The organism is Halanaerobium sp. ST460_2HS_T2, assembly GCF_003337665.1.
Lineage (GTDB): Bacteria > Bacillota > Halanaerobiia > Halanaerobiales > Halanaerobiaceae > Halanaerobium > Halanaerobium kushneri.
Genome location: NZ_QPJF01000014.1, coordinates 1 through 57,671, shown reverse-complemented (window position 1 = coordinate 57,671; position 57,671 = coordinate 1). Strand labels below are relative to the sequence as shown.

Annotated in this window: 43 protein-coding genes; 2 read left to right on the top strand and 41 right to left on the bottom strand. The window is 35.9% G+C overall.

The features are described 5' to 3' along the window. Positions 1–123: 123 nt before the first annotated feature. The 4 genes from DFR80_RS08115 to DFR80_RS08100 form a co-directional block, all read right to left on the bottom strand. Positions 124–858, bottom strand: a complete 735-nt coding sequence (locus DFR80_RS08115) for a basic amino acid ABC transporter substrate-binding protein (RefSeq protein WP_076544690.1) — start codon at positions 856–858, stop codon at positions 124–126. Between the two features lie 207 nt (positions 859–1,065). Further along, a complete protein-coding gene (locus DFR80_RS08110) occupies positions 1,066–1,731 on the bottom strand; it encodes an HAD family phosphatase (RefSeq protein ID WP_076544689.1) in 666 nt (221 codons plus the stop codon). 46 nt (positions 1,732–1,777) lie between these two features. After that, positions 1,778–3,208, bottom strand: a complete 1,431-nt coding sequence (locus DFR80_RS08105) for a Na+/H+ antiporter NhaC family protein (RefSeq protein ID WP_076544688.1) — start codon at positions 3,206–3,208, stop codon at positions 1,778–1,780. Between the two features lie 173 nt (positions 3,209–3,381). Beyond that, the gene (locus tag DFR80_RS08100) at positions 3,382–4,767 is read right to left on the bottom strand and encodes an SLC13 family permease (RefSeq protein WP_114489680.1); all 1,386 of its coding nucleotides are present in this window, start codon (positions 4,765–4,767) and stop codon (positions 3,382–3,384) included. Positions 4,768–5,018: 251 nt separating this feature from the next. Between DFR80_RS08100 and DFR80_RS08095 the strand changes: the two genes are divergently transcribed. After that, positions 5,019–6,407, top strand: coding sequence for a glycosyltransferase (locus DFR80_RS08095; protein ID WP_158537699.1), 1,389 nt, complete (start codon positions 5,019–5,021; stop codon positions 6,405–6,407). Between the two features lie 126 nt (positions 6,408–6,533). Next, positions 6,534–7,526, top strand: coding sequence for an L-glyceraldehyde 3-phosphate reductase (mgrA, locus tag DFR80_RS08090; RefSeq protein WP_076544685.1), 993 nt, complete (start codon positions 6,534–6,536; stop codon positions 7,524–7,526). A 141-nt stretch (positions 7,527–7,667) separates the two neighbouring features. Here the strand turns inward: mgrA and DFR80_RS08085 are convergent, their stop codons facing one another. From DFR80_RS08085 to DFR80_RS07910, 37 genes are all read right to left on the bottom strand, one after another. After that, on the bottom strand, positions 7,668–10,922 hold the full coding sequence (locus DFR80_RS08085; protein ID WP_114489678.1) for a hypothetical protein: 3,255 nt from the start codon (positions 10,920–10,922) through the stop codon (positions 7,668–7,670). A 36-nt stretch (positions 10,923–10,958) separates the two neighbouring features. After that, on the bottom strand, positions 10,959–11,381 hold the full coding sequence (locus DFR80_RS08080; protein ID WP_114489677.1) for a WxcM-like domain-containing protein: 423 nt from the start codon (positions 11,379–11,381) through the stop codon (positions 10,959–10,961). Between the two features lie 27 nt (positions 11,382–11,408). Next, positions 11,409–14,087 carry a GH36-type glycosyl hydrolase domain-containing protein gene (locus DFR80_RS08075; RefSeq protein ID WP_114489676.1) on the bottom strand — a complete coding sequence of 893 codons (2,679 nt, stop codon included), beginning with the start codon at positions 14,085–14,087 and terminating at the stop codon, positions 11,409–11,411. 169 nt (positions 14,088–14,256) lie between these two features. Beyond that, entirely contained in the window at positions 14,257–15,285 is a 1,029-nt protein-coding gene (locus tag DFR80_RS08070) for a LacI family DNA-binding transcriptional regulator (protein ID WP_114489675.1), read from the bottom strand. Positions 15,286–15,449: 164 nt separating this feature from the next. Further along, a complete protein-coding gene (locus DFR80_RS08065; RefSeq protein WP_114489674.1) occupies positions 15,450–16,529 on the bottom strand; it encodes a GGDEF domain-containing protein in 1,080 nt (359 codons plus the stop codon). Positions 16,530–16,658: 129 nt separating this feature from the next. Further along, the gene (gene yicI, locus DFR80_RS08060) at positions 16,659–19,016 is read right to left on the bottom strand and encodes an alpha-xylosidase (protein ID WP_114489673.1); all 2,358 of its coding nucleotides are present in this window, start codon (positions 19,014–19,016) and stop codon (positions 16,659–16,661) included. 118 nt (positions 19,017–19,134) lie between these two features. Beyond that, a complete protein-coding gene (locus DFR80_RS08055; RefSeq protein WP_114489672.1) occupies positions 19,135–19,959 on the bottom strand; it encodes a carbohydrate ABC transporter permease in 825 nt (274 codons plus the stop codon). Positions 19,960–19,961: 2 nt separating this feature from the next. Continuing rightward, positions 19,962–20,855, bottom strand: coding sequence for a carbohydrate ABC transporter permease (locus tag DFR80_RS08050; RefSeq protein ID WP_084566122.1), 894 nt, complete (start codon positions 20,853–20,855; stop codon positions 19,962–19,964). A 67-nt stretch (positions 20,856–20,922) separates the two neighbouring features. After that, positions 20,923–22,143, bottom strand: coding sequence for a sugar ABC transporter substrate-binding protein (locus DFR80_RS08045; RefSeq protein ID WP_076544678.1), 1,221 nt, complete (start codon positions 22,141–22,143; stop codon positions 20,923–20,925). 107 nt (positions 22,144–22,250) lie between these two features. Then, positions 22,251–24,299, bottom strand: a complete 2,049-nt coding sequence (locus DFR80_RS08040; RefSeq protein ID WP_076544677.1) for a TIM-barrel domain-containing protein — start codon at positions 24,297–24,299, stop codon at positions 22,251–22,253. A gap of 124 nt (positions 24,300–24,423) precedes the next feature. Further along, positions 24,424–26,373, bottom strand: coding sequence for a glycoside hydrolase family 127 protein (locus DFR80_RS08035; RefSeq protein WP_084566121.1), 1,950 nt, complete (start codon positions 26,371–26,373; stop codon positions 24,424–24,426). A 39-nt stretch (positions 26,374–26,412) separates the two neighbouring features. Continuing rightward, positions 26,413–26,667, bottom strand: a complete 255-nt coding sequence (locus DFR80_RS15475) for a substrate-binding domain-containing protein (protein ID WP_076544676.1) — start codon at positions 26,665–26,667, stop codon at positions 26,413–26,415. Next, complete coding sequence (locus tag DFR80_RS08025; protein WP_158537697.1) at positions 26,648–27,703, bottom strand: LacI family DNA-binding transcriptional regulator; 1,056 nt, start codon at positions 27,701–27,703, stop codon at positions 26,648–26,650. The genes DFR80_RS15475 and DFR80_RS08025 overlap by 20 nt, the downstream gene beginning before the upstream one ends. A gap of 109 nt (positions 27,704–27,812) precedes the next feature. After that, a complete protein-coding gene (locus DFR80_RS15405; RefSeq protein ID WP_233493780.1) occupies positions 27,813–28,583 on the bottom strand; it encodes an MATE family efflux transporter in 771 nt (256 codons plus the stop codon). Further along, positions 28,565–29,188, bottom strand: coding sequence for an MATE family efflux transporter (locus DFR80_RS15400; RefSeq protein WP_233493779.1), 624 nt, complete (start codon positions 29,186–29,188; stop codon positions 28,565–28,567). The genes DFR80_RS15405 and DFR80_RS15400 overlap by 19 nt, the downstream gene beginning before the upstream one ends. Positions 29,189–29,233: 45 nt before the next feature. Further along, positions 29,234–30,517, bottom strand: coding sequence for an MFS transporter (locus DFR80_RS08015; RefSeq protein WP_076544673.1), 1,284 nt, complete (start codon positions 30,515–30,517; stop codon positions 29,234–29,236). Positions 30,518–30,764: 247 nt separating this feature from the next. Beyond that, the gene (locus DFR80_RS08010; RefSeq protein WP_076544672.1) at positions 30,765–31,892 is read right to left on the bottom strand and encodes a glycerate kinase; all 1,128 of its coding nucleotides are present in this window, start codon (positions 31,890–31,892) and stop codon (positions 30,765–30,767) included. 62 nt (positions 31,893–31,954) lie between these two features. Then, positions 31,955–32,929: a D-2-hydroxyacid dehydrogenase gene (locus DFR80_RS08005; protein ID WP_076544671.1), complete on the bottom strand. Its 975-nt coding sequence runs from the start codon at positions 32,927–32,929 to the stop codon at positions 31,955–31,957. A gap of 181 nt (positions 32,930–33,110) precedes the next feature. After that, positions 33,111–34,856, bottom strand: coding sequence for an alpha-amylase family glycosyl hydrolase (locus DFR80_RS08000; RefSeq protein WP_076544670.1), 1,746 nt, complete (start codon positions 34,854–34,856; stop codon positions 33,111–33,113). A gap of 23 nt (positions 34,857–34,879) precedes the next feature. Further along, on the bottom strand, positions 34,880–36,226 hold the full coding sequence (locus DFR80_RS07995; RefSeq protein ID WP_076544669.1) for a glycosyltransferase family 4 protein: 1,347 nt from the start codon (positions 36,224–36,226) through the stop codon (positions 34,880–34,882). Positions 36,227–36,239: 13 nt separating this feature from the next. Continuing rightward, on the bottom strand, positions 36,240–38,057 hold the full coding sequence (locus DFR80_RS07990; RefSeq protein ID WP_076544668.1) for a hypothetical protein: 1,818 nt from the start codon (positions 38,055–38,057) through the stop codon (positions 36,240–36,242). Positions 38,058–38,090: 33 nt separating this feature from the next. Continuing rightward, the gene (locus tag DFR80_RS07985) at positions 38,091–38,933 is read right to left on the bottom strand and encodes a carbohydrate ABC transporter permease (RefSeq protein ID WP_076544667.1); all 843 of its coding nucleotides are present in this window, start codon (positions 38,931–38,933) and stop codon (positions 38,091–38,093) included. Continuing rightward, positions 38,927–39,793 carry a carbohydrate ABC transporter permease gene (locus tag DFR80_RS07980; protein ID WP_076544666.1) on the bottom strand — a complete coding sequence of 289 codons (867 nt, stop codon included), beginning with the start codon at positions 39,791–39,793 and terminating at the stop codon, positions 38,927–38,929. Before DFR80_RS07980 ends, DFR80_RS07985 begins: the two co-directional genes overlap by 7 nt. Positions 39,794–39,883: 90 nt before the next feature. Continuing rightward, positions 39,884–41,203 (bottom strand): ABC transporter substrate-binding protein, encoded by a 1,320-nt coding sequence (locus DFR80_RS07975; protein WP_084566120.1) that lies wholly within the window; start codon positions 41,201–41,203, stop codon positions 39,884–39,886. Between the two features lie 205 nt (positions 41,204–41,408). Beyond that, the gene (locus tag DFR80_RS07970) at positions 41,409–42,410 is read right to left on the bottom strand and encodes a LacI family DNA-binding transcriptional regulator (RefSeq protein ID WP_076544665.1); all 1,002 of its coding nucleotides are present in this window, start codon (positions 42,408–42,410) and stop codon (positions 41,409–41,411) included. 225 nt (positions 42,411–42,635) lie between these two features. Next, complete coding sequence (locus tag DFR80_RS07965; protein WP_076544664.1) at positions 42,636–43,781, bottom strand: Wadjet anti-phage system protein JetD domain-containing protein; 1,146 nt, start codon at positions 43,779–43,781, stop codon at positions 42,636–42,638. Then, on the bottom strand, positions 43,753–48,237 hold the full coding sequence (locus tag DFR80_RS07960) for a hypothetical protein (protein ID WP_076544663.1): 4,485 nt from the start codon (positions 48,235–48,237) through the stop codon (positions 43,753–43,755). The genes DFR80_RS07965 and DFR80_RS07960 overlap by 29 nt, the downstream gene beginning before the upstream one ends. Beyond that, on the bottom strand, positions 48,215–49,000 hold the full coding sequence (locus tag DFR80_RS07955; RefSeq protein WP_076544662.1) for a DUF6063 family protein: 786 nt from the start codon (positions 48,998–49,000) through the stop codon (positions 48,215–48,217). Before DFR80_RS07955 ends, DFR80_RS07960 begins: the two co-directional genes overlap by 23 nt. Before the next feature lies 1 nt (position 49,001). Further along, positions 49,002–50,492, bottom strand: coding sequence for a hypothetical protein (locus tag DFR80_RS07950; RefSeq protein ID WP_076544661.1), 1,491 nt, complete (start codon positions 50,490–50,492; stop codon positions 49,002–49,004). Positions 50,493–50,893: 401 nt separating this feature from the next. Continuing rightward, positions 50,894–51,880 (bottom strand): 3-dehydro-L-gulonate 2-dehydrogenase, encoded by a 987-nt coding sequence (gene yiaK / locus DFR80_RS07945; protein ID WP_076544660.1) that lies wholly within the window; start codon positions 51,878–51,880, stop codon positions 50,894–50,896. Positions 51,881–51,906: 26 nt separating this feature from the next. Next, entirely contained in the window at positions 51,907–52,800 is an 894-nt protein-coding gene (locus tag DFR80_RS07940) for a dihydrodipicolinate synthase family protein (protein ID WP_114489671.1), read from the bottom strand. 228 nt (positions 52,801–53,028) lie between these two features. Further along, entirely contained in the window at positions 53,029–54,048 is a 1,020-nt protein-coding gene (locus tag DFR80_RS07935; protein WP_076544658.1) for a LacI family DNA-binding transcriptional regulator, read from the bottom strand. Between the two features lie 231 nt (positions 54,049–54,279). Then, positions 54,280–54,879, bottom strand: a complete 600-nt coding sequence (locus tag DFR80_RS07930; RefSeq protein ID WP_076544657.1) for a nitroreductase family protein — start codon at positions 54,877–54,879, stop codon at positions 54,280–54,282. Positions 54,880–55,022: 143 nt separating this feature from the next. Next, entirely contained in the window at positions 55,023–55,649 is a 627-nt protein-coding gene (gene wrbA / locus DFR80_RS07925) for an NAD(P)H:quinone oxidoreductase (protein WP_076544656.1), read from the bottom strand. A gap of 131 nt (positions 55,650–55,780) precedes the next feature. Continuing rightward, on the bottom strand, positions 55,781–55,972 hold the full coding sequence (locus DFR80_RS07920) for a DUF2892 domain-containing protein (RefSeq protein ID WP_076544655.1): 192 nt from the start codon (positions 55,970–55,972) through the stop codon (positions 55,781–55,783). Between the two features lie 158 nt (positions 55,973–56,130). After that, positions 56,131–56,883, bottom strand: coding sequence for an ABC transporter permease (locus tag DFR80_RS07915; protein ID WP_076544654.1), 753 nt, complete (start codon positions 56,881–56,883; stop codon positions 56,131–56,133). Further along, the coding region (locus DFR80_RS07910) for an ABC transporter ATP-binding protein (RefSeq protein WP_369862670.1) at positions 56,864–57,671 on the bottom strand (808 nt) is incomplete at its 5' end. The genes DFR80_RS07915 and DFR80_RS07910, both read right to left, overlap by 20 nt.

Genomic DNA, 57,671 nt, shown 5'->3' with positions numbered 1-57,671 from the left:
AGAACAAAATTGGCTCTAAACAAGTAATAAAATTATAAATTAAAAATATAAAAGGCCTTACTCCGCTGCAGGGTTCAGAAAACTTTCCAGACCCTGACAGCAGAGAAAAAGCCTGATCAGATTTTACTCAAAATACTTTTCAATCAACTTATCCATAGTTCCATTTTCAATAACTTTTGCCAGACCTGCATTGATTTCTTTAAGCAGTGCCTGATTATTTTTACCAACAGCAATACCATATTCTTCACCGGTAATTACTTCTGCTACAACATTAACCGGATTATTTTTGCTATAAGTTTCAGCAACAGGTTTATCTAAAACAGCTGCATCAATGTTTTGGTTTGCTAAGTCTCTGATAACAAAAACATAAGAATCATAATTTCTGAGCTCACCTGTTAAAATATCAGGTTTAACCAGTTTATCTCTGACCCAGGTATCACCTGTAGTTCCTGTCTGAACACCAATATCATTGGAACCAAACAAAACTGTTAAATCTTCTTCCGATCCTTCATGAACTAAAACTGACTGATTAGCAGAATAGTAAGGATCTGAAAATGATACCACTTCTTTCCTGGCATCAGTAATCGTCATTCCAGCCGCTACTATATCTAAACTACCTGAAGCAAGACCAGGAATTAAAGAGTCAAAACTTATATCTCTAAATTCAACTTCAAAGTCCTGCAGTTTTGCTATTTCTTTAACCAGATCAATATCAAAACCAACAATCTCACCCTTCTCTACATACTCAAAAGGTGGGAAACTTGCATTTGTTCCTACAACATAGCGCTGAGCCATAACCCCTGAGCTAAAAGCCAATACTGCCAGAATCACTAAAATTGTTACTAAAGTTTTTTTCATTTAACTATTTCCTCCTTTAAATTGATATTCTACCTTCTCGCTACTTTTAACCGGCGAAAAATGATAAAAATTAATCTTAAAATTCATTATACCACAATACTTTAATCAGCAAAAGTAATATTTTAATTTAATACAAGCTTTAATTTTCTGAAAAATTAATAGTTAAAACTAAAACGAAGATCTTTTTAAAGATCTCCGCTTGAATTATTATTTTAAGACTTTATTTAAATTATCCTGATTAAATTCTTCAATAATTAGATCAGCACTGGAAAGATCCTGACTTTCATCTTTAGCCCGGTTGAAACCAATTACCTTTGCTCCTGCTCGGTGAGCACCCTTAACTCCATTCTCCGAATCTTCAATTACAATGCATTCTTCCGGCTCAACTCCCAGTCTTTCTGCGGCCTCAAGAAAAATATCAGGAGCAGGTTTACCATTTTCAATAGCATTCCCATCTACATAACCTTCCATATACTTTTCAAGACCAAAACGTTGAAAAATATGCTCAATTACTGGCTCATAGGAAGAAGAAGCAATAATCATTTTATAACCGTGATCTTTAAAAAATTGAAACCACCCTTCAACTCCCGGCATCAATTCTAAATCTTCAGCTTCAGCCAGCCCCACGTAAGAACTATGAATATGATCTTCCATAAAATCTTCAATCTTATAATGAGAATACTCCTCTTTAACCTGATAACGATCTAAAATATCTGTCCAGATATCTTTTAGGTTGGCACCCATATGTCGATCATAGTCTTCCTGACTCAAATTGAAACCATACTTCTCATATATTTCTTCATTTATTTTTTCATAAATTGGTTCTGAATCAATAATTGTTCCATCCATATCAAAAATCACTGCTTTAATCATTAATTTATCACCCAATTATTTATAATTTTATATTTCTTTTTTAATATTATATCATAAATCCTGCCGCCAGATAAAGAACTAAAGCTATTGCCCCATTGGCCAGTGCATAAGGCAGCTGAGTATTTACATGATCAATATGATCTGAAGCAGAAGCCATTGAAGAAATAATAGTGGTGTCTGAGATTGGAGAACAATGATCTCCCATAATACCACCAGAAACTACAGCGCCAATTGTTGGATATAAAGGCGCACCCATTGCTACAGCCATTTGAATTCCAATTGGCATCATAATACCAAAAGTCCCCCAGCTGGTTCCGGTTGCAAAAGCCATCAAAGAAGCCATGATGAAAACTATTGCCGGTCCAAATGCTCCACTAACTCTACCTTCAACCAGAGAAGCCATATATTCTCCTGTCTCTAAATAACCAATTACATTTCCAATTGCAAAAGCTGTGATTAAAAGAATAGCCACCGGAACTATCGCTCCAATTCCCTGATATATATAATCAATATATTCTTTTAAACTCATAAGACCCTGAATAACATATAAAAATCCAGCAAAAGTAACTGCTGTAATAACAGCCCAAAAAACCGAGGTTGAACCTGAGCCCTGAAGTATATTTCCAGCTCCAGTTATGTAAAGACTAAGAGGCATCATAAAAATCAAAACTAAAATAGGCAAGATCATATTCCACATATTGGGAATAATGCCTTCTTTAGGAGGAGTAGCAGTTGCTTCCTCAGAAACCATTGGAGTAGCACCCTCTCTTAACAAAAGGCCTTTTTCAGCTGCTCTTTTCTCTGCTTTAGCCATTGGTCCCCAGTCATTGCCAGTCAGGATATAATAGCCAACTGCCAGAACTGCAATAATTGAATAAAATTGGAAAGGAAGCGATTTAGCCAGCAGCTCAGCAGAAGTTCCATCCACAACTCCGTTTGCTATCTGAACTCCAATTACCCCCATCAGCATAGCTCCCCACCCGTTAAGGGGAATCAAACCACAAACTGGTGCAGAGGTTGAATCACAAACATAAGCAAGTTTTTCGCGAGATACCTTATACTTATCTGTTAGAGGCCTGGCAACTGTACCGGAAACAAGACTGGTAATTGAGGACTCTATAAAAATGATCAGACCTGTAATATAGGCCAGAAGCAGAGCACCCCTTTTATCTTTAACAATATCTCTTTTTTGAGTAAGGTAATTTATAAATCCCTGCACTCCACCCGAAGCAGAAATTACAGTTATCAAACCTCCAACCATAAATGAAAAAATTATGGTTTTTGTAATCCAGGCTTCCGAGAAAATAGCCACAATTTCTTCTAAAGTCATATTAACAGCCGCAAAAAAAGACCAGTCAGTTAATATCATAGCACCCGAAAAAATACCTAAAATTAGTGAAATAAAAACCTGTTTTGTGGTTAAAGCAAGTAAAATCGCAATTAACGGTGGTAAAATACTCCATATACCATAGTCCATACTTTCCCTCCTCATAATTTATATTCCTGATATTAGCCTGCTGCTTCTGATTATCTAAATAAGCTCAAATCTTAAAAACAGCTTAAAATACCATTTACTATTATAACATAAATTTTCTGAAAAGTTTAGTTTATGGCTTAAAATTATATTGCACCTGCCCCTGTAAAAACTAATTAAATTAAACCTGTTAACTGCCACCAAAAGTATTCAAAAATAACAGTAATTAGAGATACTGCTGTTAGAGGAATGCCCAGCTTAATGACACTCTTTTCACTGTAATTACCATTTTCTTTTCCCATTCCAACCAGAATATTTAAATGATGAAAAGGGAGGATATAATGAGTACCAATTGCAGTATAGACAAAAAGAGCAGGTACCAAAGGATTAATACCACAGCTTTTGGCAAAAATAATAAAGGCTGGAATAGCTATTCCCATCACCGCAATTACACTTCCCAAAAACATGTGTAGAAAGATCGAAATTCCAGCTGTCATCAGGGCAAAAATCAACATATTATTTGGAGTTTGAGCCGGCAGTACTACTTCAGCCAGCCACTGATTCATCCCGGTTAGAGAACCTACCTTACCAATTGCTACTGCTGCCGTTAAAAAAATTAAGACTTTGATTGGAACCTGGTTCCAGTCTTCTTTTTTTAGTATATCTCCACTCACCGGCAGGCTCATCATTACTGCAATCGTCAGGGTAAGCCACCCCAGTTCAACACCATGAAATGAGTCCGTCATCCATAAAACCACAGCTACGATTAACCAGAAGACTGTCCGCTGCTCTTCTGCTGACATCATCCCTAAGTCTAATAATCTCTGCCCGATTTGTTTTTTATTGATCTCCACTTCTTCATCAGGCTGAAATAATTTTAAAATTACTAACATAGTTAATAAAGCTGCCAGTGCTGCTGGAGCTCCCATATATAAAAACCATCTTCCCCAGCTTAAATCAACTCCTGCAAACTCCAGTGTCATAAAATTAAGAGTACTTTCCCCCGTTAAAAAAATCATTGATATTGGAATGGAAGCTGCAAAAACAGTCAGCCCAATCTTGGAGGCATCCTTTTTGTTAATTCCAGCATTTTCAATTACTACTGACATAACGGACATAATGATAAATGCTCGCGGCCAGGGATGTGGAATAATCAGACTTAAAAGAAAGGTTAGAGCAAAAATAGAAACTATAATTGACCTGTAGGAATCCACAAAGTGAATAATAAATTTATAAGCAATCCTTTCCCCCAAACCTGATTGCTCTACTGCAGCTGCTATTAAATATGCCCCAATCACCAGATAGACCGTCTGGGAAGTCCAGAGAGAAAGGACTTCTTCTGCAGGAGCAATCTCAAAAATTAACATCAACATCAAAAATAGTGCTGCTACATAAGCTGAATCAGCCACTTTAGCAGCCCAGAAAATCACTGTCATCAGAGTTATGGAAAACATTTTCCGTCCGGCTAAAGAAAGACCGGGTAGATCGAGATTCCAGATAAGTAGAGCTACTGCTATTCCAATAAATAAAAAAACTGTGCGTTTGTCCTTAATTTTAACCACCACCAGTTGAATTTTAGACTATATAATTATTTTACAAGAAAAGTTAAAATAAAGCAAATTACTCAAGATTGTTTTCAAAAAAGTTGCCATTTTCCCGATTAATACTTTAATTAAATCTATGTATAAACTCAGCTGCTAATAATTTATTAATGGAATTTTTTAATAATATTTTAATATTTATGGTATAAAGTGATATAATAAATTAAGAGGTTAATAATAAATCATAAATGATATATTATGGAGATGGTTTTATGCAAACTATTAATTTGAAATCAAATTCTAAAACGTTATTTTTCTTAATTCACGGCTACACAGGTAGCCCAAACGATTTTAATGGTTTACCGGAATATTTGTCTAAAAACCTTGCAGTCGATGTTAAGGTAATGCTGCTTAAGGGCCATGGAACTCAAGTTCAGGATCTTGATAATATCAAATTAAAAGATTTTACTAATCAAATTGAGCCAGAGCTAAAAGCTGATTTAGAAAAATATGAACAAATTATTCTCGGGGGGGTTTCTTTTGGAGCTCAAATGGCAATGTATTTTGCCAGTAAATTTCCTGTTGATGGGGTCTTTAATGTCTGTCTCCCTTATAAATTAAAATTTCCTTTTAATTTACCGGGATTATCAATACTCAGCTTTTTCAAAAAATACTGGGAAAAACCGATCTCAAATCAGGAAAAAGAAATACGAAAACAAACATTTTATTATAAACAGATGCATGCAAATGGTCTAAAAATTGTTAAAAAAGCAAATAAATTATTAAAAACAGAGCTGCCTAAAATTAACTGTCCTGTTTTAACCATCTATTCTAAAAATGATCCGATCGGTAATTATAAAGCAATTGGTTATATCAGCCGTAAGATTGAGGCACCTCACTATATAAAAATTGTGGATAATAAAAATCATAATCTATTTTTTTCAAATAAAAGTTCTGAAATTTACGAAAATATTAGGGATTTTTATAAATCGATTAGCAGAGAAACGAAAAAAGAAGAAAATAAAATAGCTGCTATTATACCAGCCTATAATGAGGGGCAAAATATTAGTCGGGTTTTAGATATTTTAACTGAGACTGATATTTTAAATGAAGTTATAGTAATTGATGATGGCTCAACTGACAATACTTCCGAAGTCGTAAGCAGATTTAAAGAAGTAAAATTATTAAAAAATAATAGTAATCAGGGCAAAGCTCAATCAATGCAGCAGGGAGTTGAAAATACTGATGCAGAAATTTTATTTTTCTGTGATGCTGACTTAAAAGGTCTGACACCAGAAATTGTTGAGCAAATTGTTCAACCTGTTGTTAAAAGAAAATATGATATGTTCATTGGAGTAAGAAATAACGTTATGCAAAAAGCAGTAACTCTATTTGCTTTAAATTCCGGTGAAAGAGCCTTAAGGCGTGAACTTTGGAATAAATTGCCTGAACATTTTAAATACCGCTATCGTATCGAAGCCGGACTGAATTTTATAGCAAAAAGACAGGGAAACGGTTATAGCTGGCAAAAATTCGAATATTATCAAACTCTAAAAGAAAAGAAATATGGTTTTTTAAAGGGAACTTTACTGCGCTGGTGGATGAATATTGATGTAGCCTATGCCTATTTGTTAACTGTTTTTCAAAGATTGAAAGAATAATAATCTGTAATTGATCTCTACAGTTTAATTGTAGTCAATTTACATTTAATTACTGTCTCCTATTTGATATAATATAATTAGAATTGAATAAAAATTAAAATAAAAATTCCAAAAGGAGGTTTTTTGATGCCTTATTTAGCTGATGAAAATCGTTATGAAAAAATGGAGTACAATTACACCGGAAACAGCGGACTAAAACTTCCGGCAATTTCTTTAGGACTCTGGCATAATTTTGGTGGGGTTGATACTCTGGAAAATGCCCGCAAAATGCTGCGCAAAGCTTTTGATCTGGGAATTACTCACTTTGACCTTGCCAATAATTACGGACCACCGGCCGGTTCTGCGGAAGAAACAATGGGAATTTTAATGGAAAAAGATTTTAAACCCTATCGTGATGAATTAATTATTTCTTCAAAGGCTGGTTATTATATGTGGCCCGGACCTTATGGTGAATGGGGTTCTCGCAAATATTTGATTTCAAGTATTGATCAGAGTTTAAAAAGAATGGGACTTGATTACGTAGATATTTTCTATCATCACCGCCCGGATCCAGATACTCCACTTGAAGAAACAATCGGTGCTTTAAAACAGATTCAGGACCAGGGAAAGGCTCTCTATGTAGGGATCTCTAATTATAACTCCGAGCAAACTAAAGCAGCTGTAGAAGTTGCAGATAAAATGGGAGTTAATCTGCTTTTAAATCAATATAATTATTCAATTTTTGATCGCTGGTCAGAAGAAGAAGATCTTTTAGGCACACTGGAAGAGGTTGGAATGGGTTCAATTATCTTTTCGCCGCTGGCTCAGGGGCTTTTAACTGATAAGTACCTCGGTGGTATTCCGGAAGACTCCAGGGCTGCCAAAGAAAGCGGCTTCCTCAAAGAAGAAAGTATTACTGAAGAAAAATTAGACAAGGTAAGACAGCTTAATGATATTGCTGCTGACAGAGGCCAGAGTTTATCTCAAATGGCTTTAGCCTGGATCTTAGAACAGGGAGTTACTTCTGTTCTCGTAGGTGCCAGCAAGGTTGAACAGATTATCGAAAATGCTGGAACTTTAAATAACACAGGCTTTACCAACGAAGAACTGGCTGCAATTGAAGCAATAGTAGCCGACTAATTGGTGGCGAATACTAAAAAATTAATGAAGATAGTTAAAGGCTAAAACCCTGCTCAGGGCTTTAGCCTTTTTTAAAACTTTTAATTATTTTGTAGAATCTTTTATCTTAGTTTCTTTTTCTAACCGGCACTAGAAAGCATTCTAGGAACCTGATACTAAAAAGATATCTATTCTTTCAAATTCTCTATTTCTTATCTGGTAAGCAAGTTCTCCAATTATCTCCCCAGCTTCAACTTCAAACTCTTTACCATTAATGGCAGTTAATTTAAATTTAGAAATTTCGGCCTTATCCTCGCCAAATGTATCTTTTCGGCCTGGATTATGATAGATTACCAGAGTCTGACCTAAAAATCTGTGAGCAAATGCTGCTTCCGGAATCACTACTTCAGCTGCCTCAGTTTCACTTAACTGCAGTTTTACTTTTCTTTCATCTTCAGTAAATAAGTCTGCGCTTAATTTTGGTTCTGGCTGATAAATCAATTCATCATCCTCATACTTAAATGGCTGCTCACCAAAGGCCATCAAAGACCACATATTAATATATTCGGCAGTTGAACCGCTGAGTCTTGCTATATAACCGCGGCCGTGATTTTTAGTATCTCCGTTTAAACTGCTCAAAATAAAGGAAGAATTCTCTAAAATACTGCGCCCATATCTGTTTGGATCCTGAAATGGAACCAGTGCATCATTGATTGCCTGATAATATTCTTCATATAAGCCGCTCTTTAGAAGTTCCAGTAAATATTTATATTCCATGTGCAGCCAGATTGATCCATTTTCCAGCCAGCCAGGACTGAAGGCTCTTGCTCTTCCAATTTCATAGCTTTCTGCACTTAAATCACCATTAACTCTGTACATCTTAAGCTTCTCGTCAAATAGTTCACTATTTTGAACTGCTTTGGCAAGTTTTTGAGCTTTCTGATCATCTTTTAAAATTTTCATTCCTCTTACCTGAGCTTCCAGGAATGGCGGCAGTCTGTGCTGCTTAAATTTCTTAACAGCTACCTTTTCCAGTCCATTTTCTGATCTCTGACCGAGCTTTTCGTATTCTTCAGCCTGATAGCTGTAGTACATTGTAAAGAGTCCATTATCTTCTTCAGCCAGCCTTACAGCCCGCTCAAGTTTGGATTCAACTTTATTTAAAAAACCCATCATTTTTCTTATAGATACTGCAACTTCTCTGCCAGTTAGATCGGCAAATACCTGTTCTCGATATTCTTCTTTGATTTTACCGGCCTGCTGCCAGTAAAGGAAGTCCTGATCAGATTTAAGTTCAGTTAGCAGGTGATCAAGATTAGCAAAGAAATCATGGGTTTCTGCTGCCAGGGCAATTTCTGTTTCCAAATTGAGTTCAGATAGAGCCTCTGACATGAATCTAACCAGCCTCAGTAATTCCATTGTCTCAGCAATTGATGAGCCAAAAATACCGGGCAGTCCATTTAAAGCATCATACCAGCCGGGCTTATTAGCCTCCATTTCGACTCCCATTCCAGCAGGGTCAAGACTGGCAGTTTTATTGAGCACTAAAGTAAGGAGCTTGTTGAAAAGACTGGTATTATAAATTTCTCCTTTTTTAGTTCGCAGATAATATGGGAATTTACTGCGGGAAGCAATCTCTTCCTGTTTTTTCTTGTCTGCAGCAACCGCATTATACTGACGAACTCCATTTTCAGTTAAGAAATATTTATCACGGCGGGGTTTAACCCGAACATGGGAATCATAAAATGTATAATCCTGATCTTCAAAAAGAAGTCTTTCCTTTTTTTCCGGATATAAAGCCAGATAATTTTCGATTAAATCAAGGTTGTAGGTCCAGTGATCAACCCAGTAGCCTTCACCGAACTTAGCCTCTGTCCAACTTTCTGCTTCTTCAACTACAAGGTCTATAAAGTCAGTAAGAGAAGTTTTAGTTTCTAGATTATGGCTGTCAATGAAAACAGCAACTTCTCCTGGTGTAAAAGCTTTTTCCAGACGCTTTCTAAATTTATCCTTTGCCTCACCAGTAAGTTCTCCCATAACTTTTTCCAGAGCATTACTGTCAGTTAAGATGAATTTGCTTCCCTCAATTACCAGGGGATTATAGCCATCTGTCTGAATTAAATCGGCAAAAACTTTTAGATTATCTCTCTTAATTTCCGGGTTGAAATAGAGATCACAGCGTCTGTTCTGATTAACATCTCTAAAATTACCATTTCCCTGAGAGTAATATGTGGGCTCTAAAAGAAATTCATTATAATCTCTTTCTAAGTCACCGTGTTTGCGGGAGAAAATATGATAGGTCTTTTTATTTTCTTTCCCCAGTGTGAGTGGAAAACCACCCCGCAGCAGGTTATCCATAAAAGTCTGACGGCTGTAAGCATCAAGCTCTTTATTGCCGCTGACAGTAAAGATATGGTCTGCATAATAATTGTGGATCTTTTTTGATTCTTTACGCTTCTGCTCTAGATAATAGGATTCTAAAACTCTATCTTTAACTTCACTTAATCTCTCTTCATCAGCCAGATTACCAAAGACTGAAGCAATTTCTAATTTTTCACCAGCTTTTAATTTCTTTTCTGCGGCTGCCATAGCTGAGGGGAAGCGATTTTCTAAAATCTGTTCACCCTGATATTCAGCCAGTTTTTTTCTTGCAAACCCCGGTGCTGTCTCCAGACTGGTCTTTTCAGCAAAAATTACATCCCTGTCGACAAGTGGTGTTAAAAGTTGATTTCTGCTTCCCTTTTCAAAAGAAATATAAAAATTACCGGCTGTCATTTCTTTAACTTCAGCCTCATCTTCAGCCGAAGCTCTCAGCTTATAAAAGGGAGTTTTGGTCTCAAAAGAGTCAACTTTAGCCCAGGCAGAAATAGTCTGACTGACCTCTTTTAAAGCTCCATTTTCAATTCCGAAAGGAATTAAAACCGGCATTCCATCTAAAACTTCAAGCTTCCTTTCTTGATCAGAAGTGTTTTCTACCTTGACTTCTCTAACCAGGGCTCCAAAATCCTCATTGGGCAGAATATAATAGCTGACAGTAGTTTTTAAACCAAGCTCATTATTTTCTTCCTCAATTTTTAGAGAATCCGCTTCAATAATCATCTTACTTTCTATATTTTCATTTAAATTTCTAAATGCTTCATAAACTAAATTTTCCTCTTTTAATTTGATAAAGGTCCGAAAACCTTTAGTTGCCACATTCTGATAGGATTTATTAGCCGGATAAAACTCCATTATTGCATTATCCTTATCCCGAGAGCCAAAACTTGCAATTCCCTGGCCTCGATTTACATAAAAAGCCCAGATTGGGATTCCAAATTTACCTGCAATACCCGGCAGAAAACTGGCAAATGTTTTCTGATCCTGATAATTTTTTATAATAAATTGCCCTTCATCATTTAATGAATAAACATCTTTCATCATTTAACCTCCTGCACGATTTGCCTTTGTTAAAAGCTAAGAGAGATTCTGACTGAGTTCTACTAAACGCTGCTGTTGATTCTGGTTTAAATCAATTTCGGGCGAATTGCTGAGATCCGTATCCTGATTTTCTACTATTAAAACCATCGCCTCTTTACTCAGTGTATGGGTATGCCAGACAGATTTTTTTATATTATAGAGCTTAAAGGGCTCCATTTTTTGAGCATAAATATTCTCAATCTCTTCTTTTCCTTCAGCCAGAAAAAGAGTACATTCCCCTTTAAGCAGAATAAAAACTTCGTCAGTCTGATTGTGTTTCTGCATCTTATCTATATTTTCTACCAGCAGCTCCTCACAGTAGTTTAAAACAGCTACCCGCCAGCTATTAAAATCAATAACCGGCTGATATCCTTCTTCTGTATAGCTTTTAATTTCAATTAATTCTTCTCTTTTTCTCATATTATCACTTTCCTGTTGAATTAATTTTTAACTCAAAACTACTTCTATTTTTAGTTCTTCTTCTCCGCTGTCAGCAATTAAACTGCGCTCAATAACTGCAGCTCTGCTTTTGTTTTCAAAACCTACAGCCTGACCATTAATTTTAACTTCCTGAACCTGATATTCAGCTGCTTCAAGCTGATTTGTATTTAAATAAGTAATATTTAAAAGTTTGTCAGCAAAAATAGTTTTCACTGCAGCTTCACCCTGATCATCAAAGTGAGATTTAAGTAATTTAGGATCAAGAATTAAATTACCCAGTTCACCCCTGACACCAAAAATCTGTGTTACTACTGTTAAAAGTAACCAGCTGGCACTACCTGTTAGATAGGGATACATTCCCCTTCCCCGCTGATTAATATACTCAGGAATACCGGGGTAAGTTCTGCTTGTATCAAAATCTCTGCAGTGCTGATAGATATAATCAATTACTTTGTGACCTGCCTCAGCAAAGCCCTGTTTATAGAGAGCGTTACTGTACATTACTGCCATATGGCTGAACATTGCTCCATTTTCTTTGTGGCCATAGGCAAAACCAAATAAGCGGCCCAGATTCGTCTTAAGTTCTTTAAAATCAGTATTTAGTCGATAACCGCCAACACTTAAATCTTTAAGATATTTATCGGCTGAATCCACAACCTGCTGAATTTGATCCTCATCTGCTGCACCTGCCATTACCGGAAATACCTGTCCGGTCAGAGTCATTCTAACTCCTTTAGGATGATCTCCTTCCAGGCGCTGACCGTCATCATCATAATAACCGTTATAAAATTTATCTCCGGCTTCTGTTTCAATCCATTCATTTTTATTTAAATGATCAAAAATAGACTGCCCTTTGCTTTCTAAGTCACTGATCAGATCAGTTAAAGTAATTTCTATTTTGCGGCCGCTAATTCCCTGCTTACAGGTGCGGCGATAATCACTTAAAACTTCCCTTTTATAGTCAACTGACTGATAATTAAAATCTCTTTCTATTGTATCGAGCAGAATACTCAGTTCTTCAGCTAGCTCAATCTTTTCAATTGATTTTTCTGCTGATAGGGCTTTTAAAAGTTCAGCCAGCTCAAGCAGGTTGCTGCCGTAAAGGGCCGTAAAGGCTACACTTTCGCCTCTGTTTTCCGCCATATCGAGGCCATCATTCCAGTCCCCATTCTTAAGCAGGAAGTTATTATGTTCTCCTACATCAAAAAAGTGAGTTAGGTGCTGAACCAGAAAATGCTCAATTACACTTCCCTGATAAATCTCATCATTTTTATCTTTAAGTTCACTGCCCGCTTCAAAATAACTCTGTTCTTTTAACAAAAATTCTAAATCTCCGCTCTGATCAATATATAATTTCGTTGTCAAAAGAGGCCAGGCACCGTGATCCATCCAGACTCTTTTGATATCATTTCGATCAGCCTTAAATTCTCCCGGCTCTGATCCGATTATAGTTGCATTACTGCCGTCAATTCGAACTCCAGAAAAGTTATTGTATAATAAATCGCTTACCGGCTCCGGCTCCATTAAAAGCAGTGCCAGACAGTCCTGCCATAAATCTCTCCAGCCGCGTCCACCGCGTCCATAGTCATGACTGGGTAAAAAAGAACAGCCGTAAATTCTTCGTAAAATAGGCTGCAGGGTTACCCACTTCATCCACTGGTCAAATTCCTGATCGGCAGAGTCAAAGTCAACTACAGCAAGTTTTTGCTGCCAGTAATCCCTGTTTTCTGTCAGGTATTTCTCAAATTTATCTCCGCTGCAGTATTTAGCTGCCAGCTGATCAAAATCAATATCTTCTTCTGCAATAGCTACTGCTAAAACATAGGAAATCTCTTCCCCCGCTTTAAGAGTAACTTCATCAAACCTTAAAGCACCAACTGTTTCATAGCCATCTATTTCTTCTCCGGCTGCCAGATAATTATCCAGACTCTTTACAACAGCTTCCGGCCACTCTAAATTACCACCATCACCAATATAATCTTCCAGCACTGGAAAAAATCCTGCTGGAGCTTTTCCATTTTCATCTCCACCTAAAACAGCATAAGAAACTTCGTTCTGCTTATGTCCCCGCTCATCAAAAGAAAGAGTCGGTTTAACAACAACTCCACTTTCTATAGTCTTAGTTCTGTGTAAAAGTGAAGTTACATGGCGGTGATCTCTTAAGTTATCAGCTGAACGTCCGTAAATTGGTACTGCCGCTGTTGGCTCAATTTTTAATTCCTCGGCACCAGTATTTTTAATCTTAACCCGCATCAATTCTACTGTATCCGAATTAGTAGGAACAAAATTTGTGATCTCTGACTGCACATTTAATTTCGAGTTTGATCTGGTAATTTTATGCCAGAGCAGACCCGCTTCCAGCTCAACATCCTCTTCAGCTTCATCACTAAATTGGTTTGAGAATTGAGCGGCAGAATTACCTGCAGCTGACCAGACATGCTGGTCATTAATTTTTAACCAGAAGTTTCTGGCAGATTTGGTATTGTGCAGGTCCTCTAAAGATACCGGTCTCATTGCAAAGGTGTTCTGCCCCGTCTTGATGTCTCCGTGCAGACGTGGTGTGATTGCCGACATCATTTCTGCTTCATTTGCCAGGGGAAAATATAAGTAAGTGCTCTGGTCAATATTTTCAACTTTAAATTCTCCATTGTCACCGATAAATTTCCATTTATCCAGTTTTCTCATTTTTAAACCCTACCTTTATAAAAATATTATCTTAACTTAAGACTCTTTTTATCCTATCATCCAAACTTCTATGATTTGTGTTATTAACTAAATTCTTTTCGGGAATGCTCCCAAATTTATTAAAAATATAATTTTACTTTTTTGCAGTAAAATTATATATTATTCCATATTAATTTAATTTTTTAGTAGAAGCTCTTTCTATTAATTCCATCTGAAAGATTAAATCTTCAGAATGAGAGTTATTAATCTCATTTTCTAATTTATTAATTAACTTCTCCATACCCTGATATCCCATCTCAAAAGCTGGTTGAGATAGAGTAGTTATTGGTGGATCCATTAGGGCGGCCATTTCTATGCCATCTATTCCAATAATAGAAATATCTTCTGGAACTCTCAATCCCATATTCTTTAAAGCTTTAAGCCCCCCAATCGCCATCATATCTGAGGAATAAAAAATAGCAGTTATCTCTGAATGTTCAGTTATTAATTTTTTCGTTACCTGATATGCTTTTTTACGAGCAAAAAAACCAGGATAAATAATTTTTTCTTTAATTCCAGCTTCGGAAAGCGCTTTCTCATAACCTGCCACTCTGTCCCTGGATGCATGGGAAGAAGCAATATCCTCTCCCTTAATATGGGCAATTTTGGTGTGACCCAGATCTATTAAGTGCTTTGTTGCCCGATATCCAGCATCGAAATTATCAGAATTCAGTTTTGGAATATTTTCATTTTTTATCTTTCTATCAACTACTACAATATCCAAATTATTACTTGCCAGATTATCTAAATAATTATCCAGCTTTTCTTCACTTCCACCACTGATCATTAAAATGCCATCAACCCTACCTTCTTCAAACATCTGAATACATTTTAACTCTTCCTCAACTACCCAGTGACTGTTGGCTAGCATCATATTATAATTAGCTTCCATAGCCTTTTTTTCTGCCCCTTTTACAAACATTGCAAAAAAGGGATCTGTAATATCGGAAATTACAAGGCCAATCGTATGTGTTTTTTTACTGGCAAGACCTTTGGCAGAACTATTTGGTTTATAATTTAAATCTTTAATCACCTGCGCGACTTTTTCGCGTGTTGAGGCTTTAACCCCAGCTTTATCGTTGATTACTCTGGAAACAGTACTTTTTGAAACTCCAGCTAATTCTGCAATTTTATAAATATCAATATTTTTATTTTTCATTTGTAACCTCACTTCTCAACTAAAAGGATTTAGTTAATAGCCGGGAGCGATCCCAAAAACTAATATTAGTATAGTATATGGTATTTATTTTGTCAAACGAATTTTCTAACAATTGAGAAAAAAACATTTTTTAAAAATATTTTTGTTCCCTGATTTCTCTTAATTTAAGCCAATTTATATTGTGCTTTACCTTCTTTTTTAGATTGATATAAAATATCATCAACCCTTTTAAAAAGTGTCTTGACCTGATCTCCCTTTTGCAATCTACTTAAACCAGCACTAACAGTTATTTTAATTCCCCGTTCATCACCCAGATCTTCAATTTCTTTATAATATTTGTCAAGTAAGCTCTGAGCTTCTATTTCACTTTTATAGCAGATTACGGCAAATTCATCTCCACCCCAGCGAGAAATCATGCTCTGGGCAGGCATTATTTTTTCCAATTTATCAGCAAGTGTAACCAGCACTTCATCTCCAATATCATGACCAAAATTATCATTGATATCTTTAAAATTATCTATATCAAATAAAATTAATGTAATACTTTTTTTCAAATGCAGCTGCTCTTTGAAAATATTTCTAATTTCCCGATCAAATGCTCGCCTATTATATTTTTGAGTTAGTGAGTCACGATTAGCCAGATTTTTCAACTTTTTGTTAGCCAGTCTTAACTTTTTAGTTGAAAGTCCCAGCTTACTTTTCTCCTGATTATAAGCATTAGCAAACTGCAGCAGCAAAAGATAGGAAGCTGATAATACAATTGGAGTCTGAATCAATTTATCAAAAAATTGAGCCTCTTCACTATGAGTGATTAAAAGTTCGGGAAAATAATGTGAAAGTGTAAACATTAGCATAAATACTGAAATCAGACTAAAAACTAGATTGTTTCTAAGTTCTTGTTTCTTAAACAAAAAGGTAATTGAAATTAAAATAAGGAATATATAAGAAAGACTGTTATTCTTACTTCCTCCTGACTGAAACCAGGAAAATGGTAGAAAAAGAAAAATTAAAAAGAGATAATAGCTTAGTTTTAATTTAAAAATATTAAATGATTCTTTTTTAATAAAGCTCAGAATTAAAAATGAGAGTCCAGCCATAATCATCCATTTGAAATTTATTATCAGACTGAAACCAATTAAAGAATTAATAACTATGTTCAGCAGAGAAATAATTAAGCCAAACAATAAGATGATCTTAAATATCTTATTTTCAAGACTTTCTCTTGTTAAAGGTGCTTTCTCCATAACTATTACTCCCTCTGTCAACTATTTATTATAAGTTAATTAAGATTAGTTACTAATTTTTTTAATTATATCATAATACATAAAAAAATGACAGCTTCAGAAGAAACTGCCATTCAAAAAATAAAGTTCTTATAATCTAATTTCAACTTCTTTTTCTAACGCTGATAGCTTTAAAATATTAGCTTCTATTTCTGCTTCTGCTCCATTTACAGCTTTAAATTCATTAAAGTCGTAAATTTTTATTTTTAGATTTTCAGCTAATTTAGAGATTCTAATTATTATTCTATCTTTTTCTTTACTGGCTTCAACTTTTAGAGCTATTTTACCGTGAATATCTGGAATTTCGACTTCGGCCTTTCTATTATTTTGCAGCTGATAAAGCCTCAAAGTTAAGTCATTTTGATAGTTATATTCTGCCTTATCATTTCTGCTTCCCACCGGAAGGATAGTATTTTCTCTGACATAAAGAGGTAGTGAATTATAATCATATTTTTCCTGATACCAGCGGCCACCTTCTTTAACCTCTCCCGTAAGGTAATGAGTCCAGCTTCCCGCTGGCAAATAATATTCGGCGCTGCCAGCTTTGTTAAAAATAGGGGCCACCAGTAATGAATCCCCCAGCATATACTGCATATCAAGATATTTGACAGCTGGATCTCTTTCGAATTCCAGCACCATAGGTCTCATTACCGGAATCCCAGTTTCTTTAGCCTTTACTGACATTGAATAAAGATAAGGCATCAGAGTCATTTTTAATTTAGTAAATTTCTTTAAAATTTCAACTGATTCCTCGTCAAAATTCCAGGGAACTCTATAAGACTCAGAACCATGCAGGCGGCTGTGGGTAGAAAGTAGACCAAATTGCACCCAGCGCTTATATAAATCCGGACTGGTTGTCCTTTCAAAACCACCAATATCATGGGACCAGAACGAAAATCCTGACATGGCAAAAGATAATCCTCCTCTTAAAGTCTCTGCCATCGAAGCATAGCTGGCTGTGCTATCTCCTCCCCAGTGAACAGGAAACTGCTGACCACCAGCTGTAGCACTACGGGCAAATAAAACAGCTTCTTCTTTTCCTTTAACTTCTTCTAAAACTTCAAAAACAGCCCTATTATATAAGTGAGTATAATAATTATGCATTGCTTCTGGTTTGGAACCATCATAATACTCTACATCTACCGGGATTCTTTCACCAAAATCAGTTTTAAAGCAATCCACTCCCATATCAAGTAAATGTTTTAAATTCCCCTGAAACCATTCGGCAGCTTCCTGATTGGTGAAATCAACCAGAGCCATCCCGGGCTGCCAATTATCAATCTGTTTAACACCCTTTCCATCTTTTCGGCTCAATAAATAACCATATTCTTGTGCTTCTTTAAACATTTCTGTTCCCTGGGCAAGGTAGGGATTAATCCAGACTGAAATTTTTAATCCTTTTTCGTGATAGCGTTTAAGCATTGGTTCCGGATCAGGGAAAATTCTCTGATCCCACTCTAAATTTGTCCAGTTCAGCTCTTCCATCCAAAAACAGTCAAAATGGAATACATCCAGGGGAATATCTCTATCTCTCATCCCCTGGATAAAGGAGGTCGTTGTTTCTTCATCATAATCAGTAGTAAAAGAAGTAGAAAGCCAGAGTCCAAATGACCAGGCAGGCGGTAAAGCTGGTCTGCCGGTTAAAGCTGTATAATTGCTCAGAACTTCTTTGTTATTTTTACCGTAGATAAATTGATATCTCAGCTCTTCTCCCGGAACAGAAAAACCTACATATTCAACTTTTTCACTTGCTACTTCAAAAGAAACATTATCTGCGTGATCAACTAAAACTCCATATCCACGACTGGTCATATAAAAAGGAATACTTTTGTATGCTACCTGCGAAGAAGTTCCTCCATCCTCATTCCAGGTTTCTACTACCTGACCGTTTTTGACAAAAGCAGTAAAGCGTTCTCCCAGTCCATATACACATTCACCAGGAGCCAGGGATAATTCTGTCAGCATATAAGGATCATAATCTGCCTTCAGATAGTTGTCTCCGGGCAGCATTGAAGAAATTTCCCTATCGTAGCGCATATAACCTAAATTTCTAAAGCCACAGGAAGTTAATATTTCTCCTTCAGCTTCAAACTGATAATTCCAATGCTCTCGATCAATTCTTATGGTTATTTCATTGACTTTCATTAAAGCTTCTTTTTCATTGATTTCTACTTCTACAGGCTGAGGGTCAGTATTTTTATCAAATTCGACATCCTTTACTTCATAACCCTGATGATGATAGCTTCTAACACTAATAATATTTTTAGCAGTAGAGGTAAATTCTACAGTTATTGTCCCCACATTAAGAGCATCAGCTCGTGACTCAATTTTTTTCTCAGGGGCAACCACCCGCATACCATTTTTTATTTTTTCAATCTTATAGGCCTGAGCGGCATAAACTGGATTTGATCTCTCACTTCTGTGCCAGTATCCTTCTGTAAATTTCATTTTCTGCCTCCATTTCTAAGTTAATATTGCCATTTTTATAATTAACTAAGATTATCTACTAAACTTAACTATCAAACTAAAAAACAAGATCTAAATAATTTTTTCTAAAATTTTTCTATTATTTAAATGCACCAGCTGAGAGGCCCTGCACAATTCTTTTCTGCAGTACAATAAAAATAATTATTAATGGCAGTGCAGTCAGTGAGGCAAAAGACATTACACTATTCCACTGAATGGCCTGGGAACCCATAAAGTTATATAAGCCTACAGTTGCCGGCTGCATATGTTCCTGATTCATCATTGAAAGTGCATAAATAAAATCTCCAAAGGCAAAAATGAAAGAAAATACTGAAACTACTACCATTCCACTTTTAGCAACAGGAAAAGTAATTTTAATTACAGTCTGAAATCTGGTGCAGCCATCAATCATAGCAGCTTCTTCAAGGTCTTTCGGCACCTGTAAAAATATAGTTCTCAGCATGATTACAGCAAAAGGTACTGCCAGGGTTGAATTTGCCAGAATCACTGCTAGATAAGTATTTGTCAACCCCATATTGTAAAAAATTATAAATAAAGGAGTTGCCATTAAAACTGGTGGTAACATCTGGGCCACCAGGAAAAACAGCAAAATCCAATTAGCCCAGCGAGCTTTTAGCCTTGCAATTGCATAAGCACCAAAAGAAGCAACAATCATTGTAAAAATCATAGAAGAACCAGCAATTATAAAACTATTTCTCAAATATCTTAAGACTCCTGCTGCAAAAACTCTCTGCAGAGGCTCAAATGTTATGTTTGTCGGTATCAGTTTTGGCGGATATTCAAACAAATCCTGTGGAGGTTTAAAACCCGAAACAAACATCCAGTACAGGGGAGCAAAATAAAGTATTAAAATTAAAATTGCAATCACTGAATAGAGATATTTATTATTCATTAATTTTTTCATTATTAATCTTCCTTCCCTGCTATATAATTAATATAAACGATTGAAAACACAAGCATAATTAAAAACATTAAATTGGCAACTACCGCTCCCTGACTAAAGTTGAAAAAGTCAAAAGAAAGTTGATAGGACCAGGTTGGCAGTACATTAGTAGCATTTACAGGCCCTCCACCTGTCATAACCCAGATAAGAGCAAAAACTTTAAAAGTATAAATAATTCCCAGCATCAGAGTAGCAGAAATTGTCTGTCTGAGCATCGGAATAGTCAGAAAAAATAACTTTTGAAACCAGTTGGCTCCATCAATTTCTGCCGCCTCAAAAACAGTCTGGGGCAGACCAGTTAAACCACCGATTAAAAGCATCATATTAAAGGGGATCCCCAGCCAGATATTTGCAATTAAGATTCCGATCATTGCCATATCAGGATTAGTAAGCCAGCTAATATTATTAGTCAGCAGATGAAATTGAGAAAGAAAATAATTAATTAGACCAAAATCAGTATTTAATAACCACTTCCAGACAGTACCCACAACCACTGGTGGTATAACCCAGCCAACTACAATAAAACCTCTGACAAAATTATTTAAAGGAAAATTTTTAACTAAAAACATAGCTAACGCAAAACCAATTATAAACTGAAAAAAAACACTTCCCAGAGTAAAAATTACTGAATTTTTAAAAACTACCAGGAAAGTGGAATCAGTAATTATATTAATATAGTTTTCTAAACCAACAAATTCTTTGTCCGGTCTGGCTAAAGTCATTACATTTACATCCTGAAGACTTATAATAAAGTTATAGATAATTGGATAGGCTGTAAATATACCCATAAAAATAATAGAGGGTGCTAAAAAAACATATAAATAACCTTTTTTACGCATCCAATTTTTAAAATTCATTTAGACTCTACTCCTTCCTTTTTCTAAATTAGGCCCTGGTACAAATCCAGGGCCCTGATATGATATTTTATTCAAGTATTGATTTTAGATTTTCTGCAGCCTCTGCTAATGCTTCTTCTGGAGTTGCCTGACCGGTTAATGCTTTCTGCATTGCTATCTGAATCTCGTTTGAAATCTGCGGCCATTTTGGATGTGGACCTCTTGCTTTAGCATATTCCAATTGTTCTAGGAACTTACTCTGAACTGGATCATCTGTCCAGTAGGTTGACTCTTCTGCCACATCACTTCTGGAAGGTAATCTACCACCTTCAATATACATTTGCTCGACAAAATCCCTACGCTGAGTCCACTTAATAAACTCCCAGGCTTCTTCGACATGTTTAGCACCACTCATAATGGCAAAGTTTTCTCCACCAAGCGCAGATGCTCTAATCCCAACATCTTCTTTATAAGGAAGTAGTGCAACACCCCAATCAAAATCTACATCTTCCAGCTGACCTAAATCCCAGGGACCTGTCATTGTCATTGCAGCATTCTGACTGGCAAAAACTCCCATGGCACTGGATTGATCAAAGTTAATTGATTCAGGAGTCATCCAGCCATTTTGATACATATCAGCTAATAATCTTAAACCATCTGCTGCTTCTGGAGTATCAAGACTATAAATATCTGCTCCGGCCATCTGTAAATAAGGCAGGAACTGAAATACTCCATCTTCTGCTTTGCGGGCACACATTGATAGTCCTCTTACATTTGCTTCTTTATCAGTCAACTTTTCTGCATACTCTCTAAAGTCTGCCCAGGTTTCTGGTGGCCCTTCTAAACCGGCTGCTTTTACCATATCTTTATTATAGAATAAGACAATTGTATTACTATTTTGTGGTATTCCGTAGTTGCGGCCTTCATACATTGTTGAATTCCAGGGACCATCAAAATAGAGGTCTGCCTGTCCCCAATCCTCAACATATTCAGTAATATCTGCAAAAGCACCCATAGCAGCATATTGAGCATGGTCAGGATTATCAACAAAAATAATATCCGGGACTGTATTGGTTGTAATCGCTTTAGTTACCTCACGCTTAAAATCTGCAAATGGTATATATCTGTGTTCAATTTTTATATCTTCATGGCTTCCATTCCACTTATCAACAGCCCAACGCAGGGCATTTGTTCCTGGAGCAAAATAGTGCCAGACAGTAACAGTTGTCTGAGCCATTACAGCTGTAGAAATACTCAGAACCAATAATATTGAAATTAAACTAACTAATAAAACTGAACGTTTTTGCATTTTTTTACCTCCTAGAATTTTTTAACTTATTATCAGAGCCAACTGTAACTACATTTTCACCTCCTATTTTATTATTCTAAATTATAGCCAGTACTTTACTATAAGAATTATTCTTTTATCGGTAAATCTGCATCATTTTTCAAAAATAATGGAATAGTATCCAATTCCGCCTTAACTGTTACCACCTGGCCACCTTTAAATTCTTCTTCGCTCCAGGCATTTTTCCAGACTGCTCCTTCAGGTAAATATACCTGACGCTGATATTTTTCTTCTTCAATAACAGGTGCTACCAGAAGATCAGGGCCAAAGAGATACTGATCATCAATATCCCAGCTTCTCTGATCATCAGGAAAATCATAAAAAAGCGGTCTAATAACCGGGGTTCCATCCCTGTGGGCTGCTTCCATCTGTTCAGCAATATATGGTTTGATTCTTTCTCTTAGGAAAAGGTATTTTTTCATAATTTCAAAATACTTTTCACCATAACTCCAGACCTCATTTTCGGCTCCACTTCCCAGCTTTCCAATGCCTGAGATCATATCATTTTCAAAGTCACTGCCTGGCATCCGATAGCCGTGCAGTCTAAAGACCGGACTAAAACAGCCAAATTCAAACCAGCGGATCAGCAGTTTTTTAAAGTCTTCGTCATTTATATTTGCTCCCTGAAATCCACCGATATCAGTAGTTACCCAGGGAATACCGGCAATTCCCATTGAAAGACCTGCCCGCAGCTGACGCTGCAGTGAATTAAAAGTAGAGTCAATATCTCCAGACCAGACTAAAGCTCCATAACGCTGACTTCCAGCCCAGGCACAGCGGAGCAGATTAAGCGGGTTTTCCATTCCCTCTGCTCTCATTCCATCATAAAAGGTTTTGGCATATTTAACAGGATAAATATTGCCAACTTCAAGATTTGAGCCCAGATAATAGCGGTAATTATCAAAATCATATTCTGTATATTCGGGTTCTGCTTCATCAAGCCAGAAGATATTTACACCTTTGTCCCAGTAATTTTGCTTAATTTTATTCCAGACAAATTTTCTTGCTTCAGGATTTGTAGGATCAAAAAACACTTCCTGACCAAACATCTGCATGGTAACTCTAACCCCACGCTCTGTTCTAACTAAATATCCTTTTTCCATCATTTCAGCAAAATTTTCACTTCTATAATCAACAGTTGGCCAGACAGAAACCATCACTTTGATCCCCATTTCTTCTAATTCTTCAATCATTGCTTCGGGATCAGGCCAGCAGTCAGGATCAAATTTATATTCTCCCTGCTGAGTCCAGTGGAAAAAGTCAACAACAATTACATCCATCGGCAGACCTAAATCTTTATGTTTGCGGGCGACCTCCATAACTTCTTCCTGAGTGCGGTATCTCAGCTTACACTGCCAGAACCCCATTCCATAATCAGGCATCATCGGCACTTTACCGCTTACATCTGCATAATTTTCTTCAATTTCAGCTGGTGTATCACCGGCAGTTATCCAGTAATCTACCTGTTTGGTGCTTTTGGCCAGCCACTCTGTTCCATTCTTGGCAAAGGTAACAGAACCAATTGCTGGATTGTTCCAGAGAAAACCATAACCTTTATTTGAAAGCATAAAAGGGACTGAGGCCTGTGAGTTGCGGTGAGCTAACTCAAGGGTACAGCCTTTTTGATTCAAATAGTTATGCTGGTACTGTCCCATTCCATAAATTTTTTCGTTATCATCAGCTTTAAAGCGGAAAACTGCCCGATAGTTTTCTCCTTCTACAGCCTTCATTTCCCGGCCGCTTATTTCCAGAGACATACTTGGATCATCTTTGCGCCGCTGCCAGTTTTCCTGAACTAAAGTTTCTCCTTTTTGATTTTTAAAAGTTAAAACTCCGGCTGAATTAAAAATCGCTGTTATTTTCCCATTGCTTATTCTGGCATAGTTTTTATCTTCTTCAAGATTCATCTCTAATAGTTCATCTTTATTTGCTTTAGCATTTTCTACAATTTCGATTTCTACTTCAGCTGATTTTTGTGGAAGTAGAGCCCAGTCATTCTCGGTAAAATCACTGTTATGAGTAACTCGAACTCTCAGCGAATCTTTACCCCAGGCTTCAACCATTACTTTTTCGTTGTCATATAAGTATAATAGTTTATCTCCTTCTTGCTTGAACATTGCGCTCCCCCTTTTTTGAATTGCTTATATTTTCAGAATTTTTAACTCAAAAACCCCCCTTTCTGAGTGGTTTTTTATAATAAATAATTAATCTCATATTACTCGTTTTTAATAATTATTTTAATTAATTAGAATTTAACCAGACAGCCATTTCTCCTTCTCCTCTGTTGTTCCAGCTGTAATAGGGTACAGCTTTAACTTCAACTTCTCTGCTTCCAGGTTTTTGGGTGCTGTAAAGATCTCCTTCCCAGCCTAAACTATCTACTTTTTTAGCCCTGGTTTTTATGGTAGTTACTCCCCCCAGCAGGTCTTTTTCAAATTCAGCTTTTAATTTTGCCTCTCTTGCAAATGTTAAAGCAGCTAAATTTTTACCGTTATCCACTTCTTCAAAAGTATAAACTATAGGACCTCTCTGAAGTGCAGCTTTATTAAGATCTTCTTTTATTTCGGGATTAGCATAAACTTTTTCAACTGGCATTTTGAGAATTAATTTTAGCTTATCATTCTGCCAGCTCCGCTTTAATCTCAGATATCCATCCTCCAGATGTTCTGTTATATTAATATTTTTCCCATTAAGCTGTAAGGCTGCTTTTCTGCACCAGCCGGGAATTCTTAAAGCTAAAGTAAATTCTGCCGCTTGTTCTGCTTTAAGCTCTATCTCTACCTCTTCCTCCCAGGGATAATTAGTATTTTGAATAATTTCTATTTCCTGACCACCAAATTCCACCTTAGCTTGACTGTCACTATAAAGATTAACATAAAGTTCTTCCTCATTTTGAGAATATATATAGCTGCCAATTGAAGTCAGGAGGCGGGCCAGATTTGGAGGACAGCAGGCACAGCCAAACCATTTCTGCCTTACAGTCTTAACATGGCGGTGATCATTCCTATTTTTAGCTACCTCAGGTTTTACTTCAAGAGGATTAACATAAAAGAATCTCCTGCCATCTTCTGACATCCCACTTAAAGCGCCATTATATAGGGCGCGCTCCATTACATCTGCATATTCACCCTTTTTTTCTAAATGCAGCATTCTCTGAGCAAAAAAGACTAATGCCACTGCTGCACAGGTTTCTGTATAAGCTGTATCATTGGGCAGATCATAATCAATAGTAAAGGCCTCTCCGTGAACTGTTGAACCAGTTCCCCCTGTAATATACATCTGCTTTTTAGTGGTATTACTCCATAGCCTTCTGCAAGCTTCAATTAAACTCTGATCTCCACTTACTCTGGCAGTATCTGCCATTCCGCTGTACATATAGAGTGCTCTGACTGCATGACCGGCTGCAGCATTTTGCTCTCTAACCGGAGCATGTGCCTGATAATATTCGCGTTCTGTATTCTGCTTAAAATCAGGCCAGTGGTTTACTTTTCCTCGCTCTTCCCACTCTTTTTCAAAGTAAAATGGTTCTTGACCTCTCTGATCAATAAAATATTTGGCTAAATCTCTGTATCTTTCTTCACCAGTAACATTAAATAATTTAATTAATGCCAGCTCGATTTCCTGGTGGCCGGGATAACCCTTTAGTTTATCAGCTTCCAGACCGAATATGCTGTCAATTAAATCAGCATTTTTCTGCATTATCTTCAGCAGCTTATCTTTCCCGGTTGCTTTATAATAGGCTACTGCAGCTTCAATCAGATGACCGGCACAGTAGAGTTCATGACATTCAGCCAGATTCTTCCACTTCATCTCAGGCTCTTTAACAATAAAATATGTATTTAAATAACCATCATCCTGCTGGGCCTCTCCAATCAGATCAATAACTTCGTCTGCTCTCTTTTCCAGCTCAGGATCAGGATTAACTGTCAGCTGATAGGCAACTGCTTCCAGCCATTTTGCCACATCACTGTCCTGAAAAACCATCCCGTGAAATTCACCTTCCGAACGGCCAGCCGCAATTCTAAAATTCTCAATTGCATGGCTGGGTTCAGTATCAGGAAGCTCATCATTTAAAGCCTGCCACTGATAGGGAATTACTTCTTTCCGCACCAGCTTATTTTTCTGAGCCAACAATCCTGATATTAATTTTACTCTTTTTAAATCAACTGCTTTTAAATTTTTTTTGCTCATTCTATACTCCTTTCTTCTATTTCGAAACACAAAAACACTTTAAACTTTTATTGTTGAATCCCTAAGCATAAGTTTGGTGGGCACAGTAATTTTAACAGGATAAGTTCTTTCATTACCATTTAATTTATTAAATAATAAATTTGCTGCCTCTTTACCCATTTCAACTTTTCTGACCTTCATAGTTGTTAAAGCTGGTTTTATCTGCTTAAAATGAGTTACGTGTGTCAATATACTCAAATAGAAATGAGTTACGTGTTTCAAAATACTTAAAAATTTATAAATAATGATAATCATTATAATATTTCAGATTTTCTCTCATCACAACTTCCAGTCTGGTTATATATTCTGATTTCTCTATTTCTCTATCTTCTGCCAGCATCTCAAAAAGAATTCGAACCGGAAAATAACCCTGGCTGTAGGGTTCCTGACAGATTACTGCTTCAATTACATCTTCATTAATAAAAGGAATAAATTTATCAAAAAGATCAAAGCCAATTACATTTATCTGATCTTTTTTGCCCATTTCCTTAACTACTTTGGCAACCAAATATAAACTCTGATTTACTACATAAAATGCTTTAAGATCTGGATTATCTTCAATAATTTTTTTAATGTAATCAATATCTTTATCAGTATAGGAATCACTAATGCCAAAGTGATCATAAATAGTATAAGGACCAATTATTTTGTGAATAGAACTTTCTTTTAAAATACTATAAAAACCTTCAACCCGTTTTTTACCAACTAAATCATCTTCATTACTAATAATTGCTATCTTGCCCGGTTTAGAAGTTATTTTTTCAATTATTTCTCCCGAAATTCTCCCTGCTTTAAAATAATCACAGCCAAAATAAAATAGGCGCTTACTCTCAGGTGCATCACGATTAAAGGTTACTACAGGAAGATCCTGCTCAATAAATTCATTAATTAACTCAGTTAAATTTTTGGGATTCCAGGGAGCTACAATCAATCCATCTATTTCGGTTTGCATTTGCTTAATCTGTTTTTCCTGTTCTTCAGCTGAACCGGCCTCTTTAATAATTAAATTAAGTCCATATGCCTGCAACTCATTATAAACATCATTAATACCTTTTCTAATCTGAGCTGCAAAATTCTCAGGAAGATAATAAGAAATCCCAATTGTACAACTTGTTCTTTTAGAAAGATGTTTTGCTGCCCGATTGGGCTTATAATTTATTTTTTCTATATAATCTAAAATTTTTCTCTTAGTTTCGGGAGCTACACTCCCTCTATTATTTATTACTCTATCTATGGTGCTGCGAGATAAATTGAGTTTTTCTGCTATATCTGAAATGGTTATATTTTTCATTTTCATAAATATCAGCCTTTCCTAAATGAAACACGTATCTCATTATTTATATTCACCATAAAAAGACAAATTCCTTCTTAAATTAAGGAATTTGTCTAATTTTTTTGAATTAAATAGCCTTTTCCTCTTTCCACTTACCTCTTTTAAACCAGACAGCACCAATAATTGCACTTAAGAAATTGGAAAGAAACATTCCCCACCAGATACCACTGGTTCCAAACTGAAAATATTCGGATAAAAGTCTGGCTAGAGGAACTCTAAAACCCCAGAGAGCAACCACTGCCAGTACCATTGCTGCCACTGTATTACCTGCTCCTCTAAATGAGCCCCCAATTACTATTCTAACTCCTAAGAAGCCAAAAGATAAACCTACAATTTTGAGAAACGCAACTCCAATTTTAACTACTTCTGGATTATTATTAAATACTGAAATGATTTGAGCCGGAAAAAATTGAGTAATTAAAATTAATGCTGTCATTAGTCCAAAAGTTAGACCAACAGATGTCCAGGCAATCTTTTCAGCCCTATCGGCGTTATCAGCACCCATTGTCTGCCCTACCATAGTTGTAGTGGCCATGGAGAGTCCCCGCATCGGCATCATTACTACCGATAAAATCCTGTTTCCAATTCCATAAGCAGCAACCGCCAGAGTTCCAAACTCAGATACTATACCCATTAAAAAAGTCATTCCCAGAGCAATAATTGACTGCTCTGCTGCCGAAGGTGTTCCCAATTTTATGATCTTTTTTTGAACTTCAAAATCAGGAACTAAATTTTTGGCCCGGAGTTTAATACCTTTTTTACCTTCAAATAATAGATAGACTCCATAAAGGCCGGCTAAGGCTCTTGATAAAACTGTAGCTATTGCTGCACCGCGCACTCCCATCTGGGGAAAAATCCCCATCCTAGAATTATAAAGGGATCAAGAATTATATTGAAAACAGTTGAAAAAATCATCATTTTCATAGGAGTTTTTGTATCTCCAACTCCCCTTAAAAGCGCTGTAAAAACAAAAAAGATAAACATAAACGAAACACCGGCAAAAATAATATCCAGATAGGAAACTGCATCAGCCATAATATTTGCAGGCGCTCCTATCCAGCCGAGAATTGTTCTATCAAAAATAAATCCAGTTGTTCCAAATATAATTGATAGAAAAATTACAAGAGTAAAAATTTGACCGGCTACATGATCAGCCATTTCCTTATCATCAGAGCCGGTATACTGAGCTACTAAGGTAGTCCCTGCAATAGTCATTCCACCACCGATTGAAATTAATAAAAAAACTAAGGGAAAACCTACAGAAATAGCTGCTACCGAATCCGCTCCCAGTTTTCCGACCCAGAATGTATCTGCCAGGTTATAAAGCACCTGCATTGTATTACCAACCATAATTGGCCAGGATAACTTAAAGAGTGTTTTAGGTATTGAACCATTTAAAATTGCTTCTCTATTATTTGTTTTATTCTGTTTTACTTTTTTCATAATATATCACCTGTCTTATATTCTTATTAAAGTCAATAAAATATTTTAAGCTCTGTTTTCCAGACCCTTATTATCTCTAAAAACTACCAAGGCAAGAATTAAAACTGCTGCAGAAGCCAGGACTATTCCTACTTTAAACATTACTGACATTCCAAAATTATCAATTAAATAGCCACCTAAAAGACTGCCAATAATACCCGCTGCTCCAAAAGCAGACATCATAGCAATGCTCTGAGCTGTTGTCTTTAGTGCTGCTGGTGCTACCAGTTTTACATAATAGCGAACTGTTACCAGAAAAACTCCAAAGGAAAGCGACTGCAGCATCCCAAAAAATAAGAAGTAAACTGGAGAACTGGCTAAAGCAGCAATTATAAATCTAATTAAATAAAAGAAAGCTGAAAATAAAAGTAATGAGTTGGTTTTATACTTTTCTAAAAAATATTTAGCCACAAAAAAAATAGGGGCCTCACTTAAAGCATTAAAAAAGAGAGTATATCCTAAATCCGTAGAATTACCACCAACAGATTTAATAATCGGTGCCAGATAGACAAAAAGCATCTGGTTTGGAATAAAGATTAGCAAAGTAATTAAAAGAATAAAAATATAATCGGGATTTTTAAACAGCCGCAAGATATTCTTTTCATTAACTTCAGCTGGAGTCTCCTTAGCTGCTTCCAAATTTAATTTTTTAGCCTCAGATTCTTTTTGCGAATTTTTTATTGAATTATCATCTTTTTGATTAAGACCACTATAACTTTTATCTTTAATACTCAAAGCAATTAAAATTACTATAAAAACAACTACTCCATAACTTAAAAAATGAATGCGCCAGCCAAATCGTTCTATTATCTGACCAAAAACTGTTACAATGATTGCAAAACCAATCGAACCCCAGGCCCTCATAAAACCATAATTATGAGCAGTATGAGCAGAAGTTTCTAAAATCCAGCTATCTAAAACTGACTGCTGAGGCTCCCAGAGAAAACCAACTACTCCTATAGAAATTGCAAGCATAAAATCACCATAAAAAGTTAGAGGGGTTACAAAAACCGCCATTAAAAACATGGAAATCAAAAAAACAATTTTTCTGCTTTCCAGACGGTCACATAAATATCCAACAATTGGAGGGCCAATTAAACCCATAAAGGTCCTAATCGACATCAGAGTTCCAATTCTCATATTGCTGTAACCTAAATCTGTTAGATAATAAACTAAATAAGCACCGTAGATGGCCCAGGTGCTCCAGAAGAAAAATTGCAGAAATGAAAATTCTGCAATTATTTTATAGGAATCATTTGCTTTGATTTTTCTAATCAAGTTATTCAACATCTTTTAGGTACCGGGCACTTAATAGATTATGTGAACCCAATATCTCCTTTCCAGTATTAATTTAAGTTTTTAATAAATACACCTTACTTATATAATACTAGAGAATTATTAAAATACCTTTAATAAATCCAAAATAATTATAAATTAAATTAATTATAAATTATAAATATTTTATATACTCCAATCATCAAAAAATCATCAAAATAAATTCATTTTCTAAACTTAAATTATTATATTATTTAATGTTCTAAAGCTTAATAGTTCTAATTATTTGTTCACTTAAATTAGCTAAAAGCTCGGGGCTTCTTTCTACAATTTCTTTTAAATCAGCCGGTCGATCAATAATAGAAAAATAAGATTTAATTCCGTGTTCTAAAACTTTTTCTACTCCATCTCCTAAGGTCCCAGCTACAGCAACAACTGGAATCCCTTTTTTAGCTGCAGTTCTAGAAACCCCAACAGGAGTTTTGCCATAAATACTTTGACCATCCAACATTCCTTCTCCTGTAAGCACTAAGTCTACTCCTTTTAATTTGCTCTCAAAATCAATAATATCAAGGATAATATTTACTCCTGCTTTTAGTTCTGCATCTAAAAAAACTACAAGCCCTGCTCCCAGGCCACCAGCTGCTCCAGCTCCCGAAATCTGATTTGGATCTTTATTTAATTCCTTAATTGCAATTTGATTAAAATAACGTAAATTTTGATCAAGTTTTTCCACCATCTCTTTATCTGCTCCTTTCTGCGGAGCATAAACATAGGCGGCGCCATTTTCACCGAAAAGTGGATTATCTACATCACAGGCCACCAGGATTTCGATATCATCTAATCTGGAATCTAAATTTTCTAAATTAATCTCTGCTATCTGATCTAAATTGCCGCCGCCAAAGCCAATTTCTTTACCCTGGGCATCCAAGATTTCTGCTCCTAAAGCCTGGGCCATCCCGACCCCGGCATCATTAGTAGCACTGCCACCAATGCCAATGATTATTTTTTTAACACCATGCTCCAGCGCTGAGGCAATTAACTCTCCTGTTCCATAGGTAGTTGTTTTTAAGGGATTCTTCTTTCCCTCAGGAACTAAAGGAAGGCCTGAGGCAGCTGCCATTTCAATCACAGCAGTTTTGCCATCCCCCAGCAGTCCGTAAAAAGCCTCAACTTTATTTCCAAGTGGTCCAGTTACCTCTTTTTCTATAATTTTCCCCTCAGTCGCATCAACCAGAGACTGAACTGTTCCCTCTCCTCCATCTGCCATTGGCAGTAAGTCAACTTCTATTTCAGAATCAGCCTTTAATATTCCTCTTTCTATATTTTCAGCTGCTTCCATTGCAGTTAATGAACCTTTAAATGAATCAGGTGCTACAAGAATTTTCAAATATATCGCCTCCATTTTAAAATAAAAAATATAATCAAACTTAAATAAATTAACTAATTTATTTATCCATTAACCTGATTAATCACATTTCCTTCTAAAAAACTTTTAAGATTCTCCAAAACTGTATTCATTAATCGCTGTCTTGCTTCTTGAGAAGCCCAGGCAATATGAGGAGTAATAATTGTTCTATCAGAATTTAAAAGCGAATTTGATGCTGCCGGGGGTTCAGTAGAAAGCACATCTACAGCAGCAGTTTTAACCTTCCCTGTTTCCAGAGCAGCTGCCAGATCGGATTCCACTATTAATCCTCCCCGAGAAGTATTGATAATAATTACACCTTCTTTCATCTGAGCAATACTAAATTTATTTATCATCCCCTCAGTCTCTTTGCTTTGGGGACAGTGAAGGCTAATTACATCAGCTCTTCTATAAAGATCCATTAAATCCACAAATTCTATCTCCTCAGTTTTAATTTCAGGATTATTAATTTTTTTCTCCGGACTCCTATCATAAGACAAAATCTTCATTCCAAAAGCTGAAGCAAGCTCTGCAGTCTTCTGACCAATACTGCCAAAACCAATTATCCCCAGCGTCTTATCCTGCAGCTCAATTAAAGGATAATTCCAGAAACAGAAATCATCTGCTTCAGTCCAGGCCCCATTTTTAACAGCTCGATTATGCTCACCAACATGATGGCAGACTTCTAAAAGCAGAGCCATCACAAACTGAGCAACTGCATTTGTTCCATATGTTGGAACATTAGTAACCACAATATTATTTTCAGCTGCAGCTTTAATATCAACCACATTATAACCGGTGGCCAGTACTCCTACATATTTAAGTTCAGGCAGGGCCTTAATTGTCTCCCTGCTTAAGGGGGTTTTATTTGTCAGCAGCACCTCTGCTCCTTCGGCTCTTTTTAAGATCTTTGCTGCTGATGTCCGCTCGTAAATTTCAACATCTCCCATTTCTTTGATGCCTTCCCAGCTTAGATCACCCGGGTTTAAGGCATAGCCATCTAAAACTACTATTTTCATAATAAATTCCTCCCTTTTATTTCTTTAACATAAATCTTTCTCAGTCAATTACTCCTCTTTTTAAAAAGCTTAAATTTAACTGCTTTAATTATACAACAGCCAGTTCTAAAAGCAAAGTTAAAGCCCTACTTTTCAGCAGGGCCAGCTTAAGGAGGTTTATTAAATTGAAAATGTTATTTAATTATTTAAGCCAGGAGATCTGGTAAGGTTCTAAAGTGATTTCGACCTGCTCTTTTTTCAATTCATATTCCTGACCAGATATTAGATCATTTAAGCATTGTTTAGAATCAACAAAAATTTCTCCCGGTAGTTTAACTTCCACTTCTTCAGCAGAAAGATTAGTTAATGCTGTAATCTTCTCACTGCCTTCCCCCCTCTGCAGTGCAAAAATTCTGCTATCTAAATTGAAAATTTCCTGCTGAGCTGCTGGAGAAAAGGCCTGATTACTCTTTCTAATCTGTAAAAGCTTTCTATATTGATCAAAGACCTTTTTTCTAAAAGAACCTTTCTCATTTAACTCTGCTAAAAGTTGATCTCTATCCAGTTTCTCTCTATTGATTCTTCTATTGGCTCCACTTTCTTCTACACCCTCTTGATAGTTTTCAGAACCGAGTAGAGAATGGAGATAAATACCTGGAACTCCCTGCATGGAAAGCATAATTGACTGGGAAGCCATAAACTGAGCTACCTGAGTCTTTAAGTCCTTTTCTTTATCTCTAACTGCATCTACATAAGTCACATTTAACTCATAGGGACTCTTTGAACCATCAGAGTTAGTCTTATAAGAAACGAGACCACCTTTGGCCTTGACTTTATCTACTACTTTTTCAATCTCTTTTTCACTTAAAATACCTTCAACAGGTCTTAAACCTACACCATCATGTGAGGCCAGGAAATTGAAAAAGTAATTGCCCTGATCCAATTCCTCTAATGAATTAGCCCATTCAGTCAGCTTTGTCGAATCTCCTTTTAAAAAGCTGTAAAGCACAAGTGGAGGCAGGGTGAAATTATAGACCATATCTGCTTCATCAACACCATTACCAAAATAACTTATATTTTCCTCATGAGGAACATTAGTCTCCGTTAAAATTAATGTCTCCGGGGCCACAAGCTTAAAAATCTCTTTAAATAACTGAATCACTTTATGAGTTTCAGGGAGGTGAATACAACTTGTTCCAATCTCCTTCCAGAGATAAGCAATAGCATCCAGGCGAATTATCTCTGCTCCCTGAGCAGCATAAAATAAAAGTACTTCTATAATATCAAGCATTAAATCTGTTGACTCATAATTAAGGTCAATCTGATCCGGACTAAAGGTTGTCCAGACGTGTTTTTTACCCGCAGCTGTTTCCACCTCAGTTAAAAGCGGTTTGGCTCTCGGCCTTGTTACATCAGAATAATCAAGTTCTGGATCTGCCTCAATGAAATAATCCTGATATTTACCCTGCTGTTTTTTATACTTTTTAAACCACTCACTCTCTGCAGAAATGTGGTTAATTACAGCATCAAACATTAAAGAAAAGTTTTCTCTAATATCTTCTACATCTGACCACTGACCAAAGTCAGGATTGACCTCCTTATAATCAATAACCGAAAAACCGTCATCAGATGAATAAGGGAAAAATGGCAAAATATGAACTGTACTGATACTTTCTTTTAAGTGATTTTCAAAAAAATTATTTAAGCTCTGCAGTGGGTTCTCATCTTCTGCCTGAATATGATCTCCATAACAGATGACTACACTGTCTTTTTCACTCAGTCTGGCCGCATTTTTATTCTTCTCTCTCAACTCTGGATGTTTTTCGGCAAAATCATGAATAAATGATTCTAATTCAGGGTAAAATTCTTCTGCTGTCTCCTGATCATAAATAAATTTTAATTTCTTTTTCAATATTTCCTTTTTTGATTTTGGAATTTCAAAAACCATCAATATCACTCCAATTTCATTTTTTAACTCTTATCTATATTGAGCTGCTCAAGCAGTTCTTTTAATAATTCTTCTAATCTCTGGTAAGAAAAGTTTTTAGCTGCAGTTTCAAAGTTCTCGTCAACTGCCTTTTTTCTGTAATCACCGGATTTTAAATATTTTAATACCTCTTTAAGTGCAGGCTCATAATTCTCTGTTTCAATTTTAATATAGCCGTCTTCTCGGCGCTGATAATCTCCACCGAGTGAAGCCAGCTTTAAATTATGTTCTTTAATATCGCTTTTAAAGACCGGATATTCTAAAATAACTACCGGCTTTTTGGCAAATAATGCTTCTAAAAGCTGATTACCCCAGCCTTCCTTAATGCTGGTATAAGTAATTAAATCTGAGATTACGTAACTGTCCCAGAGAGAATAAATCTTTTTACCATTTTCTTTTTGTCGCTGGTGAGCAAATAATTCGCCCGCCCATATCAACTCAACATTATCTTTTGCAGCATATTCATCTAAAAAATCTACATACTCTTCATTACCTTCTGTTAATCCCGGCAGTAAAAAAACAACTCTATTTTCATCAGAAAAGCTGCGCCCATCATATAAGGTACCTGCTAGTTCTTCATTCTGTAGTTTGGCAGTAAACTCTATCGCGAGCTCAATTGCCTTCCGCTCAGCAATTCTTGTAGCGTGGAGAACTACTATGTCATCTTCCTTAATTCCAAGTTCTGCTCTTAAATCACTATTGTATTGATCTTCCTGCCAGAGAGGCCCGCTAAAGTCAAAAACATTGGGCACAACTTTAGAATTAAGTCCTTTTCTTTTTTCCAGCTCTCTCTGAGCAATTTTATTAATCACCACATGCTCTATCTCTTCAATCCGGGGAGGAAAATACTCTTCCAATAAATCATCTACAAAACTGCAGACAGGATTGGAATAAAGTTCTCGCTCCCAGTAAAAATCGTGGTGGTGGGCGATTGTATTTAAACCGAGATTTTCAATTACATTTTTAAAGGCAATTGCAGCCGGAAGGTTCCAGCCCAGAGAAAAAATGTTATTGGGAATTAAAAGCTCTATTCCTGCCTCTTTTATCTCTTTTTGCAGTTTTTTTTCAATCACTGCTGCCTCTTTTTTTACTGCAGCTTTAAATTCTCTCTCATTATTATAATCCTCTAATTTACGATAGGCATTATCTACAAATTTTAGATTTTTTTTATCTTTATAAAATAATTCTTCAATATATATTTCAGCTTCTGGAGTACCAGAGATATAAACTACCTCGTGGCCATTTTTTTCTAAAACATGGCGCCACTTATCCATCTCCAGAGACACTCCATCAGTCTGACCTGTGCGAAAATGTGCCAGAGCTATTTTCATTATCAAACCTCCATTACTTAATTTTTATTCTAGTTGTAAAACCATCCAATAATTTTTGATCTTCAACTTTTTCATCATCTAAAATCTGATAATATTCATTCCAGACTTTTTTCTCCAGCAAAAATCTCTGCTGATAATAATTTTGGTCAACTTTATTATAAATATCCTCAAGTCTCTCTGTCAGCTCAGTTAAAAAATCAAGAGCCTGATTTTCATCACTCTCAGCCAGCTGATAAGCTTTTAAAATTGAGCGGTAATAAATTAATAAAACCGGAATCTGACTGATAAAAGCTGCTGTAAAGGGAAATAATTCTTCCCTCAGCCGCTGATAATCATTTAAAATATTCCTAACATAATGAGAAAAAATTATAATCCGCTCATAATCACCTATCAGCTTTGAAATTTTAGAGTTTTTAATCTCTGTTCCGATAAAACTCTTTTTATCGTGCCTCATAATCAGACCATCCTGATGATAATACCTCAAATAGGATGAATCATGCTCTTCAAACAAAACTGAAAGCAGATAGGCCTGGTCCTCAGCTCTGCCGATAAAAGTCGGACAGAAGGGCTTATATTTTTTTAGAGCTTTAATCAAAATACCATTAGTACCACCGGTGACATGGTAGCGTAAAATTGTATCAATTTTAGAATCTGCTCTATACCCCATTTCAGCTGCAGTAGAAATATACTGGGGCTTTGCTTTAAAGAAAATATACTGATCATATTTAAGCTCAGCTTTCGGTCTTTTGATATCCAGCTCATAAATTGATTTTTCAATATCACTGTCATTGACGAGCTGACCGGCAATCATTCCAAGCTCAACTCTTCTTCCCTGACTGTCAACTGCCCGGGCTCCCCAGAGAGGAGATTTGAAATTTTCAAAGGCATAATGGCCTGTTTCTTCTTTCAGCTTCTGCTGGTCAAAAACCTGGTCCAGATCAATTTTAAAAGTAGCTTTTAAATCGGAATTAATATATTTCTGCCACCAGAGGGCCACCGCCTTTAAAAATGAATAATGGCGTCCGTAGCTGCCGGCAGCTCCCACTGTACTTTTAAGATCTGAAGCCTTTATTCCATCACTTATAAAAGGAAGTATAAACTCTTCCAGCAGCTTTTCACTTTCATTTTCAGTAAAGAGATAGATATTTAAGTGCTCAAGCTCAATATTTTCTAACTTGGACTCAATATATTCCCTTGCAATCTTATTAATTGAAGGATGGGTAACAGAAATAGATAAAAGAAGGTCAAGCCTTTGATCTGTCTCAGCTTTAACTGCCTGATTTAAATGTTTAAGTCCATAGATAATTTCATTTTTTTGATCATCAATATCCAGAGGTATCGGATGGTCATAAAAATATTGCTGTTTTTCAGACTCATTCAATTTTTCTCTTAAAGTCGGATTAACTTTATTAAAATCAGCAGGCATTGTTAAGAGAATATTGGAAGCAAATAAAATTTCAGCAAAAGGATCTTCAATCTGATTATCATTTAATTTATTTATTTTTAACTTCCTCTGCTCCCTGAGATTTTCAATTGTTTTTTGAGAATAATTGAGTTTGTGTTCAGGAAAAAAGGCCTCAGCCAGCTCTAAAGAACTGATTTCATCGAGTTTAAGATTTTCAGAATCCAGCCTTTCGAGAAATTTCTCTTTTTCTGCTCCAGCCCTCTTTCTGCTTTTTTGATAAAAGTCAGCTATTTTTTTATAATCCTCAGTTAAATCACTGTTCTCAACTTTATCTTTTAAAATACTGCTCAACAGCTGCTGCAAATCATTTTGGGGAACAGATTCAAGGTAATGATCAATGATTTTTTGATTTAATTTTTTAAACAAAACCTCAGTCCTCCCTGCTTTAAAAATTATAATTTACTCTTTAACTCCACCAAAGGTTAAGCCACCTGTAATAAATCTCTCAACTGAGAGGAATAAAATAATTACCGGAATAGCTGTCAGCACAGATGCAGCCATCATTCTACCCCAGACATAATGCTGTGTATAGAAGAGCTGATTTAAACCGAGCGGCAGTGTTCTTAAGCTGCTGGAGTTGATAAAGACTGAAGCAAATAGATACTCATTCCAGGCAATCATAAAGGCGTAAATAAAGACTGAAACTATAGCTGGAGCTGAAAGTGGTAAAACTATCCTAAATATTACCTCCAGTCTGCTGCAGCCGTCAATAATTGCTGCTTCTTCTATACTTTCAGGTACTGTTCTAAAATAATTTCCCAGCATATATAAGGAAACAGGCAGAGTCTGAACAACGTAGGTAATGACCAGCGAAGTTCTGGTATCAAAAAGCCCTAGTTTACTGATCATCTGAAATAAAGGAATAACCAGTAGAACTCCACCAAACATGTAGACCATTAAAACACCGCGTTGAATAACTGAGCGGCCTGTATATTCAAGTCTGGCAAAACTGTATGAACCAAAAATTGAAATCACTACCCCGATTCCAGCTGAAAAGAAGGCAACAATTAAACTATTTTTAAAGTAATTCAAAAATGGAAAAATATCTGGATTTAAGACACCCTGATAGTGTTCCAGCGTCGGATTATCAGGAATAATTTTAGGTGGTAACTGGGTCTGCTCCTGATTTGGCTTAAAGGATGAACTGATCATTGTTACAAAAGGTATTAAAACAAAAGCCAGTACTAGCATCAGTAATACGACAAATATTATCTTACTTCTCAAGCTATCTTTTCCTACCATTCTAACACCTTCCTTACATAAAAGAGGATGAAACCAAAAACAAAGACAAATAAGATTGCGGAAATAGCTGCTGCTTCACCAAAACTATAGGTAGCAAAAGCCTTTTCGTAAATATAAACTGGTAAAACCTCTACTGAAGATGATAAGAGATAAATCTCTGAAAACTTATAAAAATTCCAGATAGTACGTAAGATTACTAAAGCTCCAATGACAAATTTAAGTTCTGGTAGAGTGATATGTTTAAATTTCTGCCAGCCTGTTGCTCCATCAACTTCAGCTGCCTCATATAAAGTTCCTGAAATTGACTGCAATTCTGCTAAAATCATCAAAAAGGCAAAAGGAAAGTTGCGCCAGATATTAAAAATTATTACTGCAAAGATTGCATAGCGCGGTGATTCAATCCAGTTAATATGCTGGGGCATCAAACTTAAAACATCAACCATAATATAATTAAACATTCCAAAAACAGGATTAAATAAATACTTCCAGCCAAATGCTGCTGAGATTACGGGAGTTACATATGGTAGTAAAATTATTCCTCTAATTAGAGATCTCCCCGGAAATTTTCTATTTAATAAAATTGCTACTCCTAAACCAAGTAAGGTTGTACCCACAACAGTAGTAGAAGTAAAAAGTATAGAAGTTCTAAAAGCTGTCCAGAAATCAACATCAGTTAAAATTTCAATAAAGTGTTTTATCCCTATAAATGTATTTGGTTGAGTTGGATTCATATTAACTTTATGTAAACTCAACCAAAGATTATAGATTACCGGATAAAGTATTAATCCACCAATTGCTAATACTGTTGGCAGGATCAGCCAGTAGCCAAGTTTTGCTTCCTGATCTGTTTTAATCTCCATAACTGCCTCCTTTAATTTTCAACCCTGCTGGTTTGAAACCAGCAGGGTTGATTAAGTTTAAGCTAAAATCAATTATTTTTTTGACAGAAGTTATTCTAGGGCATCTTCCATCTCTTTTTGACCCCATTCAGCTGCTTCTTCTGCTGTCCAGCCACTTTCTGTCATCTTCATAATTGTCTGACCTACAATAAACTGACTTGTAATATTCCCAATTTCAGGGAACACCTTTCCACCTACATAACCAAATTTACCTATACTGTTTAAACCACTGGCTATACGAGCAGACTTATCTCCCCATACCTTTAAAAGTTCATGATCTAAATACTTTGGATCGTTAGCGATAGAAGGACGGACTGCATTCATACCACCTGGAGCCATATGGAGAAAATCAATATAATTTTCACCTGATAATACGAATTCTGCAAAGGCTTTAGCTCCTTCAACTTTTTTCTGATCTTCAGATTTAATAAAGGTAAAGCCTGCAATCTGACCAAATACTGCATCAGACTTATGCTTCATTGTGTTAGCAAAGTTAGTTTTATCTACTAAATTTTTAAGCATTTCTCCCTGTTCACCTTCGTAGCCGGTCGCTCCCAGACCAATATCATCCATAATGTAGGTTGAATACATCATCATTGGAACTCTACCAGCTAAGTAAAGGTCACGCGCGTCACGCCAGCCATTAGGTCCTGGAGGTGTGAATTCTGCTAAACGTTTATAATAATCAAGAGTCTCTACCATTTCTGGAGAATTAAAAATTATATTACCATCTTTATCAAAGATACGCGCATTATTTGATAGTGCATACTGAGTAAAGGTCTGTCTAGCATAGGAATCTTTATCTGTACCAATTACAATTCCATACTTTTGTTCTTCTGGATTATGAAACGCTTTTGCTGCCTTGATAATATTATCCCAGGTTGTTGGTGCTTCCAGACCCTTTTCTTCAAATAGATCTTCACGATACCAGATTCCCTGAACCCAGCCATGGAGAGGAACACCAAAATAACCGCCTTCAGGACTTGCCAGCATTTTCAGAGCGCCATCGTAAATATCATCTTCACCAATATCGCTAACAACATCGTTAACCGCTTCAGTATCAAGCATACCTTCCGCACCAAGTTTAAGAATATTCTCAGCTCCCACCTCAATCATCTGAGGTAGTCGACCTGCTGCCATTCCAGCAGCCAGTTTAGTTGGTATATCATTTTCCTGAACTGTTACCAGCTCAACCTTATATTCATCCTGCTGGGCTTCAAAACGGTCGATTAACTGATTAATTACTTCAACTCTATTTTCCTCTGTTTGAGTTGTCCAGTACTCAAAAGTTGTCTGAGCAAAAGTGTTTCCTGTAAACACAAGTAATAATACCACCATCAGTGAAATTTTAACAATAGTCTTTTTTTGCAATTTTAGCCCTCCTAAGAATTTTTAAATAATTTAATTTAAACTTCATCCCCTTAAAATAAAACTTACCATAATTCTAAATTATCACCTCCAAAATAATTGTCACAATATGTCGGTCAATCGTTTGACCAATTGAGTAAAAAAACTCTTTTTTTATGCTGAACTATAATTTAAAGCCTTAATTAAAAAGCTTTAATTATTTAAGAAATCAAATATTTCTCACGGACTCTCTTTCTATTATTTCACATGGTAAATAAATCTTTCTCTCTTTTAAATCTCTTCCTTCCATAACCTGATATAACATTTCCATCGAATGCCAGCCCAGTTCTTCTTCCGGCTGAGAAACAGTAGTTAATTCTGGGTCACTGGCAAGAGAAATAATATTATTATCAAAGCCAATAACAGAAATATCATCTGGAACTTTTAGACCGGCTTTTTTGATGGCCTTAATTGCGCCAACTCCCATCTGATCACTGGCTGCAAAAACAGCCGTTATTGAATAGTCGCTTTTTAAAATTTCTTCCATCGCCTCAATACCACTCTGAAGCTTAAAATCTCCTTCTACTATTAGATCATCTCTTATTTTTAAACCATTATCTTTTAAAGCCTGTTTATATCCCTGAATTCGATAAAATCCTGATTCTTTATCATCTTTATTACCACTGATCATTGCTATATTATGATGACCAGAATTAATTAAATATTTTACAGCATTATAAGATTCTTTAATATTATCAATATGAACAGAAGGTAAATCTTCTTCTACTTCACGAGCTACAACTACTGTTGGTATTTCAGTTTCTTTTAAAAGATTTTTACAGCTTGCCGGCATCCGCCCGCTGGCAAATAAAATTCCATCAACCTGTTTTTCTTTCAATAAATTTATGTACTTTAATTCTTCTTTCTCATCTCCCCCGGTTGTCGAAATAATCAGGCTGTAATCATATTTGCTGGCAATTTTTTCGATGCCGCTGGCAACCCTAGCGAAATAGGTGTTAGAGAGATCACTGATAATCAAACCAATGGTATGTGTTTTTTTAGTCACCAGACTGCGGGCAATCTGATTTGGTTTATATCCAAGTTCTGCTGCAACTCTAAAAATCTCTTCTCTTGTCTCTTTGCTGGCCTTAGGTATTCCATTTAAAACTCTAGATACTGTTGATTCAGTTACTCCTACTTTTTCCGCAATATCTTTTAATGTAACAGCCATCTTTAAAACCCCATTTAAAAATTTAATAATTACAAAAAATTATTTTTCCAATAGTTTCTCAGTATTATTTTAATTGTCTTACTATTTCGATTTGTCTATATTATAATACTAAATTTTTAATTAGTCAAGCGTTTGACTAAAATTGACCAGAATTTTTTTAATATATATCCTTTTTATTCTTTGCTGCTCCGTACTACTACTCCCGCAGATAAATTTAGAGTTAGTTTAAGTAAAATATTTTTTATAAACTTCTACTGTCACCAATTCTTGCGGCAGCCGAAGATCATTTTCCCAGGCACGTTTTAGCTCGGATCCAAGCTCAGCATATCCTTCAGCTTCAAGTTCAGTCAGCACCTCCACTAAAACCTGCTGATTTTTATTCTGCTGCTTCTGAAAAGGATAAAATCTTTCACTCTTTTCTAAAAGCAGCCGGTAATATTCTCCCAGTAATTTGATTTCAAAATCAGGATAGTTATTATTTAAACTCTTATAAATTGCCAGTCCTTCGGGATCCAGATCACCGGCATAGTAAATATTCAATTCCTCAATTTTCTGCTGACGCTGACGTAAAACTTTTTTAGAATTTTCAAGTTCTCTTCCCTTTTTACCCACTTCTACACCAATCAGCTCCTCCAGAAAGCTAAAACTCCTGATAATTTTCTTACCCTGACCATAGATTACAGTATCAAAATCAAGGTTAAAAATATTCAATCCTGCAGCCAGAGCTTTTTTGGCGCCAATAAAGGCTGAATGGTTTTCCATAATCAAAATATTATTGATCTGATTGGGTTCTAATGTCCAGTAAACAAAAAGGTGATTGTACTGCTGTGCCTTTAAGTCATCCAGACTCAATTTCAAGTTGCTTAAAAGTTTCTTCCCTGCAGCTTGGCTCAAAAACTTCTCATCAGCAAATAATTCCAGGGAACGCTCCTCTCTACTGACCCATTCCCGCTCATTTTTACCGGCTAAAAAATTGGTCAGCTTAAAAAGCTTTTGCTTTAACTCTTCTGTCTGCTGATCAGATCTTTTTAAATAATAGCTGAGGTCAAGCTGGCGGGATAGTTTTAAAATCTCCTTATCAGTCCAACCTGAACTCTGCACTCTGATGAGCTGCCACCGTTTTTTAAGCCGGGGCTGCCGCTGGTTGAAATCTGAACTTTTTATTACTCTAATTTTCTGATCAGCTTCCAACTTTTTTAAAAACTGATAGAGATTCTTATAACCACCAACTGCCTGATAAGCAGAAACACCTCCCAATCTGGATTTAATATAATTTTCTAAATCTATCAAGCAAAAGCGAATCCTGCCTCCAAGCTCATCTTTTTTAAATTTATCAAAAAGTTTAATCCACTTTTGCTCGTCTTTCACCATAGATCACCTGCCCCTGTACTACTCCCCGGTTGCGCTCAGTATCACCAATCTCTAAGGCCCAGAAGACCGGGAAGCGCTCACTTATTTCTGTCTTAATAATCTCTGGCGCAGCAAAAGCGACCAGCTGAAAATTAAGTTTGTCAGCAATTTTAAAGATCGGATCCAGTACATGGGCTGCTGACGCTTTACCAAAAGGATTATCCAGAAAAAGCACTGTCCAGGGATTAGATTTGTCAAAGCGCTGTTTTTTATAATTTAGAAGCATCATCATCATAAAAGCATTGATAGAAAGTGACTGACCACCACTTCCTTCAGGTCCATTACCTTTACCCTGAATCACCGATTCCCAGTCAGAATAGAAATAATCCTGGGGTCTGGCATGTAAAAACTCATTTTTTTCGGTCATTTTATAAACTTGAAGTACCGGGTAGCGGCCGCGCAGAGCTCGGGAGAAAAGTGCTGCATCTCCACAGAATTCTTTAAGTTTATAATCAGGGAGCTGCTCAACATCAATCTCCTCTTTGTTAAATTTATTGATCAACTCTAAAAAATATTCCTTAAGTTCTGAAATTACCTCTTCCTCATCATCAGGCAGCAGATCATCACGACGCAGTCTGACTAAAGGAAAGGCAAAACCCCGCTGATTGTGATAGACCATGTTGCTAATCATTTCCTTCATCGAAGTTATTAACCTCATTACATGAATGGCAGAGCGCTCAGCCCACTGCTGTCTGGCCTCCTCTGCTTCCGTCTTATTGCGATCAATTGTATTCAATTCATTATTAATATATTCTTTAAATGAATTGAGCATCTCAAAGTTGTACTGATAATCACTGGCCCTAAAATTATGCAGCAGTTTTTCATTAATGCTGTTTTTTAATGTATTATTTTCAACTACATCTTTAACATCGTTTTTAAATTTATAAAAATTATCTTCAGTCTTTTCGCGCAGACTTTTAAGCTTATTTTCAATGTTTCGATAGTCATTTTCCCAGCTTTCAATTACTGCTGCTGGAGAATCTTTGAGTTCTTCTTTAATCCCGGCATTAAGTTCCCCCTTTGCTGATTCAAGCTGATAATATTCCAGTTTATTGCTGAGATTATTATAGGTCTGCAGTTTTTCCTGATAATTTAAAATCATTTCTTCCAGTTTGGAGAGATAGTCCTTATTTTCACTCAGTTCTTTTTTAATTTCCAGTTCTTTTATATTTAGTTCTACTTCCTCCCAGTTCTGAACCGAGCGCTGAAAACGCTCTTTTATCTCAGCAGCCTTTTCTTTCAGTTCATTTTCTTTTGTCTCCAGCTGGCCCCTGCGAACTAAGATCACTTCTTTTAAAGTTTGAGCTTGCTGAGTCTGTTTATTAAGCTGTTCTTTAATTTCTTCCAGAGCAGTCTTAAGCTGGCTTTGATTTTTGAAATCATAGTCACGCTCTTCCCAGTCAGCTGCCAGCTGATTTAATTCTGTTTTAGAACTATTAATATCAGTTAAAAGTTTCTGCAGCCCTTCTTCCAGATATTTGAGCTCAGCTGCCTTTTCTTCTTCTTTTTTCTGGAGTGAAATTATTTTTTCGTGATTTTGATAACACCTATGCTGACTAAATTTATACAATTCAGGATACTGTTTTAGAGGGGAAATATTTAATTCTTCCTGATTAAACTCACTCTCAAGTTCAGCCTCCTGCTCACTCAATATTTCATTTAATTTAGCAGCAAAGATCTGATAATCCTGAAACCAGTTCTGAAAATCATTTTCCAGCTGCATTTCCTCTTTCTGATTTCTTTTCTGTGCAGCTTTGTTTTCTTGGAGCAGCCCCTCCAGACGAGCAATTTCATTCAAAGCCTCCTGGTAACGATTTTCTTTGTTTTCTAAATCTCTTCTGGCCTCCAGATAAGCCTCAACCTTTTCCTGATTTTCATTTATTTTTTTAAGCTCTTTTTCTTGATTCTGATATTTCTTATTTAAGCGGCTAATTTTTTCTTCAGAATTTATAATTTTCTGCTCATACTTTTTAATTTCTGTCTGCAGGCTTTGCAGTTCCGATTCTTCTTTTTCAAGCTCAGTTTTTATTTCAGCTGCTGAATCTTCTGTCAGCATAGTTTCTGCCTGATAATTAAGCTGATTTAGATTTTTAAGTTTTCTCTCCAAAATAGAAATAGTTTCTCTGATCTCAGCTTCTTTATTTTTAAGGCCGCTGAACCAGCGTTCAAAATTATTTTTATCTTCAGTAAAATTCTTTTCTTTGCCAGTCAGCAGTTTAAAGGGCAGCTCAGAATCTCCGCCATCCAGCTGATGATTAATAAAGATCGGAACTGCATAGTGAGAAATTTCGTTTAGAGTAATATTTGCTTTAATCTTTTCCCAATCTGACTCATATACTACCACCAGTCCATAAGGGAGCTGAGGATAGTCCTTTAAATATTTTTCGCGATCATCAACCAGTTCAAATAAAAATTGACTGCCGTAATAGACTCTAATATCCAGCTCTTTAATCTGCTGATAGAGCCTTTTCTGCTCCAAACTGGCCACCCAGTATTCTCTGTCATTTAAGTTTAAATCAAGCTGAAGCTCAAACTTATCTGCATTCAGTTCCTGCAGGCTTTCCTTTTTCTCACTAATTAATTTCAATAGTTCATTTTTCTGCTGCTGCAGCCACTGTTTGCTGTAGAATTCTTCAAATTTATCAAGATTTAGACTTTTTAACAGCTGAGCAAAAAGCTGTTCCTCTGCCTGCTGCTGCTTTTTTAATTTTTTACTTAAATTATCAGTTACAATCTTTTTTGAGGCAGCCTCAACTGCAGTCTGCTGCTTTTCTTCCTGCAGATTCTCTTTCTTTAGCTGCTGCAGCTTTAAATCTTCTTCTAGACTTTCCAATTTAGAATTTAATTTTTCTATATTTTTTTTCAGATTCTGCAAAAGATACTCTGGAGTTTCCAGCTCAAGCGGATTAAAAAACTGAGCCAACTTCTCTTTTTCCGCTTCTAAATTTTTCGCTTGATGTTCATATTGAAGCTTTATCTGCTGCTCATCTCTAATTTTCTGCTCCATATTTTTTTCTTTATTTTCTAGTTTTTTAAGTTCCTGTTTTAGATATTTCTGATAAGAATAATAACCAGCAGCTGACTGCTTGATTTTAGCATTTAAATTTTCTATCTCTGCTGCTGTCTGCTCCTTTATTTTTTTAATCTCTGCTTCCAGATCTTTAAAGTCCGATCTTTCTTTTAGCGAATTAATTTTTTCTCTGCTGGCAGCAGCTGCTGCTTCCAGATCTTTCAGTTCTAAATACTTTTTATTCAGCTGAAGCTGTAGTTTTTCTGCTTTCAACTGTTCAAGCTGCTCTTTTAACTGCTGATGTTTTTTCTCATCCTTTTCCTGTTCTGCCTTAAGTTGATCAAAAGACCGCAATTTTTTAACATATTTTAAATTTTCCGCCTCAAAATTAAGCTCTCTGATCCTATTCTCAGTCTTCTCTTTATCACGCTGACTGCGACGAAACTCATTTTCTAAAAAAGTTTTTCTATCTGCAATTCCGCGCAGATAATTATTTCCCCGCTCTCTAATCATAGCTTTAGTTTCTTTAAGCCTGAGACCCTGTTCAGCATTATTTAAAAGAGGATCAACCATCTGAGAGAGAGTTTTTAGATCTTCACGCCGGGATAATAGCTCAGGTAGATTATGGGCAATCTTTACATTATCTACAAAAATATTAAGCAGCGAATTTTTCTCCCGTTCATTATAGTAACTAATACTCTCGCTGACTGCAGGAATAATTAGCTGATCAAAAAGTGCCTTATTATCCTTAGCCTGCGAAAAATATTTTTCCAGGCCTCCCTCACTGCGGTTGATGTTTTTCATAATATCCCACTCAGAGCGGTAAATACCGTGGCTGCTTAAATACTGATAATATTCGGAATTAAGCGGCTCAACTGCAGTTTTTGAATACTTAATAAAATCAGCCCTATTTTGATCGATAAATTCCTCCATCCGCTCATATTCCAGCACCTGATCACTGCTTTTAGTATAAAGGGGAAGATTTGTTAAACTAAAACGGCTCATACCCTGATACTGATGGGTATAGAGAAAGTATTTTAGCCCTACCTTTCCCTCCTCATCATTAGTGCTCTGCTGCTTGTGTGCAGATACACAGATTCCAGTCAAAAGTTTTTTATCATCAGCTCCATCAAGGCTCCATTCCAATCCAACATGGAAGGTATAGGGCTGAAATGATTGATAACGATCATAAAACATTCCCTCAAGCTTATTCCCATTCCGTTTTCCCCAGGCTGTTCCAGGAATCAACAGCTGAAAAATCAGCTGCAGCATTACTCCTTTACCACTCCCATTTTGCAGAGTAAAGAGGCTGTGATCAGATTCCAGGTCAAAGATTGAGTTGCGGTGCTGTTTCTGAAAACCATCATATTTATTTCCTGTAATTCTAATTTTGTTCAGTCTGGGCATGCTCATCTTCCTCCTCTAGCTCGTTTCTGCTTTCTAAAATTAAATCCATAAACTTATTGTAACGTTTCTGGCTGTGGTAAAGCTCATCTAAACGTTCATATAACTCGGCTTTAGGAATCAGCTTTAATTCATCACTCTGATCAATAATCAGACCCTGTTCAGTCAATGGTTTAAGTGCTGTGTTAATAAAGGAAAGTCGATTACCTTTAGTCCTTGTCACATCTACTTTTTCCTCTTTATTAAGTCTGTATTCACTAAATTCTGTCAGCCAGAGCTCAGCTACCTCCTCTACTGCAATTGACCAGTTCTGAGTAAAACTATCCTCTTCCTTTTTGCGTTCCAGCCAGCTCTCTAAAGTTGAGGTCACCAGATCAGAAAGTCGATGATAGGAAATCCCTTCTTCTTCCCAGCGAATCCGGACATGACTTTCCTTATCAACCTCTGCTAAAAAAATTGAAATAATTATATTGGCCAGATAAAAGTAGCGCTTACGTTTCAAACCCGAATACTCCTTTTTCTGCTTCATCTGGGTATAGGAGTTGGCAAAACTCGAACCTCTGGCCTTTGAAACCAGATGCACATTTTTAGCTGTGGAAAAAACTCTCAGTCCGGCTTCTGCTGCCATTGTATTAACTATATTATGTACCTCACTGTTTGTCCTGTACTTTTCTGCCAGGGGATCAGAAACTGAAATAATCTGTTCTTCTAAAAGTTTGAAAAATAATGCTGAACCATTTTCTAGTTCTTCCTGATTAAAGGCCATTTTAATCTTCCTCCAGATAAATTTTATAGGGTGAAATAATAAATTGATCGAGCAGGTTTACTTTTTGGCTGCTGCCTGTAAGCCTTGCCGAAACTTTTCTAGCTTCCAGGTCAGCCAGTTCCGGTTCAGCTTTAAGCAGCTTATTGAATAAAAGCAGCCGTTCATCCAGCCCCGGATATTCTTCTACATTTTTTAATCTAATATCGGTAATAATAAACATCATAAACAGCTCCAAATTAAGCTGCTGGCTGAGCCATTTTTCTTTTTGAGATATACTAAGCTGATTAAGTTCTGTAAGTTCAAATTCTCCCTTTTCTTTTAGTTCAAGAAAAATATCCCGCCAGAGTTCAACAGCCAGTTCCCAGTCAATTTCCCGTTCTGGAGCTGATTCAATCTCCATTACCTCAACCTCTCCTTCACTTTCTTCAAGATAACTATAGAGCTGCTGTTCTGACCAGGCCCAATCCAGAGGAAAAATGAAGTCCTGCTCCGGTGAAAATATGGGATTAAGCATTGTTTCCAGGTCTTCAATCTTTGGCAGCCCTGATTTAAGCACTGTATTCTGCCAAAAATCCTTCTTAAAACTCAAACGTGAGGTCTGCCAGAAAATATCAGGATTTTCCCGTCTCAGCTGCAGTTCTAAGGATAAATTAGAAACTGTCAGTTCTGCCAGATAGTCATGAAGAGCTCGGGCCCGCTCAAGTTCTTCAAATAAGAGTTCTCCTTCTTTTTGATTAGCATCTTCAAAAGTATCCAGTCTATCTCGCCAGACAAAGATGTCACTGAAAACTTTTTTCTCTTCTTTAAACTGTTCTCTAACTTCAGCCTCAGTTCTTCGCCGCCTCTCCTTATAGGCAGAAAAAATCAATCCAGGATTGCGCAAAATATCTTCCCGCCAGTCCTTTTCCTTTTTAATCAGATTGCGAACCCTGGCAATTAAATTGCTGACACTGCCCTTTGCCTCCTTAAAGTTGCCGTTTTTGATTAACTGCAGGGTATAGAACTGTTCTAAATCAAAACCAAATTCCTGCAAGATCTCTCGAGTGATAAAAATAATCTCCTGTGAAATTTCTGAGAGCCTGTAGACAGTACTACCACCTTCCTGCCAGTTTGAAGCTTCCCGGTCAGGAATTAAATAGCGGTATTTAAAATCTTTAAACTCAGCTGAAGTTTCATCGTAAATTTTGACATGAAAATATGACTGCTGTTTGGGATCCCCTGAGTAAAGAACCCCATCCACCAGTCTTTCGACTTCTTCCATATTTATTCTAAGCTGCATTTCCTTTAAAATGTCAGCGGTCAGCTGGATCAAATCACTGCGGCTTCGCTGATCATTGTTATTTATCTCGCGTTTAAAAACCTTAAGCAGCAGGTAAAGGGCAATTTGGTGTGAATATTCGTTTAGTGTCCCTGTATCCATTCCCTGACCCAGTTCTGCTATTGCTTTAGTCTTTTTTAAACGTTCATGTAAACCAGTATTAGCTCTATCCATAAAAACCCTCTCCAATTTAAATAGCTTCTTTCTCACTTAGTAATGAGTTTATCCATTTCTAAGTTACTTATTTTTTAAAATTAACTTACATTAATTATTATTCTATTTAGGAGAGGGTCTTCCTGCTTTTAGAGCAAAATTCACTTCAGTTCATCAACTTCACCTTTAAATATTTTATTTAAGATTAAATCCTCATACTTTTCTACCATTTGATCCAGCATTTTTTTAGCTCCTCTCATCTCAGCTTAACTTTACTCATCTAGCCGTTTTTTTATTGTTGTTCTAATCATATTGAAAGCAGAGTAATATTTCAATGATTTTTAGCCTTATATTGCTGGATACAAGAATTAAAAAAAGCTCAGTCAACTTTTACTTTAGGTTTCTGAGCTTTTTTATTTTAATTATAAACTCTTAATTTTTTCCCAGACTTCCTCATTAACTGGAATTCCTTTTTCTCTGTTCTCCTGTCTTCTCAAATATGTTCTTTCCCCAGGATAGGTCGGTCTTGCTTCAGGATCAACTCTTTCGGCTGAATGAATAGAATCTATTGTTTCTTCGATTCTTTCTTCTTCAATTTTCCCTTCCATATCAAAGACCAAAAAGAGCTGAGAAAGTGCATATTCTCTTTCCTTTTGCCCAATCAAAAATGTATCTAAACCATTTGATAATAAAGAAGCAAATAAATCAAGCATTATTGAAAGTCCGGATCCCTTCCAGTAACCTGTAGGAATCGGCCTTACTGCCTCCAGTATTTCTTTGGGATTAGTAGTTAACTCACCATTTTTATTATAGCCTCCCGGATAGGGAAGTTCTCTGTCATCCATTGCATACTGTTCTAATTTTCCGTATGCATACTGAGAAACCGCCATATCCAGAACTATGTGCTTTTCCTGACGAGGAATTGCCATTACCAGTGGATTATTTCCAATTTTACATTCTTTTGCTCCCCAGGGTGGTAAATTAGGAAGAGTATTGGTAAAGCAAATTGCAGCACAACCGGCTTCCGCCGCCTGCCAGCCAAAAGCACCCCCACGCATCCAGTGATTTGTGTTTCTCAAAGCCATCACAGCAATCCCTTCTTTTTTGGCTTTTTTTATTGCCTTTTCCATCACCAGTTGAGCATTTAAATTACCAGGGCCGAGATGACCATCGTAAATTTCTATATTACCATTTCGATCAACTAATTCTGCTTCGGCTTCAATATCTATATAACCCTGATCTATCATCTCTATAAATCTAGGAAATCTATTTACTCCATGTGATTGAAAACCATCAAGACTGCTGTCAGCAAAGTTTTTAGCTGCTTTTTTAGCCTTTACTTCAGCAAAACCTCTGTTTAAAAGAATCTCTAAAAATTTATCATATAGTTTTGAGTACTCAAGTCTCATCTGAATCCTCCTCTGGATTTTATTAATTATAAATATTTTTCTTCTATTTCCTCTATACTGGTTTTTAATTTTTTCACTTCAGAAGAGCCAATTTTTCCAATAGGTTCTCTACTGTAAGTTGCTTTAAACCCTCTAAACTCAAGCGCCTTTTTATAATAGGCTAAATTACTACCTCCTTTTAAAACACTTCCAATTACTGTAGTAGCCTCCTGCATCTTTCTTGCTGTCTCTAAATCTCCCTGCTGTAGAGATTGATAAAGCTTTACAAAAATTTCTGGAAAAACATTAGAATGACCAGAAACTACTGCCTTTGCTCCGTAGAGAAAAGCTGGATAAGCAAGCAAATCGTTACCCATCACAATCTCAAAATCTTCACTGCTTTGATCAATCAGCTGATAAAGTCTTTCTATATCTCCCATACTATTTTTGATTCCAATAATATTTTTTATCTCTGAGAGCTCAGCGACTGCTGCCGGCAGCAGATCATTAGTAGTATAAGACGGAAGATTATATAAGTAAAGATTTAGTTCTGGTGCTGCCTTCTGGGCCAGCTTCTGATAATATTTAATCATCTGCTGCTGCGAAAAATGATAATAATAAGGTGTTACTGCCCCCAATCCAGCAATATTTAAATTTTTAGCGAAGTCAATCATCTGATAGGCATTTTCCATTTTTAGATCCCCTACATGCATAAAAACTGGAATCTTATCAGAAACATTTTTAACAACAGCTTCAGCCACAGCTTTTCTCTCATCCAGATCCATTAAGAACACTTCTGCTGCTGTTCCTAAGATATAGAGAGAATCAACTCCACTTTTGATTAAAAAATCAAGGTGATCAATTAAAAATTCAAAATCAATTTCTCCATTTTCCTTAAATGGTGTCATTAAAGCAGGTGAAATTCCTTTTAGTCTGTTCATTTTCCATCTCCTCGTTGATTGAAATAAAATTTTGATTTCCTTATTTAAGTTAACATTAGCCTAAATATACTTTTATAAACAATTACTTTAAATCTTATTAATTAAATTATATACTACTTTTAACAATTTAAAAAGAAAAACAGCCTTCAACTAAAGAAGGCTGTTAAATAATTATACTCTTAATAAACAATAAAATCTTACGAATTAAAGTCTTTTGATACTAAAGATTTATTCTTGCTTTTCCAACTTTTTGGTTGAATCCCTCACTATCAACTCAGTATCAATAATTTCAGCCTCTATCTTTTCTTGCTGGTTATTAATTAGCTCTAATACCATATCAGCAGCCTCAATTCCCATTTCCTCTTTTTTCTGTCTGACTGTGGTTAGAGCTGGATTTAAATACTGGCTGATTTCAATATCATCAAAACCGACAATGGAAAAATCATCGGGAACATTAAGTCCTGCTTCCTCAATGGCTTTCATAGCTCCCACTGCAATTTCATCACCCATACAAAAAATAGCAGTAGGACGGTTATTCAGCTTTAAAACTTCTTCCATTGCCTGATAACCACCATCAACACTAAACTTACCCTGAATTATCCAGTTATCTTTAACTTCTAGATTTTGAGCTTTCATTTCAGCTTTATAACCTATTAAACGTTTTTGAGTTGGTACTGTTATTTCCTCACCTTCAATAACAGCTATTTTAGTATGTCCAAGCTCTGCCAGATGTCTTACTGCTTTCCGGGCTCCCTCTTCATTATCAGAAATTATATAAGAAGCTTTTTCATCCGAAATATCAAGGTCAATAAATACTGAAGGTATTTTAGCATTTAATAATTCAGACAGTTTTGGATCATCTTTAGGCATCCCCATTAGAATAGCACCATCAACATTGCGAAACTCACACTTTTCTAAATAACTAAACTGGTCTTCCCAGTTAGCAGAAAAGAGAATCATATCATAATTATTTTCCAGCAGTCTTTCTTCAAGTCCTGAGATAATACCTCTAAAGAAAGGATGTTTTACACCACTGTCCTGATGATCTTTAAAAAAAAGTCCAACTAAAAACGACTTATTTGTTCTTAAAGATTGGGCATTTGCATTTGGACGATAATTATTTTCCTTAATTATTCGTAAAACCTTTGCCTTGGTTACTTCCCCAATATCATCGTAACCATTCATAACCTTAGAAACAGTAGCAACTGAAACCCCTGCTTTTTTGGCAATATCTTTAATTGTCAGCATTCAAATCAATCCTTTATTTTGATTACTATATTTCCCCTATTTTCTCTACTTTTTATTTTATCATTAATTTGCTTAAAATTACAGCCTTTTAAAGAGTTTTTGATATTTTGTCGAAGATTATCCGAAATTGATTTCGTTATAAGAAAAAAATCGGCTGCAGCCGGGTAACAAATTTGCCCGTTCTGCTGCCGATATAAATAATCCTATCCTATTCATTTTAATTAAAGTCTTCTATTTATAAACTTCTATTCTTTCTGCTAAAGGTTCATAATCTTTTTCATCCGGCTCTTCGACCGGATTTCCAAATGGCATCTGAGCTACAAATCGCCATTCTTCTGCTACATCCCATTCAGCCTTAACATCCTCTTCTATCAACTCAGTATAATGCTGTAGAGAAGCTCCCAGTCCTTCAGCTTCCAGCATAGTCCAAATATTATACTGAAGCATTCCTGTTGAATGCTCAGACCACCGGGGAAAATTATCACTGTAGAGAGGAAAACGCTGCTGTAAATCCTCTACTATTTCCATATCTTCATAAAATAAAACTGTGCCAAAACCGCTTCGAAAACCATCTATTTTATCTTTTGTTGAATCAAATTCTGACTCTGGTACCACAGGTCTCAAATTTGATTCTACTATATTCCAGAATTTATTATGCTGATCATTAAAAAGAAGAATCACTCGACCTGTCTGAGAATTAAAAGAGGTAGGAGTATATTTTACTGCATGTTTAACTACTTCTTCTATCTTTTCCTCTGAGACTATCTTTTGATCATCTATATTATAGTAACTTCTTCTTTCTTTTACTGCCTGATAAATATCTTTTGCCATCTATAAAACCTCCATTTAATTTTGTGATTTTTATGTAAAAAGCCTGGCTTTTAGAGCCAGGACTTTTTGAGAATATATATTGGAAATCTATTTCATTAACTTAAATTAACCAGTTAAAATTAATTTTACAGCCGCCAAACTAATTATTGAGTCGATTTAATTCCTGCAGCAACTCTAGCTACTCTCTTAGCCAGTCTGCCTGCAACATTTAGATCATCTTCTGTTGGCACTTTACTACCATCACTACCTGCTACTGTAGATGGACCATAGGGAGAACCTCCATGCATATTATCTTTACTTAATTCTGGATTCTGCCCGTAAGTAGAGCCCACAAAAATCATACCAAAGTGGAGCAATGGCAGCATTGAAGATAAAATAGTGCTTTCCTGTCCACCATGGAGTGTGTTAGAACTACTCATGATACCTGTAGCTTTGTCTTCAAGTTTTCCTTCAGCCCATAAACCACCAGCTGTATCAATAAACTGTTTTACCTGGGCTGGCATATTACCAAAACGAGTTGGAATACCCCAGACAATCCCATCAGCCCAATCAAGGTCAGCTAAAGTTACTTCCTCTACATCTGACTGAGCTTCCTGAGCAACCTGGTAAGCATCCTGACCAGACATTGCCTCTCTGGCAGCTTCCAGTTCAGGGATTTTTCTCAATTTAACTTCATAATCTTCATTCTCTTCTGCAGCATTTCTGGCTGCTTTAGCCATTTCAAACATGTGACCATAAGAACTGTAATATGTGATTAATAATTTAGTCATTAATAAAACCTCCTGTTTAAACTATCAATTCTATTGAATTTATAGATTTATATATCCGAGTTATTTACTCTGAATTATTCTTAAAAAAATTTATATAAATTATCCCTTTTACTAAAAGGGATAATTGATAACTATTTATTCTCTCTGGTATTGATACCAAAAAGTTTATACAATAAACATTTTCCTGAAAGCCCTGTAAAGAGAGGGATAAAGCCCAAAAGTCCAAAATAACGAACATTACCTTCTACAACGAAAAACATTGCCAAGAGCAAAATTCCAACAATAATTCTAATCCATTTATCAGTCTGACCTACATTTTTCATAAATATTTCCCCCTTTTTTGATATTGATTTTTATTTACTAATTATAAATTAACATCTTACCAGCTATATTTCTGTATTATTGCTTACAATTTTGTAATTAATTGAACTCAATCGAATTGTTTAAAATAATAATTTTTTTATTTTAAAATTTCACCGGCTTAAAATTTATCTGAAATCTTCTGCCAACTGCAGTACTTATTCTCCAGCCAGTCAATTCCCTTAAATAAAAAATAGCCGAGCAAACTGACTGCAATAATTCCACTATACATCTTTAAATAGTTAACCATAGACCAGCTGTTCATTATATAATAGCCTATTCCATATTTAACAGCAAAATTTTCTGCAAAAAATAAAACAGCAATACTGGTTCCAATAGTAATTCTTAAGGCAGTTAATATCCCCGGTAAAACAGCAGGGAAAACTAAATGACGATAGATATCAATTCTATCCATTCCCAGTGAACGAGCAGATGCAAAATAATTACTATCAATACCTCTTACTCCGTCTCTGGTAGTTACTATAATCTGAAAAATCACTATTACAATCAGCAGTATTATTTTTGAACGATCACCAAGACCAAATAAAAGCATAAAAACTGGCAAAAAAGCAATTTTAGGAATTGGATAGAGCAAATAAATCAAAGGGGATAGAAATTTATCTATTTTTTTATGCATTCCTGTTAAAAGTCCGATACCGACCCCTAAAAAAAGAGAAATAGCTACTGCAACAAAAATCCGATAAAAACTCATTAAAAGGTGGGGAAGAATTTCGCTGCTGAAATTCATCAAAAACACTCTAATTACTGCCCCTGGAGAAGTAATAATTGAGGAATCAACCGTGAAATATAATATATACCAGATCCCAATAATTAAAAGTAGGGCATAAAAACTATTATACTTCTCTTTTTTCATGCTGATTCTCTCCTCCATATTCTAAAGTCATTTGTTTTCTTAGTTTTTTTTGCAGTTCAAAGAATTCTTCTTTTTCCCGTAAATTTTTCTGGCCAAAGTGTGGATTTGATAAAATATTAACTATTTGTCCTTCCCGGATTACTGCAATTTTGTGGCCTAAAAAAGCCGCTTCCGCAATATCATGAGTAACCAGTACAAAAGAAAAATTATCTCTGCTGTGAATTTCTAAAATTAAATTCTGCATTTCTTCTCTGGTTAAAGCATCTAAAGCTGAAAATGGTTCATCCATTAATAATAAATCAGGAGCCAGAACTAAGGATCTCCCAACAGCAACCCGCTGTTTTTGACCTCCACTTAATTCAGCCGGATATTTATTCTTGAATTCAGATATTTTTAACCTTTTTAGAGCCAGATTAACTTTCTTCTCTATTTGTTTTTTAGCACAGCCTCTTATTTTAAGACCTAAAGCCAGATTATGGTAAACTGTTTTCCAGGGAAAGAGACCGTAATCCTGTAAAATTACTCCGGTATTTTCTCTAATACCACTAATCAATTTTGATTTAATTTTAATCTCTCCCTGATCAGCCTGTTCCAACCCGGCGAGAAGATAAAGAAGAGTTGTCTTACCACAACCGGAAGGACCGATTATGGCAAGACTTTCTCCTTCTTCAAGCTGAAAATTAATATTATTAAAAAGACTTTCCCCATTTTTTAAAATAGCAAAAACTATCCGTACTGTCACAAGGGTAAAGAAAGCCTTAAATTCTTTTGTGATCGACGTTTTTTGT

What these genes read in the sequence shown, in the direction of transcription:
- yiaK (WP_076544660.1), bottom strand. Translation starts at nt 51,880, where the DNA reads ATGAGACTTGAGTACTCAAAACTATATGATAAATTTTTAGAGATTCTT.
- DFR80_RS08115 (WP_076544690.1), bottom strand. Translation starts at nt 858, where the DNA reads ATGAAAAAAACTTTAGTAACAATTTTAGTGATTCTGGCAGTATTGGCT.
- DFR80_RS15475 (WP_076544676.1), bottom strand. Translation starts at nt 26,667, where the DNA reads ATGATTATCATTATTTATAAATTTTTAAGTATTTTGAAACACGTAACT.
- DFR80_RS08055 (WP_114489672.1), bottom strand. Translation starts at nt 19,959, where the DNA reads ATGAAAAAATTAATGAATAATAAATATCTCTATTCAGTGATTGCAATT.
- DFR80_RS08110 (WP_076544689.1), bottom strand. Translation starts at nt 1,731, where the DNA reads ATGATTAAAGCAGTGATTTTTGATATGGATGGAACAATTATTGATTCA.
- DFR80_RS08005 (WP_076544671.1), bottom strand. Translation starts at nt 32,929, where the DNA reads ATGAAAATAGTAGTTTTAGATGGCTATGCCTTAAACCCGGGTGATCTA.
- DFR80_RS08000 (WP_076544670.1), bottom strand. Translation starts at nt 34,856, where the DNA reads ATGGTTTTTGAAATTCCAAAATCAAAAAAGGAAATATTGAAAAAGAAA.
- DFR80_RS08035 (WP_084566121.1), bottom strand. Translation starts at nt 26,373, where the DNA reads ATGAGCAAAAAAAATTTAAAAGCAGTTGATTTAAAAAGAGTAAAATTA.
- DFR80_RS08095 (WP_158537699.1), top strand. Translation starts at nt 5,019, where the DNA reads ATGCAAACTATTAATTTGAAATCAAATTCTAAAACGTTATTTTTCTTA.
- DFR80_RS07980 (WP_076544666.1), bottom strand. Translation starts at nt 39,793, where the DNA reads ATGGAGATTAAAACAGATCAGGAAGCAAAACTTGGCTACTGGCTGATC.
- DFR80_RS07920 (WP_076544655.1), bottom strand. Translation starts at nt 55,972, where the DNA reads ATGAAAAATGTAGGTCAGACTGATAAATGGATTAGAATTATTGTTGGA.
- DFR80_RS07935 (WP_076544658.1), bottom strand. Translation starts at nt 54,048, where the DNA reads ATGCTGACAATTAAAGATATTGCCAAAAAAGCAGGGGTTTCAGTTGCT.
- wrbA (WP_076544656.1), bottom strand. Translation starts at nt 55,649, where the DNA reads ATGACTAAATTATTAATCACATATTACAGTTCTTATGGTCACATGTTT.
- mgrA (WP_076544685.1), top strand. Translation starts at nt 6,534, where the DNA reads ATGCCTTATTTAGCTGATGAAAATCGTTATGAAAAAATGGAGTACAAT.
- DFR80_RS07950 (WP_076544661.1), bottom strand. Translation starts at nt 50,492, where the DNA reads ATGGATAGAGCTAATACTGGTTTACATGAACGTTTAAAAAAGACTAAA.
- DFR80_RS07955 (WP_076544662.1), bottom strand. Translation starts at nt 49,000, where the DNA reads ATGGCCTTTAATCAGGAAGAACTAGAAAATGGTTCAGCATTATTTTTC.
- DFR80_RS08015 (WP_076544673.1), bottom strand. Translation starts at nt 30,517, where the DNA reads ATGTTGAATAACTTGATTAGAAAAATCAAAGCAAATGATTCCTATAAA.
- DFR80_RS08105 (WP_076544688.1), bottom strand. Translation starts at nt 3,208, where the DNA reads ATGGACTATGGTATATGGAGTATTTTACCACCGTTAATTGCGATTTTA.
- DFR80_RS08045 (WP_076544678.1), bottom strand. Translation starts at nt 22,143, where the DNA reads ATGCAAAAACGTTCAGTTTTATTAGTTAGTTTAATTTCAATATTATTG.
- DFR80_RS08050 (WP_084566122.1), bottom strand. Translation starts at nt 20,855, where the DNA reads ATGAATTTTAAAAATTGGATGCGTAAAAAAGGTTATTTATATGTTTTT.
- DFR80_RS07915 (WP_076544654.1), bottom strand. Translation starts at nt 56,883, where the DNA reads ATGAAAAAAGAGAAGTATAATAGTTTTTATGCCCTACTTTTAATTATT.
- DFR80_RS07930 (WP_076544657.1), bottom strand. Translation starts at nt 54,879, where the DNA reads ATGGCAAAAGATATTTATCAGGCAGTAAAAGAAAGAAGAAGTTACTAT.
- DFR80_RS07970 (WP_076544665.1), bottom strand. Translation starts at nt 42,410, where the DNA reads ATGGCTGTTACATTAAAAGATATTGCGGAAAAAGTAGGAGTAACTGAA.
- yicI (WP_114489673.1), bottom strand. Translation starts at nt 19,016, where the DNA reads ATGAAATTTACAGAAGGATACTGGCACAGAAGTGAGAGATCAAATCCA.
- DFR80_RS08025 (WP_158537697.1), bottom strand. Translation starts at nt 27,703, where the DNA reads ATGAAAAATATAACCATTTCAGATATAGCAGAAAAACTCAATTTATCT.
- DFR80_RS15400 (WP_233493779.1), bottom strand. Translation starts at nt 29,188, where the DNA reads ATGAAAAAAGTAAAACAGAATAAAACAAATAATAGAGAAGCAATTTTA.
- DFR80_RS08075 (WP_114489676.1), bottom strand. Translation starts at nt 14,087, where the DNA reads ATGAGAAAACTGGATAAATGGAAATTTATCGGTGACAATGGAGAATTT.
- DFR80_RS07985 (WP_076544667.1), bottom strand. Translation starts at nt 38,933, where the DNA reads ATGGTAGGAAAAGATAGCTTGAGAAGTAAGATAATATTTGTCGTATTA.
- DFR80_RS08065 (WP_114489674.1), bottom strand. Translation starts at nt 16,529, where the DNA reads ATGGAGAAAGCACCTTTAACAAGAGAAAGTCTTGAAAATAAGATATTT.
- DFR80_RS07960 (WP_076544663.1), bottom strand. Translation starts at nt 48,237, where the DNA reads ATGCCCAGACTGAACAAAATTAGAATTACAGGAAATAAATATGATGGT.
- DFR80_RS08070 (WP_114489675.1), bottom strand. Translation starts at nt 15,285, where the DNA reads ATGAAAAATAAAAATATTGATATTTATAAAATTGCAGAATTAGCTGGA.
- DFR80_RS07965 (WP_076544664.1), bottom strand. Translation starts at nt 43,781, where the DNA reads ATGGTGAAAGACGAGCAAAAGTGGATTAAACTTTTTGATAAATTTAAA.
- DFR80_RS08040 (WP_076544677.1), bottom strand. Translation starts at nt 24,299, where the DNA reads ATGTTCAAGCAAGAAGGAGATAAACTATTATACTTATATGACAACGAA.
- DFR80_RS07940 (WP_114489671.1), bottom strand. Translation starts at nt 52,800, where the DNA reads ATGAACAGACTAAAAGGAATTTCACCTGCTTTAATGACACCATTTAAG.
- DFR80_RS08080 (WP_114489677.1), bottom strand. Translation starts at nt 11,381, where the DNA reads ATGAGAAAAAGAGAAGAATTAATTGAAATTAAAAGCTATACAGAAGAA.
- DFR80_RS07995 (WP_076544669.1), bottom strand. Translation starts at nt 36,226, where the DNA reads ATGAAAATAGCTCTGGCACATTTTCGCACAGGTCAGACTGATGGAGTG.
- DFR80_RS08085 (WP_114489678.1), bottom strand. Translation starts at nt 10,922, where the DNA reads ATGAAAGATGTTTATTCATTAAATGATGAAGGGCAATTTATTATAAAA.